This window comes from Polaribacter sp. Z014, assembly GCF_023555435.1.
Lineage (GTDB): Bacteria > Bacteroidota > Bacteroidia > Flavobacteriales > Flavobacteriaceae > Polaribacter.
The window spans coordinates 1-57671 of record NZ_JALCZP010000003.1 but is presented as its reverse complement, the minus strand read 5'-3'; the positions used below and the strand labels follow the sequence as shown (position 1 = coordinate 57671).

The following is a 57671-nucleotide window of genomic DNA, read 5'->3' as shown; positions in this document are numbered from 1 at the left end:
CCAGTCAATTATAAAATCAGGATTTGAATATTGACCCAACAAACCGGCTATAGAATTTACTAAAATGAAAACACTAGCTGTAGCGGCAATTTTTTTAGGGGTATCCCAGTTAGTAAGATGTAGAAGTGGAGCTAAAAATACGCCTCCACCAATGCCAACCATTCCAGATATAAAACCAATAATTCCACCAAAACTAGCATTTTTAATAGGTTTTAGATTGACTTTTTTTTCATCCGAAGAAATAATTTTTTTAGAAATCCACATGGTTATTGCAGCAAATAATAAGGTGAAGCCCAAAAGAATAAAGAAGAAATGCTGACTAATTTTTAATTTTCCACCTAAAAAAGCAAACGGAATGCTAAATAGTATAAGCGGAATTACTTTTTTCCAATCAATTTTCTTTTGATGATAAAATAAAAATACATTTCCAGAGACTACAACAATATTACACAACAAAGCAGTTGCTCTAATTTGTGTAAAAACGATTCCTGTTAATGCCAAAATAGCTAAATAGCTAGAGCCACCACCAAAACCTACGGAAGAATATAAAATGGCTACCGTAAAAAATAATAATATAATGTGCCAATAAGTAAAAAATGAGTCTATTAACAAATTGTAAGTTTAGATGTTTCGTAGTTTTTATTTAATTTTAAATAAAAATAAAGGTAGTATAAATATTGATGAAATTATTACAGATATTTTTATAAACATTACTAACATTTAAAAAAACTTTGTTTTACTAAATGAAGTAGCAGTCGTTGTAAATGTATACAAAGCTAATTTTCCTGTTTTTTCAATTTAGTAAAATAAGTCTTAGTAATTAGTGATATTCATTATTGTAGGGCTTTTTTTGTTTTAAATAATTAAATTTTTAACAAATATGTTGATTTTATATTGCTAAATTACTATATTTATGCTAAATTGATATATGTTATGATAGATTGTTGTCCAAATTGTAATTCAGATAAATACATTAAAAGTGGTATTATTAATAATAGACAGCGATATAAATGTAAAAAATGTAATTACTTTTTTACTGTAAATAAGATTGGTAAAAAGATAGACGACTATTATGTTAACAAATCTTTACAGCTATATCTAGAGGGATTAACCTATCGGGAAATTGAGCGAATTTTAGGAGTTTCTCACGTAAGTATTATGAATTGGGTAAAAAAATATAATATTAAAAGACCTTATAATTCTAAATATCATTCAACGTATAAGATTTTAAATGCAAGAGAACTAGGTGTTTATTTTAGTAATTCAGAAAATATAAAGGGAGCTGGCGTTGTAGTCACCGAGTTAGGGGACAAGTTTATGCTTATTAAATGGGAGCGTTTTAAAGATTAGTATATAAAATTAACATAAAAATATAGTAATTTTTTTTAAACAGATTGTTTTTAGGAGTTTAGCAGTGCACACAAAATCAATGATTCACTAACTAAACAATTAATTTCATGAAAAAGCAAAGATTACTATTGCTAGGATTTTTTCTAGCCTCCTTTCAGTTTCTTATAGCACAAGGGTCTCCAGACTATAATGGCGGACTAAAAATTAAATTTGATGAGGACGGCAAAAAATACCTTCGTTTAATTTCTTGGGCGCAAGTACAAGCAACTTATAATAATGATGCACCTGCAACTTCTAGTAAAACAAGTTTTAATTTAAGAAGAGCGCGTGTTCTCATGTTTTCTCAAATTACAGATAAATTTTTACTCTTAACACATTTTGGTTTAAATAGTTTAAACGCAGGTTCACTCTCACCAACAGGTAAAGGAGAAGGATCTCAACTTTTCTTACATGCGGCTTGGGCACAATATAATTTAGGTAAAAACCATGCTATAGGTGGAGGTTTGCATTATTTTAATGGTATCTCTAGATTAAACAATCAAAGTACCTTAAACATGATGACCTTAGATAATAATCGTCAATCTTGGGCTACCATTGGGTTGTCAGATCAATTTGCAAGACATGTGGGGATTTTTATGAAAGGTAAATTTGGGAAACTACAATATAGAGTTGCCGTAAATGACGCAATAATAAACGGGTTAGACGCTAGACCTGCCGTAAGTGGACAAGCGGTGTATGGAGGCGCAAACTTATTGGGCACTAAAGAAGCTGGTAAAACTTTTGCAGGGTATTTTGAATACAACCTATTAGATCAAGAATCTAACTTTTTACCTTATAAGGTAGGAACGTATCTTGGTGGAAAAAAAGTATTTAATATAGGTGCCGGATTTTTCTTACATCCAAAAGGTACTGTGAAAATAGAAAGTGGAAATACTGTAGGAGAAGATGTTTCCATTTTTGCTATAGACGCTTTTTATGACGCTCCATTGGGTGATGATGGAAGCGCTTTAACTGCGTACGCTACATATCAATCTAATGACTACGGAGAAAATTATTTATACAGTGCTTATGGTACTGGTAATATGGTGTATACACACATAGGATATGTTTTTGCTGGTGATAAAACAAAAACAAGATTTCAACCTTATGCTTCTTATGGTAGTAATAGCTACGATGCTACTTCTAACAATAGAAACATTTTAGGATTAGGTATTAATGCCTATATGAGCGGACATAATTCTAAATTAACCTTAGAGTATAAAAATCAAGATTTCGGAACTTCAACAAGTGCTGTAACCTTACAAGCAATGATCTATTTATAAAAACGAACAATATGAGTGATGAACAAAAAAACGCCTCGGCGTATTGGAAAGAAAATATTAAGTATTTAACAATACTACTTATAATATGGTTTGTAGTATCCTTCGGATGCGGAATAATATTTAGAGAAGCATTAGATACCATAAGGCTTGGTGGTTTTAAACTAGGTTTCTGGTTTGCCCAACAAGGATCGATTTATGTATTTGTGATTTTAATTTTCGTTTACATACGATTAATGAATAAACTAGATAAAAAATACGGTTTCGACGAGTAAATCTAATCCTTAACTAAAAATAAAATAAAATATTATGAGTGTACAAACTTGGACATGGATATTAGTAGGGATTTCTTTTACCCTATATTTTGGAATCGCAATTTGGGCTAGAGCGGGCTCAACAAAAGAATTTTATGTAGCTGGTGGAGGTGTTTCTCCTTTAGCAAATGGTATGGCAACCGCTGCCGATTGGATGAGTGCCGCCTCATTTATTAGTATGGCAGGTATTATTTCCTTTGCAGGGTATGATGGCTCTGTTTATTTAATGGGATGGACCGGTGGATATGTGCTTTTAGCGCTATTGTTAGCTCCCTATTTACGTAAGTTTGGTAAGTTTACAGTACCAGATTTTATTGGAGATCGGTATTACTCAAACACAGCAAGAACAGTGGCCGTAATATGTGCTTTAATTGTGTCTTTTACCTATGTAGCAGGACAAATGAGAGGAGTAGGAATTGTTTTTTCTCAGTTCTTACAAGTAGATATTATTTATGGCGTTTTAATTGGTATGACAGTAGTTTTGGTATTTGCTCTTTTAGGAGGGATGAAAGGAATTACTTATACACAGGTAGCTCAATATTGTGTATTGATTTTTGCTTTTATGGTACCAGCGTTTTTTATCTCTGTACAAATGACGGGGAATTTAATTCCGCAAATAGGAATGGGAAGTACTGTAGAAGATGGTACTTATCTTTTAGATAAATTAGATGCTTTACACACACAATTAGGGTTTAAAGAATATACTTCTGGTTCTAAATCTACTTGGGATGTTTTTGCAATTACGTTAGCATTAATGGCAGGTACAGCAGGATTACCGCATGTTATTGTTCGTTTCTTTACGGTACCTAAAGTAAAAGATGCACGTAAATCTGCAGGATATGCGTTGCTTTTAATCGCTATTTTATATACTACAGCACCTGCAATTGCAGTTTTTTCTAGAACCAATTTAATAGAAACAGTAAGTGAAAAAGAATATTCAGAAATTCCGGTATGGTTTAAAAACTGGGAAAACACAGGGTTAATTTCTTGGACAGATAAAAATGGTGATGGTAAAATTCAGTATGTTGCAGGGAATGCTTTAGATGGTAAAAAACCGGTATATACTGAAGATAGAGGTACATTTGGAGAAAGATTGATTTCAAATTCTAATATGTCTGCTAAAAACGAATTGTATGTAGATAGAGATATTATGGTATTGGCAAATCCGGAAATAGCACAGTTACCAAATTGGGTAATAGGCTTAGTTGCAGCGGGTGGATTAGCAGCAGCTTTATCTACAGCAGCAGGTTTATTGCTGGTAATTTCAACATCCGTTTCTCATGATTTAATTAAAAAACAATTAAAACCAGATATCTCAGATAAAGCAGAATTAATGGCTGCTAGAATAGCAATTTTTGTAGCAATTTTAATTGCAGGGTACTTTGGTATTAATCCGCCTGGGTTTGTCGCAGCTGTAGTTGCATTGGCATTTGGTTTGGCTGCAGCTTCTTTCTTTCCAGCGATTGTTTTAGGTATTTTTGATAAAAAAATGAATAAAGAAGGAGCGATATCAGGAATGATTGTAGGTATTGTATTGATGCTCTTTTACATGATGAAATTTAAATTAGACATGTTTGGCGGCGGTACACAAGAAGATTGGTGGTTTGGTACTTCTCCAGAAGGTTTTGGAACTATTGCAATGTTTGTTAATGTGGTTATTTCTGTAGTCGTTTCTAGAGTTACGGCAGCGCCACCACAAAATGTGCAAGAAATGGTAGAAAGTATAAGAATACCATCGGGAGCAGGAGAAGCTTCTGATCATTAAACAGAACCATTTTTATGTTTTCTTTTAAAATATAAAATATAGTTTAAATAAGTTAGTTAGAAATCAGCATTACAACTTGTAGTGCTGATTTTTTTATTATTTTTAAGGTTCAAAGTAAATCAATGAAAAAAAGACATGAGCAGAAGTTAATTGTATTATCAATTGCATTGTTTTTAATGTTTAATATACCCTTTGTCCTTGTTTTTAATTTTGAAGGAGCAATTTGGGGGATTCCTACATTTTATTTTTCAATATTTTCTATTTGGTTATTGTCTATTGTAATTTCATTTATCGTCTTAAATCGTCATTATGAATAGTTTTACTTTAATAGTCATTATAATTATTTATTTAGCGGTGTTGTTCTACATTGCTTTTCTTGCTGAAAAAAAACGACAAAGTAAATGGGTAAATAATCCGTATGTCTATACTTTGTCTTTAGCTGTATTTTGTTCTGCATGGACCTATTATGGTAGTGTAGGAATTGCAGCAAATTCCGGAATTAACTTTTTGCCAATTTATTTAGGTCCTGTTATTGCGGGGCCTTTATGGATTATTGTGCTTCGAAAAATTATTAGAATTTCTAAACAGCATAAAATTTCTTCCATTGCAGATTTTATTTCTTTGCGCTACGGAAACAATCGGTTTTTGGGAGCCTTGGTCACGATTATTTGCCTTTTCGGAACTTTGCCTTACATTTCTTTACAATTAAAAGCAGTTTCTGAAACATTTGAAATTATGTCTGATGATACGAGTTATATTTCTACATCAATTATTGACGATTCTACTTTTTACGTTGCTTTATTATTAGCTGTTTTTGCTGCTTTTTTTGGAACCCAAAATACAGATGCATCAGAAAAACATAAAGGAATTGTTGCTACAGTTGCTTTTGAGTCTGTTTTAAAATTGGTTTTCTTCACCATTATTGGTGGGTATATTACATTTTACTTGTTTGATGGTACAACAGATATTTATGATAAAATTTCAAATACAGAAAATTTTAAAGAGCTTACTACACTAAGTGGTGTAGAAGATGGTTTTAATTGGTTTTTTATGATTGCTTTATCTTTTATGTCTATATTTTTATTACCACGTCAGTTTCAAGTTATGGTTTTAGAAAACAATAGAGAAAAACATTTAAAGAAAGCAATTTGGTTGTTTCCATTGTACTTATTGCTTTTTAATATTTTTGTTATTTTTATTGCTTGGGCAGGTAAATTAACCTTTGGTTCTACTCAAAATGCAGAGTATTATTCTTTACTACTTCCGTTAGAACACGGAAATTCACTTTTAGCAACGCTTGTTTTTTTAGGAGGTTTTTCTGCGGTTATTTCTATGGTGGTAGTTTCTACCTTGGCATTATCAACCATGGTTAGTAATAACTTAATTATTCCTTATGGGTTTTTAGATAAATTTATTAAAAATCAACCAGAACGAAATTCAAAATATATTAAAAGCATTCGTCGTATTTCTATTTTTACCATTATTATTTCGGCGTATTTCTTCTATGTTTCGTTTTCAAAAGAGCTTTCTTTGTATTCTATTGGGTTAATCTCTTTTGTTATTATAGCGCAATTAGCACCTTCCTTTTTTATTGGTTTATTCTGGAATCGTGGTTCTTCAAAAGCGGCTATTATCGGAATGATTATTGGTTTTCTTATTGCTATTTACACTTTAGTTTTACCTTTTACATTACAAGCCTATACCGGAACAGATTATTTTACGCAACACGGATTATTTGGTATTGCTGCATTAAAACCAAATGCTTTGTTAGGTATCGATTTTTTAAGTCCGCCTGCTCATGCATTTTTCTGGAGTATTTCGTTTAATTTAATGAGTTATTTAGTGTTTTCATTAGTTTCTAAAGGAAATTATAGAGAGCGTAATTATGCAGAAATGTTTGTAGACAGTAAGAGTTTTACCTCACTTCAAGAAAATGCATTTGTTTGGAAAGGAGAGGCTTATGTTTCAGATGTTAAAAATGTTTTAGTTCGTTTTTTAGGTGAAGAACGCGCTACACGTGCTCTTAAAATATTTTTCACCAAGCATAAATTGCCTTTAGATACCCAATTGGGAGATGCTAGATTAATTAATTTTTCAGAAAAATTATTAACAGGTAGTATTGGTTCTGCATCCGCAAAAATATTGATTGCAAGTGTGGTAAAAGAAGAGCAAATTAGTTTGGTTGAGGTGTTAAAAATTTTAGAAGAATCTAAAGAGAACATTGTAAATAATAAGGTTTTGTTAGAAAAATCAAATGAATTGTCTCAATTGTCATCAAAATTAAAAGATGCAAATAAAGAATTAATAAGTAAAGACAAGCAAAAAGACGAATTTTTAGATACGGTTGCTCATGAATTGAAAACACCAATTACAGGGATTCGTGCAGCTACTGAGCTATTGATGGATGAAGATGATGATATGCCTCAAGAAATGAAAGCCCAGTTTTTAAAGAATATTCTGCAAGATTCTGAGCGTTTAGGGCGTTTAATTCATAATATTTTAGATTTTGAAAAACTAGAAACAGGAAGATTAAATTTAGACTTAGAATATTTAGACATTCAAAAGACGATTGCGAAGGCAATTGGCAGTATTTCTCAAATTGCGGCGAAAAAAGGAGTGAAAATCGTTGTGAATAATGTGCATTCTTTTAAAATAAATTATGATGAAGATAGAATTCTACAAGTATTAACCAATTTATTGTCGAATGCCATTAAGTTTTGCCAACCACAAACCGGGAAAATTTATATAGATTATAAATTAGGAAATGCCTTGGTAGAAATCTCTGTAACCGATAATGGTAAAGGGATTCCGGAAGAAGATCATGCATTTGTTTTTGATAAGTTCTATCAATCTAAACATCAAAACACCATTAAACCACAAGGTAGTGGATTAGGATTGGCAATTACCAAACAAATAGTGGAAAAACACCAAGGAAAAATTTGGGCTAAAAAAGGTATAAAAAATGGTGCAACATTTGTTTTTACCATCCCTTTTAAGTAAATTGTAGCCTTAAAGTATGAAGAATAGAATTTTAATTGTTGACGATGAGCCCAATATTGTAATGTTGTTAGAATACGCTTTTAAAAAACAAGATTTTGAAGTGTTTATTGCAAGAGATGGGAGTGAAGCTTTAGAGATATTAAAACATCAAGTACCTAACATCGTTTTGTTAGATATTATGATGCCGAATGTAGATGGTTATCAAACCTTACAAGAGATCAAAAAAAATAAAAGTTTAAAAGATACCAAAGTGGTCTTTTTAACTGCAAAAAATAAAGCTTCAGACGTTGAAAAAGGTTTAAAACTTGGAGCAGATAAGTATTTAACAAAACCTTTTTCAGTAAAAAAACTAGTTTCAGAAATATTGGAACTTTTAGCTTAAAAGATAGTCTTTATCGCTATTAAATATTGATTTTGTGTGCAAACAAACAATGTTTAATTAAAATTTAAAGACATGAAATATCAATTGAATGCACTTGCATCAGATGTTTTTATCAGCATTTATGCAATCAGTACCTTGTATTTTAGGTTTAAGTTTGAAAATAGTGGAAATATAGATCCTATACTATCTGTAGTTTTAGGTCTTTCTTTTGTAACTATTATTTGGGCACTTATAAAACTTAAAATATTAAACCCTAATTGGTTTGGCTTATTTAATTCTAAAAAAGCGAGATCATGAAATACCAAGAATTTTATCAAAAAAGTATTCTTCAGCCAGAAAAATTCTGGAGCAAGCATGCAAATAAATTAGATTGGTTTAAAACACCAACAACTATTTTATCAAAAGATGCCTATAACTACCATCAATGGTTTGCAGATGGCGAACTTAATTTAAGTTATTTGTGCATAGACAAACATATTAAAGATGGTTTTGGAGATCAAAATGCCATTATTTATGACTCCCCAGTAACCAATACAAAACAACATATTACCTTTCATCAATTACATCACGAAGTTTCTAAACTCGCTGGTGGATTGCAAGATTTAGGTTTAAAAAAAGGGGATACATGTATTATTTATATGCCTATGATTCCGCAAGCTTTATTCGCTATGTTGGCTTGTGTTCGGATAGGTGTTATTCATTCTGTGGTATTTGGTGGTTTTGCTCCACATGAGTTGGCCATCAGAATAGATGATTGTAAACCAAAAGTGATTATTACTGCGTCTAGTGGTGTAGAAATAGAAAAGATAATTCCGTATAAACCTTATGTAGATGAAGCAATAGAGAAATCTCAAAATAAACCAGAAAAGGTAATTGTTTTCGATAGAGAATTAGGGGTAGAAGTACCAAAGAAAGGCTACGATGTAGACTATATTGATTTGGTTGAAAAATCTCCTTCTATTGAAGCTGTTTCTTTGGCATCTACAGATCCGTCTTACATTCTATATACTTCGGGAACGACAGGGAAACCAAAAGGAATTATTAGAGATACTGGTGGTTATGCAACTGCTTTAAAATTTTCTATGAAATATATTTATGGTGTTAAGAAAGGAGATGTATTTTGGGCAGCAAGTGATGTTGGTTGGGTTGTAGGGCATAGTTATATTGTGTATGCACCTTTATTAAATAGAAATACAACCATTCTTTTTGAAGGAAAACCTATTAGAACTCCAGATGCTTCTACTTTTTGGCGCGTAATTAGTGAGCATAATGTTAAAGTGATGTTTACTGCTCCAACGGCAATTAGAGCAATTAAAAAAGAAGATCCTAACGGAAGGATGATTAAAAAATATGATTTATCGAGTTTAAAATATCAATTTTTGGCAGGAGAACGCTGTGATGTAGCGACCTTAACTTGGACTAAAGAGCATTTAAAAGTTCCGGTGATAGACCATTGGTGGCAAACAGAAAGTGGTTGGCCTATGGTGGCAAATATGGTGGGTGTAGCCTTGCAGGAAGTAAAACCCGGATCTGCAAGTTTTCCGGTTTGTGGTTATGATATTCGAATTTTAAATGAAGAGGGAGAAGAAGTTGCTTCTAGTGTAGAAGGTTTTGTTGCCGTGAAATTGCCTTTACCTCCCGGAACTTTAATGAATCTTTGGGGCAATCCAGAACGTTTTAAAGCGGGTTATTTAAATCGTTTTCCAGGATATTATTTCTCTGGTGATGGAGGATACAAAGATGAAGATGGTTATGTTTTTATAACAGGGAGAGTAGATGATATTATAAACGTTGCCGGACACCGATTGTCTACCGCAGAAATGGAAGAAGTTGTAGCTTCTCATAAAGCAGTAGCAGAATGTGCTGTTTTTGGAGTGCATTGTGATTTAAAAGGTCAGAAACCTCTAGGTTTAGTGGTTTTAAAATCGGGTGACGATTATAATGAAGAAAAAATTCAGAAAGAAATTTTAAAAGATGTGCGTCATGAAATTGGTGCAGTGGCTTCTTTTAGAGATGTATTAGTTGTTAATCGCTTGCCAAAAACTAGAAGTGGAAAAATTCTTCGTAAATTGTTACGAAATATTGCAGATGACCTGCAGTATAATGTACCCTCAACAATTGATGATATCGCAATTATAAACGAAATAAAAAGTGTTTACCAGAAGCATCATATAGGTATTCATAAGTAAAGAAAGTATATAAAACCAACTTGTTTCACTTGGCATTAATAGTAAAATGCCTTATAAAAATTAAATAAAAATATTATGAGTAATTACCACATAAAACACTTAGAAGAATACTTTAAAGTCTATAGAAAATCTATTAGAGAGCCAGAAGTATTTTGGGAAGAAATAGCGGAAGAGCATTTTTTATGGAGAAAAAAATGGGATAATGTTTTAGATTGGGATTTTTCTAAACCAGAAATTAAATGGTTTGAAGGGGCAAAATTAAATATTACAGAAAACTGTATTGATAGGCATTTGGCTACGAGATCAGACAAAACGGCTATTTTATTTGAACCGAATGATCCAAATGAGCCCGCAGAACATATTAGCTACAAACAATTGTCTGAAAGAGTCAATCAATTTGCCAATGTTTTAAAAGAACACGGAGTTCAAAAAGGAGATAGAGTTTGTATTTATGTTCCTATGATTCCAGAATTAGCAATTTCTTTATTGGCATGTGCTAGAATTGGGGCAATTCATTCTGTAGTTTTTGCAGGTTTTTCATCTACCGCATTATCAACAAGAATTAATGATTCTGACTGTAAAATGGTAATTACTGCAGATGGTTCTTATCGAGGGAAAAAATCTATCGATTTAAAAGGAATTGTAGATGAAGCTTTAGAAAAATGTCCGGGAGTTAATAATGTTTTGGTTGCAAAAAGAACCAATGCAGCTATCAACATGAAAGAAGGAAGAGATAAATGGCTACAACCTTTGTTAGATGAAGCATCTAAAGAGTGCAGTGCAGAAATTATGGACGCAGAAGATCCGTTATTTATTTTGTACACTTCTGGTTCTACAGGAAAACCAAAAGGAATGGTACATACAACTGCAGGATATATGGTGTATACAGCATATACTTTTAAAAATGCATTTCAATATAGAGAAAACGATGTGTATTGGTGTACTGCCGATATTGGTTGGATTACTGGCCATTCTTATATTGTGTATGGCCCGTTAGCAAACGGAGCAACCACGCTATTGTTTGAAGGTGTACCAAGTTATCCAGATTTTGGACGTTTTTGGGATATTGTAGATAAACATAAAGTGAGTCAATTTTATACCGCTCCAACCGCCATAAGAGCATTGGCAAAACAAGGAACAGCATTGATAGAAAAATACGATTTATCATCTTTAAAAGTGCTAGGATCTGTAGGAGAACCAATTAATGAGGAAGCTTGGCACTGGTATAATGATAATGTAGGGAAAGGAAAAAGTCCTATTATAGATTCTTGGTGGCAAACAGAAACAGGAGGAATTATGATTACGCCTATCCCTTACGTAACACCAACAAGACCAACGTATGCAACATTACCTTTTATAGGAATTCAACCAGCTATAATGGATGAAGACGGAGGTGAATTAAAAGGGAATCAAGTAGAAGGAAGGTTGTGTATAAAATATCCTTGGCCAAGTATTGCTAGAACTATCTGGGGAGATCACCAACGTTATAAGGAAACCTATTTTTCTGCCTATAAAGACATGTATTTTACGGGTGATGGAGCACTTAGAGATGAGGTTGGATATTATAGAATTACGGGTAGAGTAGATGATGTAATTATTGTATCTGGACACAATTTAGGTACTGCACCAATAGAAGATGCTATTAATGAACATCCTGCAATTGCAGAATCTGCTATTGTTGGTTTCCCTCATGATATAAAAGGAAGTGCATTGTATGGGTATATTACCTTAAAAGATGCCGGTGAATATAGAGATCATGCTAATTTACAGAAGGAAATTAATCAATTGATAACAGATAGAATTGGGCCTATTGCAAAACTAGATAAAATTCAGTTTACAGAAGGATTGCCAAAAACACGTTCTGGTAAAATTATGAGACGTATTTTACGTAAAATAGCTTGTAATGAAATGGATAATTTAGGAGATACAAGTACACTTTTAAACCCAGAAGTAGTAAAAGGTATTATTGAGAATCGATTGTAAAAAAGATAATTTTTGATGGGAATTCATATTACTATTGAAGATAAATTAAAAGAGCGTATTAAAGAGCTAACTTGTTTGTATAAAGTTAGCTCTTTAATTCGTAATAATAATTTTAGTGATATAAACACACTTTTTAAGGAAATTGCAGCAAGTGTAAAGGAGGCCATAAGATTTCCGGAAGAAGCATTTGTAGAAATTAGAATTGAAGATTTTGTTTTTGTAGAAGGAAGAAAAATACAAGATGCTATTTTTATTATTTCAGCCGTTAAGGCTTTTGGTAAAATTAAAGGATCTTTAACGGTAGGGTATTCAAAACAAAAGTTTTCTGAAAATTCTTTTTTAGAAGAAGAAAAATTATTGTTGCATAAAATAGCTACTGAAATTGGGGACTTTTTAGAACGAAAGCAGATAATTGAAAAAGAGGAAATTGCTAAAAGACAAATTGAAAGAGCAGGAAGGCTTACTATTTTAGGAGAAATTACTGCAGGAATTGCACATGAATTAAATACGCCTTTAGCAAATATTTTGGGCTTTGCAGAATTGTTAAAAGAACAATATAAAGACGATAAAGTAGCAAGTGAAGATTTAAAAAAAATAATTAATAGTGCTATTTATTCTAGAGAGGTGGTAAAGAAATTAATGTTTTTTTCTTGCGAAATGCCTCAGCAAATGACTTCTGTAAATATCAATTTAATTATTAACGAGGCTATTAGTTTGTTGAATCCTAATTTTAAGAAAAAAAACATTCAATGTACTATTACTTTTTCTAGTGATGAAATTTACTTAAAAGTTGATAGAATTCAGTTAACCCAAGTAATTTTTAATTTGGTTATCAATGCTATTTATTTTTCACCAGTTAAAGGGAAAATCAACATTGATGTTTTAGAGAATTCAAAAAAGATTCAAATCAGAATTTCTGATGAAGGAGAAGGAATTCAATCCGTTAATTCAGAAAATATCTTTAATCCTTTTTTTACTACCAAACCTATTGGAGATGGTTCTGGTTTAGGTTTAAGTGTTGTACATGGAATTATTAAAAGTCATAAAGGGACCATAATTCATCAACCAAACTCGCCAAAAGGTACTATTTTTGTTGTTAGTTTTCCTAAAAGTTAAAAGATGCTAAACAAAGAAAATATACTAATTGTAGATGATGATGTTCTTATTTTAGAACTCATACAAAGACATTTACAGTCCTTAAATTACCATACTTACAAAGCAATTTCTGTAAAAGAAGCTTTAGAGATTTTAAAAGATACCTCTATAGATTTATTAATTACAGACTTGCAAATGCCCGGAGTAGACGGATTGGAGTTAATTAAATATGCGTCTGCACATTATCCTAAAATACCAAAATTGGTGGTTACAGGTTTCCCTTCTATACAAGGTGCTTTAGAGGTTATGAAGTCTGGTGCTGCAGATTATATTACAAAGCCTTTTACAAAAGAAGAACTAAAAACGGCAATTTTAAAATCTTTAGAAATGAAACCTAAAGGTGATAAAATTACCAAAGAAAAAGAAGTAGCAACAAATAAACCTTATGGAGAATTAATAGGTGCATCAACTGCAATGAAAAAAGTTACAGACGTTATAGAGCGTTTAAAAAATAATAAAGCAACGGTTTTTATTCATGGAGAAAGCGGAACAGGAAAAGAGTTGGTAGCGCGTTCTATACATTATATGGGTAAATATTCCTCAGCACCTTTTATAGTGGTAAACTGTGGTGCAATACCAGAAAACTTGTTAGAATCAGAATTGTTTGGTTATGTAAAGGGAGCATTTACAGGGGCAGAAAAAGATAGAAAAGGTTTTTTTCAAGCGGCAAATAATGGAACTATTTTTTTAGATGAAATTGGTAACGCATCCTTAGCAACCCAATTAAGATTATTACGTGTTTTACAAGAAAAGGAAGTGGTACGAGTTGGTTCTCAAAAAGCAGAAAAAATTGATGTTAGAGTAATTGCAGCTACCAATATTGACCTAAAAGATTTAATCGAAAAAAAACGGTTTAGAGAAGATTTATATTACAGATTAACAGTTGTAGAAATTAATGTACCAACGTTATTAGAAAGAAGTTCAGACATTCCTTTATTAGTAGATAAATTTTTATTTAAATACGGAATAGAGTACAAAGACCGATTTTTAAAGATGACACCAGAGGCTTTAGAAGTGTTGATAAATTATAATTGGCCTGGAAATATTAGAGAGTTAGAAAATGTAATACAAAGAGCTATTATTATGTCTGATAGGTTTGTAGATGTAGAACATTTACCAGAGCATATAAAGTATCAAATCGATTTTTCTAAAACAAACAAATTGTTGTCTTTAAAAGAGTTTGAGAAAACCTATATTTTAAAAGTATTGCAAGCTACCAATAACAACAAAACAAAAGCAGCAGAAATTCTTCAAATTGATAGAAAAACACTTCGAGAGAAATTAAAATAAGTCATTTTTAAAAACGAGTAAAATAGTAGCAGCTGGGGAATTATTCCTCAGCTGTTATTTTTTGTTATATAAGTAGATTTTGTATAAGTTGCTTATATATAGGTGGTTGATGTTCTTTTTGTGTTTGTTTGAAAAATATGGCACATGGCTTGCAAATAGGTAATCGTAATTAAAAATATAATTATGAAAATGAATTGTAATAGTTTATGTACTACTTGCCTGCACACAAGTGATTGCAGTTTAACATCAAATAAAAGTTTTATTTGGTCATGTAGCGAGTATGAAAAAAGGAGTTTTATAAAAACCAATTCTACACCTATTTTAACGCCAAACTTTAGTTTCACAGAAAGTGAAAGAGAGTTTGAAATTATTTAATTATGGCGACTTTAACAAAAGAATTAAAACAAAAAAAACAGCCTAAACAAGGCATGTTAGAAAACGTAATGAAGCAGTTTGAAAATGCTGCGGAATTAGTAAACTTAAATCCGAATATAAAAAAGATATTAAGTGTAACCAATAATGAACTAATTATACATTTTCCTGTAAGAATGGACAATGGAGAAGTAGAAGTTTTTAAAGGATATAGAGTACAACATAATAATGCACTTGGCCCATATAAGGGAGGTTTAAGGTATCACCCAACAATAGATATTGATGCCGTAAAAGCATTGGCAATGTGGATGACTTGGAAAACTTCTTTGGCAGGTTTGCCTTACGGTGGGGCAAAAGGAGGAATTCAATTTGATCCAAAAAAGTACTCTAATTCAGAATTAGAACGTATTACTAGGCGATTTACCTATGCTTTAGGAGATAATATTGGTCCGGAACACGATATACCTGCACCAGACGTAAATACAAATTCACAAACCATGGCTTGGATAGCAGATACTTATATGTCTACGAAGACGCCATCTGAAAGATCTAGAAGTCAGCATGTAGTTACAGGAAAACCAATTGGTTCTGGAGGTTTAGAAGGAAGAGATAGAGCTACTGGTTATGGTGTTTTTCTAACGATTAAGTTTTGGGCAAATCAGAAAAGTATAGCGCTTAAAAATAAAACTTTTATAGTTCAGGGATTTGGAAATGTTGGCTATTGGGCCGCACATTTTTTAGAAAAAGAAGGTGCTAAATTAGTAGGTGTTCAAGATGCATTTGGCACTATTGTAAATAAAAGAGGGTTAGAAGTTGAAAGCTTATTAACGTTTACCAAAGAGAATAATGGAAGTATCGTTGGTTTTCCAAATTCAATAAATATTGATAAAGAAGATTTTTTCGGATTAGAGTGTGATATCTGTATTCCTGCTGCTTTGGGAAATCAAATAACAGAAGAAAAAGCACATCAAATTAAAGCTTTTTTAATTGCTGAAGGAGCAAATGGGCCTACAACTGTTGAAGCAGAAGAAATTTTAAAGGAAAGAGGAATTACAATTATTCCTGATATTTTATGTAATTCTGGTGGAGTTATTGGTAGTTATTTTGAATGGCTACAAAACAGAAATGGTGAATTATGGGAATTGAATGAAATTATGGAACGTTTGAATAAAAAAATGAGAGAAGTATTTGTTAAAGTTTTAAATGTTGCTGAAAATAGACAAATAGATATGCGTTCCGCAGCCTACGTATTGGCAATAGAAAGAATAGAAAGAACGTATATACATCGTGGTGTTTTTCCATAGAATTAAATTTATAAAAAATGAAGTATGGTCAATTAATTATTGAAGAAAACGAGTTTTTAATTATAGAAAAACTCTTGAATTTAAACAAAGTAGTTGTATCTAAAACGGTGAAGAGCCATATTTTTAAGTTACAAGAAGAATTAAGGAATGTAACTAAAATTGTTGCGGAAAAAGAAATTCCTGTAGATGTTATAAGATTAAATTCTGTGGTAACAGTGAGTTCTTTAGATGATTTATGGGAAAAAACCTTTGAGTTAGTAGTCCCTTCTAAAAGCAATATTTTAGAAAATAAAATTTCTTTATTATTACCTATGGGAACAGCCGTTTTGGGCTATGCAAAAGGAGATTTTATTTTATGGGATTTTCCGGGAGGGGTAAAAGAATTAAAGGTATTAGAAGTAGTGCAACAAGAAAGTGTAACAAAATAAAGAATAATTATGCAGGTAAATAATGAGCAATCTGAAAACCAAATAATTCAAAATCGAAGTCTAAATGAAGTAAATAGATGGATGTTAGATCTGAATGAAATATCACGTGAATGTAATGATGTTGAACTGGATAGTCTTAAGGAAAATAATTTAAGGAACGAGTTTTCTATTTTTATTGAGAATAATAAGATGATACAAAATAGGCTTTTAGAGTATAGAAATGTTTTAGGTAATCCAACAGAGTGTATTGATTTGGAATGTGATTTATTTTTTTACAAAGAGCATAAAAAAAATAGAAATTTATATATAGAACATTATAATCGTTATAAAAACTTTAAAAAAAATATAATCTAATTTGCTAATTGTTAAGTTAGTTTTTTTGTAGGTGGCTCCAAATTAGATTTGGAGCTGCCTTTTTTTTAAGCTAAACTTAGAATATCTTTTTTATAGAAGTCCAATTCTTTCATTGCTTCTTTGCAAGTAGGATAATGAAATAACGGTATTCTTTTTCTTTAAAACACAAAGCAGTTTTACAAATAAGATTGCGGTAATAAAAGCATCTCCAGAGGCCGTATGTCTATCATGTTGAGGTATGTTAAATCGAAGTGATAATTCATCTAAACTAAAATGTTTTTTTGAAGTATCTAATTTTGATTTTACAAATAAATGCCCAGTGTCTAATACTTTATTTTTTAGTTTTGGTAAGTTTAAACGCTTTAAAGCTTGGTTTATCATGGCAACATCAAAAGCGGCATGATGTGCTACTAAAACAGCATTTTTAATATGCTCCAAAAATTGAATGATACCTTCCTGTTCAGTTACTTTATGTATAGTTCCTTGCTTTAGAATACCATGAATCTTTACCGTTTCTGTGTTGAATAAATCTTGTGTAAGATAGCACTCTAAATTGTCAGAAACTTTTATCGTTTTATCAATAACAGCGATGGTTCCAATAGATAATATTCTGTCTTTTTTGATGTCTAAACCTGTTGTTTCAGTATCAAAAATTACAAAACGGATGTTTTCAAATTCAGCGTTTTGTTTTCCTCTGAAACATTCTTTATAGAATTTCCAAAAAGGTGGGTATACTTTTTTTCTGAACCAACTCATACTACAAAAATTGAGAAAGTTTAAATCGAGTCTGAATTAAATCTTGCACCTCTTTTACGGCTTTAAAACAGCTTTTTAATTCCAAACGATTGGCTTTACTTAATGTTTGTAAATCTATAAATCTACCCGAATCGTTATGCAGTAAACCTTGTTGAGTTCTAAAGTAAAGAAGGTTTTTAAATGCCTCTAAACAAGCCAAAAAGACCTCTTTATTTTGTGGTTCTAATTCAGTTAATTTTTCATATCTAACAATGGTATTGTTGTGTGTTTTTATGTTTTTTGATAAGATTAATAAACGAGCAGCATCTACCAAAGGCATCATTGCACGCGCTTTAATATCAAACTGATCTTTGTGCTCTCCATCTCGTTCTACTAAAAATTGTCTAAAGAAACTTAACGGAGGCGGATTTTTTAAAGCATTTAAACCTAAATAAGTTAAAAAAATATCACGAGATTCTATAGACTCAAAAATACTTTCTGCTAAAGAGCTGACTAAATTTTTATCACCATAAACAAATTCAAAATCAAAGAAAATAGTACACAACATTAAGTTGTCTTGATCTGGAGTTGTAATCCATTTTTTAAATTGCTGTTCCCATTGAGTAACCGATAAACACCATTTAGGATTGCTAGCCATCATTTCTGCAGGACACAATTCGAAACCAACGATTTCTAATTTTTGATTTATTTTTTGGGCAAGTGTTAAAAAATACTGTTGTGTTTTTTTATACTCATTTTCATCAACATCATTAAAAACGAGTGCATTATCTTGATCTGTTAATAGTAGTTGTTCCTCTCTACCTTGACTTCCAATGGCTAACCAGGCAAAAGCAGTTGGAGGAGGGGTTGGCATTTCTTTTATCGCTTGATCAATAATTTTTTGCGTAATACTTTCGTTAATTGCAGAAAGTATTTTTGTTGCAAATGCAATAGGAATTTGCTGTTTTATATACCGTTTTAAAAGTTGTTCTGCGCGTTTTCTAATCTGATGTAATTGTTCGGGAGTTGAGGTTCGTTTTACTTCTTTTACCAATGCAGACGCATTATTTTCTCTTACCACAATAATATCATGTTCAGATAAAATACCTGTTAAATCGGAATTTGGTGTGCCATCTTTGGTAATACACAAATGCGTAATTTTATATTTTAACATGGCAATTTGTGCTTCTGCAACGGTAATGTTTTCTGGATATGTAATTATAGGAGAAGACATTATTTTAGTAACAGATTCTTCGATAGAAACCAATCCTGTAGCAATTTTAATCCGTAAATCTTTATCGGTAATAATGCCTAAAGGTTTGTTGTTTTCGGTAATAATGATAGAACCAACCCGTTTGTGCGTCATAATAATTGCCGCCGCTTTTATGCTCGTTTCTGGAGAACAGTGAATTGGGTTTTTAGAAAAATCGATGGATTGTTCTTCAAAAAAATCTTGTATCTTCTCTGAAGATTGATGTTGTTTTTGAGAATTGGGTTCTGTATAACGTGTGTTAGAAACAAAGCTCGTCATTAAAAAAGCACTCGCTTCTGAGTTTGTGGTGATATAATTTTCAAATAATTCAGCAGACAAACTATACACAATACTTTCCTCTAAGGCTTTTGCAGTTAATTTGTAACTGTCTTTACGTATGAGCGCGCGCAAACCAAAAATATCACCTTCATCGCATTCATCAACTAAGGTATTTGTTTCTTCTTCAAACAAACCAATGGCACCATCTTTTACTACGTAAAATTGATTTTTTATGGGTGTTCCTGTGATAAATAAATCGGAATCTTTTTCTAAATAAAGAATGTCCACAGCTTTACTGATTGCCAATAATTCATCTTTTGGCAACATGTTAAAAGGAGGGAAGTCCTTTAAAAAGTCTGAGATGCGTTTTGCAATAGTGTTCATGATTCTTATTTACAAAATCCGATTTAGGTTTTTATGATTCCGCTGTTTTTTGTGCTAAATAGTTGTGGTTTATAAAGGTATGTTTCCGTGCTTACGATCTGGTTTTACTATCTCCTTATTTTCTAGCATAGAAAATGCTTTTATTAACTTTCTTCGGGTATCTTTTGGTGTAATTACTTCATCTATAAAACCACGTTGTGCAGCGCTGTATGGATTGGTAAAAAGTGCTGCATACTCAGCTTCTTTTTCCTTTAATTTTTTTACTGGGTTTTCAGACGATTTAATTTCTCTTTTAAAAATAATTTCGACAGCTCCTTTAGCTCCCATAACGGCAATTTCTGCACCTGGCCATGCAAAATTCATGTCTGCCCCAATATGTTTAGAATTCATAACATCGTACGCGCCACCATATGCTTTACGTGTAATTACGGTAACTCTTGGCACAGTAGCTTCGCTAAAAGCGTAGAGTAATTTTGCTCCGTGTACAATAATACCATTCCATTCTTGGTCGGTTCCGGGTAAAAATCCTGGAACATCTTCAAGCACTAAAAGCGGAATGTTAAAAGCATCGCAAAAGCGTACAAAACGTGCACCTTTTTTAGAACTATTTACATCTAATACACCTGCTAAAATTTTTGGCTGATTGGCAACTATACCAATACTTCTTCCGCCTAATCTAGCAAAACCAACAATAATATTTTCAGCATAATCTTTATGGATTTCATAAAAAGAATCTTCATCTATAATTCCGGATATGACTTTGTGCATATCGTACGGCTTATTTGCGTCTAAAGGAACAATGCTAGTAAGTTCTTCTCTAATTTCATCTTGTAATTTAAAAGGTAATAGGGCAGGAGTTTCTTTATTATTTTGAGGTAGATAACTTAAAAGTTTTTTAATATCTTCTAAACAAGTTACGTCATTAGAAGAAGTTTTGTGTGCCACTCCAGATTTTGTAGCATGTGTACTTGCGCCACCTAGTTCTTCACTTGTTACCTCTTCATTAGTAACCGTTTTTACTACACTCGGTCCGGTTACAAACATATAACTGGTGTGCTCTACCATAATGGTAAAATCTGTCATGGCCGGCGAATACACTGCACCACCAGCACAAGGTCCCATTATTGCAGATAACTGCGGAATGATACCCGAGGATTGCACATTTTTGTAAAAAATATCAGCATATCCACCAAGAGAACGAACACCTTCTTGAATTCTTGCACCACCAGAATCGTTTAGACCAATTAATGGAGCGCCAACTTTCAGCGCCAAGTCCATAATTTTGCAAATTTTCTCTGCATGAGTTTCAGATAAAGAGCCACCAAAAACGGTAAAATCTTGCGCAAAAATATAGGTTAATCTTCCGCTGATAGTTCCGTAACCAGTTACAACGCCATCACCATAATAAACTTGATATTCCATACCAAATTCTTTTGTTCTGTGTGTAACTAAAGCGCCAAACTCTTCAAAAGAGCCGTCATCTAATAAATATAAAACACGCTCTCTTGCGGTTAATTTTTTCTTTTGATGTTGCTTGTCAATTTTATCTTGTCCACCACCTAAATAGGATTGAGCAAGTTTGTCGTTAAGGATTTTTATTTTTGATTCCATTATTGTATTTGTTTTCTCGCAAAGACGCAAAGGCGCAAGGTTTTGCTGCTAGTGTTTTGTGTTTGTTGACTTTATTTGAATTACTTTTTTGTAAAATAATAATTTACACATCTAAATTTTATTTTTTCGAATACTGAATACTGAATACTGAATACTGAATACTGAATACTGAATACTGAATACTGCTACTGACTACTGCTAATAGAAACAGGGATCCTCAATATTTTCTGATCTTCTAAATACTTTTTCACGGCAATAATTGCTGCAATTTTAGCTTCTTCTTGTTGCTTGCTTTTTAAAGTTTCGGGAGAATAATACTTTTTAACAAAATGCGTATTAAAATTTCCGGAACGAAAAGCATCATGTTCACAGACAAAACTACCGAAAGGCAAAGTGGTTTCAATACCTTCTATTTGATAATTCTGAATAGCGGTAATCATCAATTCAATAGCTTCTTCTCTTGTTTTTCCGTAGGTGATTAATTTTGATAACATGGGATCGTAATAAATGGGAATGTCCATGCCTTGTTCAAAACCATTATCTACACGAATGTTTTTACCTTCTGGTAATTTGTAAACCTCTAAATTTCCCACACTTGGTAAGAAATCATTTAAAGGATCTTCTGCATAGACACGTAACTCTAAAGCGTGTCCATGAATTTTTAAGTTTTCTTGTGTAATTGGTAATACTTCACCACGAGCCACACGAATTTGTAATTCTACTAAATCTGTATTTGTAATGAGTTCCGTTACCGGATGCTCTACTTGCAAGCGTGTATTCATTTCTAGAAAGTAGAAATGATGATTATCATCTAGTAAAAACTCAACCGTACCAGCCCCCACATAATCACAAGATTTTGCAACTTTAATGGCTGCTTCTCCCATCTTTTTACGTAATTCTGGAGTCAAAACAGTAGAAGGAGCTTCTTCAATTACTTTTTGATGACGCCGTTGAATACTACAATCACGTTCAAAAAGATGTACTACATTGCCAAGTGTATCTGCCATTATCTGAATTTCGATATGTCTTGGTGAGGCAACATATTTTTCTATAAAAACGGACCCATCACCAAAAGCATTTAACGCTTCGCTGATGGCTCTTTGCATTTGCGATTCGAATTCCATTTCGTGTTCTACTACACGCATTCCCTTTCCACCACCACCAGCAGATGCTTTAATAAGGATAGGAAACCCTATTTCTTTCGCTATAATTTTAGCTTTCGGAATGTCTGTAATGGCTTCTTCCGTTCCAGGAACCATTGGAATATTGTATGCTTTTACAGCTTCTTTTGCCGCCAATTTACTTCCCATTATTTTTATCGCTTTAGATTTTGGTCCAATAAAAATGATGTTATTCTTTTCGCAGGATTCCGCAAAATTGGCATTTTCAGATAAAAAACCATAACCAGGATGAATGGCATCTACGTTTAGGCTTTTAGCAACTTCAATAATTTTATTTCCTAATAAATAAGATTGATTGGAAGGAGCTTCTCCTATTAAAACAGCTTCGTCTGCAAACCGAACATGTGGTGCATTTCTATCTGCAGTAGAATACACAGCAACGGTTTTTATACCCATTTTTTTTGCGGTTCGCATAACGCGAATGGCGATTTCTCCTCTGTTTGCTATTAAAAGTTTTTTCATATAAAATTTATTGGTTTTATGAAAGATGGTAAACGTATGTGTCAATACCTACAAGGTTTTGAAAACCTTGCAGGAAGAAATTTCTTACTTATTCAAATTCTATTAAAAGTTGATTTTTATCTACAGTTTCTCCTTTTGTAACAGAGATTGTTTTTATAATTCCTGCTCTTGGAGAAGTTAATGCGTTTTCCATTTTCATGGCTTCTAAAATTAAAAGGGTATCATGTTCTTTAACTTCCATACCAACAGAAACATTAATATCTAATATTAAACCGGGCATAGGCGCTTTAATTTCGTTGACTTCTTTTGTGATGCCAATTTCGAACCCCATTTCTTTAATAAGGGTATCTAAATGATCATGAATGTTCACATCATAAACCGTGTTATTCACTTTTACGGAATACGATTTCTCATTAAAATTGGAGTTTGTAATTTCGGTTTTGTACGATAGATGATTATCTAAAACATGAAATTCGGAATCTGAAACTTGTAAAGTGTCTAGTTTTTTTACAGCTTGTTCGTCAATGTTAAAATCGAAAGTATCGTTTACTTTTACTTGATAAGAATTTTTCATCCTTTTATATAATTTAATGATTGTAAATATATGTTTTTTAAAGGTTTCTTTTTAAGTGGTTTAGATTAAAGTTGCTAAATTGATATAGTTTTATGTGAGAAAATATTGATTTTATGCGGATACCTACTATTTATAAGTAGTGTCTTATAAGTACTTTTTAGTGTTGATAAAACTTTTAAATTAAAGAAGAGAAAATTAAAAATAAGGTCGATTTTGTTTTGCGTTAGGGATAGTAGCGGCATCCTTTTTTACTTTTTGTAAAAAAGATATAGCGAATAGCCCGACCCTTTTTGGGAACGCCCTAAAAATAGGATACTGAAATAAGAAAAGTAATTGTTTTATAATAAAGCCATTAATTTAGAAGTTGTCTAAAAAGAGAATTTTTTGGCAATCTGAATTTATTTCAGACTCTTATGAAGGTTAAATTTCGATAAGTTAAGATGTTGAAACAAGTTTATCATGACAATGTTTATTACTTTTTAGACAGCAAATTTTGTTTGTTGTAACTTTGCAAATATGTCAGACTTCCACTCAATGGCATATAAATTGACAATTACTAGTATCTACATTTTAAAATATATTATGCAACATTATAAAGAATCTAAAAAAGATAAATCTAAACCCAAAGTAACCTTAAAACAAGCATTTAAAACTATTATTTGGCCAAGAAGAAACTTGGTTTTTTTGGGTTTAATCCTTATTATTATTCGAAGTTTATCTGGGTTTGTTTTACCAATGCAGAGCAAAGTATTGTTAGACGAAGTTATTCCTAATAAAGATTATAGTCATTTATACAACTTAATATTTATTGTAATAGGAGCTATTTTAGTGCAAGCAATTACTTCTTTTTTATTGACAAAAGTTTTGAGCATTCAGGCACAATATTTAATATCAGAACTAAGAGCGCAAGTACAGAAGAAAGTTTTGTCTTTGCCAATCAGTTTTTTTGATAATCAAAAATCTGGTGCTTTAGTTTCTAGAATTATGAGTGATGTAGAAGGGGTTAGAAACTTAATTGGTACTGGTTTGGTACAATTAATTGGAGGTTCATTTACGGCAATCTTAACCTTAGTTATTTTGTTAAGGATGAATGTTTGGATGACGGTTTTTACCTTTGTGCCTCTGTCAATATTCGGAATTATTGCCTTAAAATCTTTCAAATACATTCGCCCGATATTTAGAGCAAGAGGAAAAATTAATGCAGAAGTAAAAGGACGTTTAACAGAAACGTTAGCGGGTATCCGAGTAATTAAAGCCTTTAATGCCGAGGACCAAGAAAGTAAAGTATTCGAAAAAGGTGTTGAGGATATTTTTATAAACGTTAAAAAAAGTATGACGGCAACTGCAATCATGACCAGTTCTTCAACCTTTTTAATAGGTTTGGCAACTACCGGAGTGATGGGAATTGGAGGTTATTATATGATTCAAGGTACTATGACCTTTGGAGATTTTATTCAGTTTACATTTTTATTGGCATTTATGGTGGCACCAATTGTACAAATGAGCAATATTGGTAGTCAGTTAACCGAAGCGCTGGCAGGTTTAGATAGAACGGAAGAGTTAATGAATATGACTGCGGAAGAAGATGATGAAGAAAGAACAATAGTCTTAGAAAAGATTAAAGGAGAGATTGTTTTTGATGATGTTTCTTTTGCGTATGAAGAGGGGAAAGAAGTATTGAATAATATTAACTTTAAAGTGCCTTCTGGTTCTGTAACTGCTTTAGTGGGAAGTTCAGGTTCGGGGAAATCGACCATTGCAGGTTTATCTGCTACCTTTTTAAATCCTAAATCAGGTACAATTACTGTGGACAATCAAGACATGTCTAAAGTTAATTTATCTAGTTATAGAAAAAACTTAGGTGTTGTTTTACAGGATGAATTTTTGTTTGAAGGAAGCATAAAAGAAAATATTATGTTTCCAAGACCAAATGCTACAGAAGCCGAATTACAAAATGCTGTAAAAGCTGCGTATGTAAACGAATTTACAGACCGTTTTGAGGATGGTTTAGATACGTTAATAGGAGAAAGAGGAGTGAAGCTATCTGGTGGTCAGCGTCAGCGTTTGGCAATTGCGAGAGCTATTTTGGCAGACCCAAAAATTATTATTTTAGATGAAGCAACGTCTAGTTTAGATACCGAAAGTGAATCTTTAATTCAGAAAAGTTTGTCTGAATTGGTAAAAGATAGAACTACCATTGTTATTGCTCACAGGTTGAGTACTATTAAAAAAGCAGACCAGATTTTAGTGATAGAAGCCGGTAGTATTGCAGAAAGAGGAACCCATGATGAGTTGATTGCCAAACAAGGTAGGTATTATGACTTGTATACGTATCAATCTAAAATTTAGTGAAAATTAATTTTTAAAAATTCTTAATTGAACTAATCCCGCTTTTTTGCGGGATTTTTTTGCATAAATATTATTTCTTCAATTAGGATTTTATTTTTTGTAATGATAATTTGTAAAAAACGACTTTCTAAATTATCGAATTTAAATATATTATCGAATTATGAAAAAAGTACTTTTATTGTTAATTGTAGTCATTGCAATTTCTTGTAATAATGAACCTAAAAAAAAGGTTAAAGAATCTGTAAAACAATTTGAAGTTAAAAAAGAAAGTTTTCCGGATGAGTTAGGAAAAGTTTTTGAAGCTCACGGAGGAATTGATACTTGGAGAAATGCAGAAATTTTATCCTTTAAAAAAGGAGAAGAAGTACATATAATCAATTTACAATCTCGTATAAATATAATTAAAGCACCTAATTATGCTGTTGGTTTCGACGGAAAAAATGTTTGGTTAGACGAAGCAGAAGAAGGAACTTTTAAAGGAAATCCTGCTTTTTATCACAATCTTTTCTTTTATTTCTATGCAATGCCTTTTGTGTTATCTGATGAAGGAATTACGTATGAAAAGATTGCACCTTTAACTTTTGATGGCGTAGATTATCCTGGTTATAAAATGTCTTTTAAATCTAATGTTGGGAGTTCTCCTGATGATAATTACAAGTTGTATTTTAATGCAGAAACGTATCAAATGGAATGGTTGGCTTACACAGCTACATTTATGTCTAAAAAACGAAGTGATAAATTTAATATCATAAAATATGGTAAATGGAATAATGTAAACGGATTGCTTTTACCATCAGAAATTACTTGGTTTAAAGTCGATGAAAACGGAGTGCCTACAGAACCAGCAAGACCTGCTGTCGTATTTACAGATGCAGCAATCAGTAAAAATAATTTATCAGATTCATTTTTTGAAAAGCCAGTAAAATAAATTATAGTATATAAAAAAGTAGTCGTCGTTTTTTACAAAACGACGACTTACCAAGTAAACTAATAAAACCAAGTATTAGTATAAATATTAGAAGTTAGCTTTCTAATATATTTTTATTCGGAATAAGATTTGTGATTATAACTCAATACCCTTTTTAATTTCCAAATCTTATTTTTTAAAATCCAAAGGTGTGTAAAATCTGCAATTCCAACAGTTTTTAAAACACCTTTTTGTTTTTGTTGAAACGTGTGTTTCCCTTTTTGAATAGCACCATAAATAACGCCATTATTATTTAATGGATGTACTTCTAAAGAATTAGCAACCAGTTGTCTGGTGTTATTTCCTGGATTGGTACAAAGATTCTTTTTAATAACTTCCATAAATTGTTCTTTATTTTGGATACCAGAAACATCATGATAAAACTCAAAATTATCAGCTATAATTGGGCTTAGTTTTTCAATTTCACAATTGTTAAATGCTCTTTCAAATAGAATACTGTCTTTAGATTTTAATGTTTTAAACAAGTTTGAATTTGTATCAACTTGTGCATTTAAAACAAAGTTGTAAAACAACATGGCTAAAAACAGTAATACTTTTATTAAAATTGATTTTCTAAAAGGTTCTAAAAAAGAGTCCATAGTTTGGTTGCTTAATTTATTAAAGTTGCTTATTTCTTAGAAATACTTCCGCCAGAAGTAGTTTTTTTATCGATTGATTTTGGGTTTCCTTTAAAATCAATATCGCCACCACTTGTTGCTTTTGCTTCTAATTTTTTTGATGCATAAATATTAATATCAGCTCCACTAGTTACTTTTGCTATAGTGTTTTCACTTTCTAATTCATATGCATCAATAGAACTTCCGCTTGTTGCGTTAGAAGTATGATTGATTGTATTTCCAGAAATATGAATGTCAGAACCGCTTGTAGAATTGGTTGCTACACTTGTGGCGTCTACTTTTATGTTTATATCTGCACCACTTGTAGCCGAAATAGAAATTTCATCCGTATTTATAATTCCTTTCCCATACACATCACTTCCACTTGTAGCTCTTAAAAGCGTTAAATCTTTAAGGGTAACATGTACCTTTTTGGCTGCTGCTCTCCAGATTCCTTTTTCAGCATATACTTTTAATATGCCATCTTTAACTTCCGTAATAATAATATCGTGTAAGTTTTCATCAGCTTCTACAGTCACTTTATTCTTAGAACCTTGGGTTATGTAGACATCTAGACCTGTACTTACTTTTATTCCAGTAAATTGATCTGCAATTTTTCTTGTTTTGGTAATTACATTTTTATTTCCGCTAACTCTATTCATCATGTCTACATTACAGGATGTAAAAAGAGTTGTTATAAATAGAATTGCGATAATTTTTGAAACTGAATTTTTCATGAGTTTGGTTTTAATTAGATTGTAAAAGTCTATGAATAGACCTTTACAATCAAAAGTTGGTTACTCAATTGTTGGTTTTTAAGTCTGAATTGTATTAAATTACTTCTTCAAGATCTTCTTCATTTATACAATCTGTACATTGTAAGGTTTCATTGGTCATTTTAAAGTGATGATTCACCATGTCCTTGTCATAGATATCTGTTTCATTTTTTACATCATCTAAAAAGTTTTTTGTAGAATGATCAAAATAAACAGTGTTTCCTTTTGGAATATAAACTGTGATATTAATTTCTTCATCTTTCCAAATATTTTTAAAGTCAGATAGGTAATAAGCATCTAAAACTATGGTATTATTGATGATTTTGAATTTATATTCAATTTTTTCAGCATTCTTATTTGCGCTATTTCTAGTTTTTCCAGAAGATTCTTTTTGAAGAATAATGTACCCTTCATTAGAATTGCTTTTTTTAACATCCACACCAATATTATTAGAGTATATTTTGTTTATTCCATCTATTTCAACTTCCTGTTTACGAGAAGTTCTTCTTAAATTATGTCTGTAATAAATTTCATCATCATTGATCATTTTTAAGGTGATGGTATCACTTTCCATAATATTTAAAGCTGTTTTCTTTACAAACTGACCGTCATTTACATGAGAGGTTCCGTATTCTATTCCTGTAAAAACCATGGTAAGTAAAGCGATTACCCAAATACCTAAAAGTGATAATGAGGTTGGTTTACTAATTTGTTTTACACTACTAGATAAAATTCTTAATCCTAAAACAAATAAGATTAAAAAAGGAATACCAATTAGTAAAAATGCTGCAAGTGTTAATACCCACTTAGGTAAAATTGCATCATAGAAAAATGGTGGATATTGTAAAAACTCTCCGTTCACATTTAAAATTTCTAAACTCCCAACTGAAAACCCACCAATAATTAGTGATAAAATAACCGCACCAGCAATAAATACTAGTAGAATTCCAATAAACTTACCAATCACTTTAAAAAGTACAAGAATAATCTTGCCTATGGTGTTGATGAAATCTTGTAATCCGTTATTTTTTTTGGTCTTTCCCGAAAAAGTCTGATTCATTTTTTCTGAAAACTCATTGGCACCATCTTTAAATTTCTCTGAAGCTTTATTTGCAAAATCGGCTACATTTTCTGAAACATTTGTAAACTCTTCACGAATCTTTTTTTCGATGTTATCGATGTTTACAGGTTCTCCTTCCATTTGAAGTTTCTCTGCAGTGGTTTTAGCTTCTGGTAATAAAATCCAAAGGATAATGTATAAGATTACTCCAAAACCAGCACCAAAGAAAAGTGCTAATAAACCAAGACGAATCCAAATCGTATCAACATCAAAATAATGGGCAATACCAGAAGCAACTCCACCTAAAAACTTATCCTCACCATCTCTAAATAATTTTTTTCCGGTAGTGTTATTTCTATTGTAAGAATAACTAGCATCACTATATTCTTCTTCAGCGCCTGCATAATCTTCTGGTTGTCCCATAATTTTAATGATATCTTCTATATCACCTTCATTAATAACCTGTCTTGCGTCTGTTATTTTTTCTGATAACAATTCGCTAATACGCGCTTCTATATCTGCAATGATTTCGTTTTTTCCTTGCGGATCATCGCTTAACGATCTAGAAATAGATTCTAGATATCGTTTTAATTTCTGATAGGCAACTTCATCTATGTGGAAGAAAAATCCGCCTAAATTTATGTTGATTGTCTTATTCATTTGTAGTTGGTTTTTTGCTGATTACTTGGTTTACTGCGTTTACTAAATTGCTCCATGTTTTGTCTAATTCTTTTATAAACATGCCGCCGTTTTCTGTTAAAACATAATACTTTCTTGGTGGTCCAGAGGTTGATTCTTCCCATCTATAGGTTAATAATCCTGCATTTTTTAAACGGGTTAATAAGGGATATATGGTGCCTTCAACCACAATCATTTCAGCACTTTTTAGCGTTTTAAGAATTTCAGAAGTATAGGCATCACCATTTTTTAGGATGGATAAAATGCAATACTCTAAAACACCTTTTCGCATTTGTGCTTTTGTGTTTTCTATCTTCATTTATTGTGGTTTTAAATGATTATTTAATAAATTTTATAGTGAAAGGATATTTATAATTTTCTCCTTCTTTAGCTTTTAATGCGGCTATAATTATCAATGCAATTTTAATGATACCTACAATTCCGGCAAGAGATGCAATACCAAAAACTCCGAATAAATTAGAAGCATCAAAATTGAAATCTATATGATTAAAGTTGTCAAAATTATCGAAGTTTCTAAAAATAGAACCAATAAAAACAGGAATAAAAGATAAAGTCAAAATAAAAATATACAAAGAATAACTGATGTTAAAATTGATAGCTTCTTTGCCTTGTTCATCTAAAAATTTACTTCTATCTTTTAATGTTTGCCATGCAATTAATGGTGTAATTATATTACCAAATGGAAATATAAATCCTGCGAATGCAGAAATATGTATTAAAAAGGCATTGGAGTTTTCATTATTTTGCTTCATGTTTTCTAAACTATATAATACTTTCTTATGCAAATATATATCTTTAAGAAGGTATTATGTAATACATAGTACTATAATTAACATTTATTTAACATTTGTGTTTTTGATAAAAATGCAATCAAAAAGTCTTGTACCCTTTGTTTTTATTGAGTTTAGGTTCCGTTTTTTTTAACTATCTTGTGATCGATAAGATATCTTGTTAAAATTATTTAAACTTTTATAATGAAATTTACGCCCAAAAAAGTGAACCTTTTTAACCTTGTAAAACTGCCTTTAGCATATTTAGGAGGAGTAAGAGTACGTAGTATTACAGATGCAGAAGTGGTGGTTTCTATAAAATATAGATGGATGAATCAAAATCCGTTTAGAAGTATGTTTTGGGCGGCACAAGGTATGGCGGCAGAAATGCCAACCGGTGTTTTGGTGATGAAGGCAATACACGATTCTAAAGTAAAAGTTTCGATGCTAGTAACAAAACAGGAAGCGGAGTTTTTTAAAAAAGCTACAGGAAGAATTCTTTTTTCTTGTAAAGGAGGGACTGAAATTAGAGAAGCAATTCAAGAATCCATTAAAACGGGAGAAGGGCAAGTTATTGTTTTAACATCCGAAGGAAAAAATAAAGATGGAGTGGTGGTTTCTAGGTTTCAATTCCATTGGAGTTTACGCGTAAAGAAATAGATGACACCAAATCAATTTTAAAATGATTGATACTAAAATTGAATTATTTTTTCTTCATAAGAAATATAAAATTGAATCATAGCCTAAGTTACGATTCTATTTTATATTGAATGAGTCAGGGAAAAGAAACGAATTTAATCCATCGTTTTGATGTTTATTTAGTATAATCTTTCTTTTTGTATAATTCAGGTCTTTCTTCATTATAATCACAATCTTGAAAAATTCCGCAAGATACATTTGTACGTGCTAATGATTTTGAAGTTTCAAATTTCTTGTAAAAAGCTTCTATTTCTGGAGATAAATATTTCATAATTATTTATTTTTTTAATTAATAGATAAAATATAGTTTCATTTACTATACATCAAAAGTAATATTTTAGTGAAATCAGAATAAGATCTACGAGTTAATTTTATGTTATATGTAGAGTGTTCAAATTAACTTTATAATAATACAGAAAATAAATTAATATAAATAAGAAATTAAAATCGTTTAGGAGTTAACCTAAAATTCGTCAAATTTTAAATTAACGTAATTATTGCTGTAACAAAAAGAGACTTAAACCTTCTAATATGTACAACCCTTAAAAAAAGAGATTATGTTTCAAGATAAAATTTCACAAAATTCATCAAATAGAAATGCACACGAAATAGATTATAAAATCTTTGGAGAAGAAATGCAATTTGTAGAAATAGAGTTAGATCCACAAGAAGGTGTTGTTGCAGAAGCAGGAACTTTTATGATGATGGATGACAATATTAAAATGAATACTATTTTAGGAGATGGTTCTAATCAAGATACAGGCTTGTTAGGAAAGATATTTTCGGCAGGAAAAAGAATTTTAACCGGCGAAAGTTTATTTATGACGGTTTTTACCAATGATGGCTTTGGAAAAAAACAAATTTCATTTGCGTCTCCATATCCTGGAAAAATTATACCTATAGATTTAACGGAGTTTGGCGGGAAATTTATTTGTCAGAAAGATGCTTTTTTATGTGCTGCAAAGGGCGTTTCTATAGGAATAGAATTTTCTAAAAAACTAGGGAGAGGTTTGTTTGGTGGCGAAGGTTTTATCATGCAAAAAATGGAAGGTGATGGTTTAGGCTTTATTCACGCTGGAGGAACCATGGCAAAAAAAGTATTACAACCCGGTGAAATTTTAAAAGTAGATACCGGTTGTATTGTTGGTTTTACACAAGATATAGCGTATGATATTGAGTTTGTTGGTGGTATAAAAAACACTGTTTTTGGAGGAGAAGGAATGTTCTTTGCTTCTTTACGCGGACCAGGAACCGTGTATATACAATCTTTACCATTTAGTAGATTGGCAGGTAGAGTACTTTCTATGGCGCCAAGATCTGGAAGTGGTACTAGAGGAGAAGGAGGTGTTTTAGGAGGACTAGGAGATTTATTGGATGGAGATAATCGTTTTTAAAAATAAAAAATTAAGCTAGTTTTTTTGAGGATATTTATAGCTTATAATACGAATGAAATATCTGAATTTACGTATATTTCATTTTTTTATAAACTATAAAAATATAACTTCTATGTCTAATACAGTGCAATCACAAACCAAACTAAAAAATAATACACTTGTACCTATCATAATTATTGCGGGTTTGTTCTTTATTTTTGGGTTTGTAACTTGGATTAATGGAGCATTAATTCCGTTTATGAAAACCATAAACGAACTTACAGATGCACAATCATATTTTGTAGCATCAGCCTCTTATATTTCTTTTGTAGTAATGGCTTTACCAGCCTCTTACATTATCAATAAAATAGGATATAAAAAAGGAATGTCTTTAGGCTTAATTGTAATGGCAATTGGTGCTTTACTGTTTATACCTGCGGCTGAAGCAAGAACGTATTGGATGTTTTTATCAGCAATTTTTATTCAAGGTATTGGCATGACTTTATTGCAAACGGCCTCTAATCCTTACATTACTATTTTAGGTCCAATTGAAAGTGCTGCAAAACGAATTGCAATTATGGGAATTGCTAACAAAATTGCAGGATCTTTAGGATCTGTAATCTTTGGAGCAATTTTATTATCAGGAATAAAAGGGATTAAAGAAAAATTAATGGTTGTTGATGAAGTTGAGAAGTCAAATTTATTAAACACCATGGCAGATAGTGTTGTTACTCCTTATATTATAATGGCCCTTGTGCTATTTTTATTAGGAGTTTTAATAAGAAAAGCACCTTTGCCTCATGTAGAAGCAGCTCCTATAGAAGCTTCAGAAACTGGAGAAAAAGCAAAAACAAGTATCTTTCAATTTCCACATTTATGGTTAGGTGTTTTAGCATTGTTTGTATATGTAGGAGTAGAGGTAATTGCCGGAGATACTATTATTTCTTACGGTATTTCTTTAAATATACCTGTAGAAGAGGCTAAGTTTTTTACAACATATACCTTAATGGCAATGGTTGCTACATATGCATTAGGCGTCTTTTTAATACCTAAATATATAAGTCAATCTTTAGCTTTAAAAGCTAGTGCCTTCTTAGGAATTATATTATCATTTTGTATTGTGTTTTCTACCGGATTTACTTCTGTACTTTTTGTAGCAGCTTTAGGAATTGCAAATGCTTTGGTTTGGCCTGCAATTTGGCCTTTAGCATTAACCGGTTTAGGAAAATTTACAGAAAGAGGCTCTGCTTTATTAATTATGGCCATTTCTGGTGGAGCAATTATTCCTCCTTTATATGGTTTTATTGTAGATATTAAAAAAGAAGATTTAATCGTGTCGGGAGCAAGTGAAGTAAATGCTTTGGCAGAAGCTTCTTCTTTTGGATATTGGATTTTATTGCCATGTTACCTCATTATTCTTTATTATGCTTTTGGAGGACATAAAGTAGGTTTAAAAAAAGGATAGATTTTTAAATAATAGAAAACTTGTTTTAGATATTTGCTTTTATCATTCTATCATTTCCAAATAGGTCTTTCTTTAATTCTATGTTTTGGAAACCTTTTTTATGAAGCATTTCAACGGTTTCTTTTCCAAGATATTGATTGATTTCAAAAAATAATAACCCGTTTTTAGTAAGATGTTGTTTAGCTAGGTCTGCAATTTTTTTATAGAAAATTAACGGGTTTTCATCAGCGACAAATAGTGCTAAATGTGGTTCGTTTTGTAATACATTATTATTGATTTCTACCTTTTCTAATTCTCTAACATAAGGCGGATTAGAAATTATAACATCATATTGTTGCGGTAATTCTTTTGCTTTTAAAATATCTATTTCTAAGAAAGTAATGTTAACTTTATTTAAAATTGCATTTTGAGTTGCTACTTTTAAAGCTTTTTTAGAAATATCAATAGCAGAAATAGAAACGTTATTTAGGTTCTTAGCTAAAGAAATAGGTATGCAGCCAGAACCAGTACCAATATCCAGAATTTTTAGTTTTTTGTCTTGATTCTTAATTTTTAATTCTTGAATCTCATTGATAATCCACTCCACTAATTCTTCGGTTTCTGGTCTTGGTATTAAGGTGTTTTTATCCACCAAAAAAGGCAATCCATAAAACTCCGTTTCACCTAAAATATACTGAATAGGTTCTTCTTTTTGAAGTCTTTTTGTAATGCTTTTTAATACTGATAAAATTTCTGTATCAATTAAAAAATCAGGTTTTAATACGGTATCAATCCTTTGAAGGTTCAACTTAGCTTCTATCAACAAAAAAAAGAAAGAATCAATTTCTGTTTTTGGATACATAGTTGATAATTCACTATTAAAAAAAATACGAAAATTCTGAAGTGTCATAAATATTATTATAATAAAGGGCTTAAAAATCTTGCCAAACGTTCAAATGTTTTTTGTTTGATAGATCTGTTTAAGAAGTCTTCTAGATTTACTTTTGTGGCTAATTTTATTCTTTCGTTAAATTCATTAGAAATTTCTGAAGTTATTTCTTTGTCAAAAATTAGTGCATTTAATTCATAATTGTGTTCAAAGCTTCTACAATCAAAGTTTGTAGAACCAATAGAAGTAATTTCATCATCAATAAATATAACTTTACTGTGCGAGAAATCGTCTCTTAAATAAATAGTTACTCCGGCTTTTAATAAGCTTTCAAAAAAAGAATACATACCGTATGTTGCAATTTTAGAATCGGTTACTTTGGGTAATAACAAGGTTACTTTTACGCCGCTTAAAGCCGCAATTTTAAAAGCTTCTAAAATAGCGTAAGTAGGAATAAAATAAGGGTTTAAAACACAAATACTTTTTTCTGCTGAATTAATGAGACTTAAATATTGTTGCATTACAACAGGTTGTTCATAATCTGGCCCGCTAGAAACAATTTGTAATTTAGTGTTTCCATTTGTGTTATAAGTCTTGTTGTATTTTTCTATTAGATTTAAATCAATGTTTGTTGCATAGTAATAATCTTTTAAAAACGTGTGGTGTAAATTGGTTACAGCAGTACCAGATATTTGTACATGAGTGTCTTGCCAAATGCCTAAATTAGTGTCTTTTGTTATGTATTCATCAGAAATATTTACGCCACCTGTAAAACCAATTTCATTATCTATAACTGCAATTTTTCTATGGTTTCTATAGTTTAAAGAGAAGAGAAAACTTCCAAATTTAAAAGGAGTTTCTGGGTATATTTCTACGCCTATATTCTTAAGTTTTTGTTTGGTTTTCTTTTTTAAGTTAAAGCTTCCGAAAGAATCGTATAAAATACGTACTTCTACATTTTCTTTTCTTTTTTGCTCTAATAAGGTAATAATATCATTGAAAATTTTTCCATTTTCAATGATATAATATTGTAAATGAATAAAATATTTAGCGTTTTTAATCGCTTTATAAAGCGCTTCAAATGTTTCTTTTCCGTTTTTTAAGACAACAACATCATTGTTTAATTGTAAGGGGAAGTTTACATTATTAAAGACTAAGTTAGATATTTTAGAAGCTTTTTTTTCTTTAAGTGTGTGTACGTTTTTGTTATTTTTATTTTGAAGATGCTCTTGAAGATGTTTTTTTCTTTTCTTCGTTTCTTTAAGTTCAAAGTATTTTATTTTTCTTCTGTTAATTCCGAATAGAATAAAAGCAAAAACACCTAAAAAAGGAAATAGAAATGTAATTAACATCCAGCTTAATGATTTCGATGGCTTTGTACCAAAATATAAGATGTTGTAGAAAGCCCAACTAAATAGTAAAAGGTGAATTGATAAAAGAACAGAGTACATCAAAGGTTATAATTTTTTTAGCATCCAAACAGGGCAAGAATAATGACCTGTATTACCTAATGGTTTATCTAGGTTTACAAATCCATTTTTTTTATACAATGCTTGCGCAGCACTCATATAAGGCATGGTTTCTAAATAACAGTTTTCAAAACCTAATGTTTTTGCTTTTTCTAAGCAAGTAGTTATCAATTTAGAGCCTAAACCTTTTCCTCTTGTTATTGGTAAGAAATACATTTTTTGAAGCTCGCTAGTGTTGCCTTCATAATTATCTAATTGGGCAATTCCTGCTCCGCCAACAATCTTTTTATTAAGCTCTATCACATAATAAAAAGAGGTGGGTTTTTCAAAATTTTCAAACATTTTATCAGTAGCTTTGTCCTCGTAAGCAGTTCCTATTTTAGGAGCTCCCATTTCCATAAGAACCTCTCTAATTACAACTGCCATTTGTGCATTGTCTTTAGGCTGAATTTCTCTAATGATAAAATCTGTACTTGTCATTTATTACTGTATTTTTGCAAGAGCAATTTACCTAAATTTTTAAAGAATTAAGATGAAAAAACTTTTATATTTTATACTTTTATTTACACTAATTATAAGCTGTTCTGTAAAAGAACAACCCATTTTTATAAAGGTAGATAACGTAAAAGTATCTTCTTTTAGAGGAGACACTATTCGTTTAAAAGCTGCTGCTTTTTTTGAAAACCCTAATGATGTTGGTGGTAAAATTTCTACGGATGAAATAAAGGTAATTGTAAACGGAGCAGAAGTAGCGCAAGTTTCATCAGAAGAATTTGAGGTGCCTGCAAGAAAAGAATTCTCTATTCCTTTAACGGTGATTATTCCTGCTAAAAAAATATTTGATAATAACAAAAACGGAATATTAGGCGGCTTATTAAATTCGTTCTTAAATAAGTCTATAAAGGTGCAATTTAAGGGAGATATAAAATACAAAGTTTTTGGATATTCTAGTGTGTATCCTGTGGATGAAATTCAGGAAATTAAATTTTAATTTATAGTTATCGATCATAAAAATTACATATCACGTTGTTTGCAAATTGCCAAAAATGGAATTGGTTCTGCACGTCCAAACCCTTCTGTTGGTGCAGTTGTGGTATATCAAAATAAAATTATTGGAGAAGGTTTTACATCTCCTTACGGAGGAAGTCATGCCGAAGTAAATGCAATTAATGCGGTAAAAGATAAATCACTTTTAAAAAAGGCTACAATTTATGTAACCTTAGAGCCTTGTTCTCATTTTGGTAAAACACCGCCTTGTGCAGATTTAATTGTAAAACATCAATTTAAAAATGTAGTTATTGGTTGTGTAGATTCTAATAGTTTGGTGGCTGGTAAAGGAATTGAACGTCTTATAAATGCAGGGATTAATGTTACTGTTGGTGTTTTAGAAGAAGAATGTAAAGCACATCACAAACGTTTTTTTACAGTTCAGAATAAAAAAAGACCTTATATTATTTTAAAATGGGCACAAACTAAAGATGGTTTTGTTGCTCCTTTAACAAAAGATGAGCAGAAACCAGTTTGGATTTCTAACACATATTCTCAACAATTAGTTCATAAATGGAGAGCGCAAGAACACGCGATTTTAGTAGGGACTAATACAGTTATAGCAGACAATCCGAAGTTAAATGTGAGGAGTTGGTCTGGGCAAAATCCTGTGAGAATTGTTTTAGATCGTTCTTTAAGAATTCCGCAAGACAGCAATGTTTTAGACAGAAGTGTAAAGACGATTGTTATTTGTGATCATAAAAAATTTGAACTCAATAGCAAGGGGTTTCAACCCCTTGAAAATGTAAATAAAATTATTTTTGAAGCAATTAATTTTGAAAATAATCTAGCCCAACAAATCTGCGAAGTTTTACAAAAACATCAAATTCAGTCTGTAATTATTGAAGGGGGAACACAAACTTTACAAACCTTTATTGATGAAAATATTTGGGATGAAGTGCGTGTTTTTGTTGGTGAATCTGAATTTGGAGAAGGAGTGAAGGCGCCTATTTTTAATAAAGTAGTTAAAGAAGAACTAAACATCAAAACAGATGTTTTAAAAATATATACAAATGATTAAAAACATCATTTTCGATTTTGGCGATATTTTTATCAATTTAGATAAAAAACGTTTTGCAAAAGAGTTACAAGATTTAGGAATTTCGCAAGAAGCAGAAGCTAATCTACCTATTTTGAATGAGTATGAAATGGGAATGATTTCTACGGAAGAATTTGTTGCTTTTTTTGAAACAAAATTGAATGTTCCCAAAGAAAAATTAGTAGAAGCTTGGAATTCTATTCTATTAGATTTTCCAAAAAAACGATTAAATTTTATTCAGGAATTAGCAAAAAGTAAAAAATATCGTTTGTTTTTATTGAGTAATACCAATGATTTACATATTTCTTGGGTTAAAAATGAATTTGGTATGGAGTTCTATAATTCCTTTAAAAATTGTTTCGAACAATTTTATTTAACACATGAAATTCATTTAAGAAAACCAAACGTGGATATCTATGAATTTGTGTTGAATGAAAATAATTTAATTGCAGAAGAAACTCTTTTTATAGATGATACAAAACAAAATACAGACTCCGCAAATACCATAGGAATTCATACTTGGAATTTAATTCCTGGAGAAGAAGAGGTAACAGAATTGTTTACTAAAAAGGAAAATTTATTTTGATTTATTTAATTTTTAGCATTCTTTTTTCAACCTCACTATTTGTCATATTTAAATATTTTGATATTTATAAAATTGACACTTTAAAAGCAATTGTTGTTAATTATTTGGTTGCTTTCGCTTTTGGTTTCGGTTTGTCTGAAATTACATTTTCTATTAATGAGATTCCTGAGAAACCATGGTTTTTTGGAGCTATTGTTTTAGGGGCATTATTTGTTGCTATCTTTTTTGTAATGGCAAATACAGCGCAACAAAATGGCGTTTCAGTGGCTTCTGTTGCAGGTAAAATGTCTGTAGTTATTCCGGTAGTTTTTGGTGTTTTACTATATGATGAATCTGTAACATATTTAAAAATTATAGGAATTTTAATTGCGCTAGTTTCTGTGTATTTAGCTTCCGTAAAAGAGGAGCGAAGTACTTTTAATAAAGCAGGGTTATTGTTTCCTATATTGCTCTTTTTTGGCTCTGGAGCAATTGATACAACTCTAAAGTTTGTGGAAGTTAATTTTGTTCAGAATAATGAAACTGCTCTTTTTTCTGGTAGTTTATTTGGTTTTGCAGCTTTTTTTGGATTGCTAATTTTATTAGTTAAAACCATTCAAAAGAGAGAAGCATTTGGTATTAAAAATATAATTGCAGGTATTGTTTTGGGGATTCCGAATTATTTTACAATTGTATTTTTAATTAAAGCGATGCAAACATCAGGATTTGAAAGTTCTACCTTATTTACCATAAATAATGTATCTGTAGTTGTAGTATCCACTTTAGTTGGATTACTTTTATTTAAAGAAAAATTTAGTTTAAAGAATAAAATAGGAGTTGCTTTGGCAATTTTGGGAATTGTCTTAGTTACCATTGCTTAATATGTTAGAAGACGTTTATAAAACAATAGAAAAATCATCCGAAGAAACCCTTTTTAAAGAAAAAGGATCTAAATTTTTTGGCTATGCTTTTCCTGTTTTATCAGAAGAAGATGTAAAAGAACATTTAGAAGATTTAAAGAAAAAACATCATTCTGCACGTCATTTCTGTTATGCTTATCAATTAGGAATAGAAAAAATTAGGTTTAGAGCAAATGATGATGGAGAACCAAACAATTCTGCAGGTTTACCTATCTATGGACAAATTCAGTCTTTTGAAGTAACCAATATTTTAATTGTTTCTGTTCGATATTTTGGAGGAACAAAGCTAGGTGTTGGAGGCTTAATTTCTGCCTATAAAACATCTGCACAAATTACTCTAGAAGCTGCTGATATTTTAGAGAAAACCATCAATATTTATTATAAGTTAACTTTTGAGTACGATATGATGAATGCCGTACAAAGAATCATCAAAGAGAAAAATATTGAAATTACCAATCAGAAATTAGAAATGAATTGTGAATACACCATTTCTATAAGAAAAAAAGAGTCAGAATCAATCTATACTATTTTTGATAATTTGTATAAAGTTGATATAAAAATGTTAGCATAATTTTGTGTTTGATTTAACATTAGAAAGTGATAACTTTGTGTATCGACCTATTCTTTTAAAAAGCTTTTAAACTCAAACAAAAGCGATATAAACTACTTTTAATAGGCCATAATAATAAATTAAATATTTTAATATATATATTATGAAAACTACTATCAAATCAATTTCCGCTTTAGAAATTTTAGATTCAAGAGGAAACCCAACCGTTAGAACTTATGTAGAATTAGAAGATGGAAGCAAAGCTTTTTCCTCTGTACCTTCAGGAGCATCTACAGGAGAAAATGAAGCTATAGAACTAAGGGATGGAGATAAGGAAAGATATCAAGGAAAAGGAGTTCAAAAAGCTGTTGATAACGTAAACAATGAAATTGCTAAAGCATTAATAGGAAAATCAGCATCTAATCAAAAAGATATTGATTATACGATGATTGAATTAGATGGAACTGATAATAAATCTAGATTAGGTGCAAATGCTATTCTTGGAGTTTCAATGGCGGTAGCTAAAGCAGCAGCAATATCTGCAAACTTACCGTTGTATGCTTATTTAGGTGGGTCAAATGCGGTAAGGATTCCCGTACCTTGTATGAATATTTTAAATGGAGGAGAACATGCTGATAATAGTGTAGATTTTCAGGAGTTTATGTTAGTGCCTCATGGAGCACCCAGTTTTAAAGAAGGTTTACGTTATGTTGCAGAAACATTTCATGTATTAAAAGGGTTACTTAAAAACAAAGGATTAGCTACAAGTGTAGGAGATGAAGGTGGTTTTGCACCAAATTGTGATAGTAATGAAGCTGCAATTGAATTAATTATTGAAGCGATACATAAAGCGGGTTATAAACCAGGCAAAGATTTGTCTATTGCTATAGATAGTGCTGCAAACTCTATTTCACCAAATATTGATAATAAATATAATCTATTTTGGTCTGGAAGAGGAGAGATGTCTAGTGAGGAGTTGATTAATTTGTCTGGAGAATGGTTAGATAAATATCCTATTATTTTATGGGAAGATCCATTATGTGAAGGAGATTGGGATGGTTTTGCTGAGTTTACAAAAAAATATGGAGATAAAATAGAAGTAGTTGGAGATGATATCTTTGTTACAAATACAAAATACATAACAAAAGGAATTGCAAAAAAAACAGCTAATTCTGTATTGATAAAATTAAACCAAATTGGTAGTGTTACAGAAACGATAGAAGCAGTTAGAATGTGTAAAGAAGCTGGTTGGCGTTATTTTTTATCTCATAGATCTGGTGAAACAGAAGATACTTTTTTAGCAGATTTTGCAGTTGCTATGGATGGAGGGCATTTAAAATCTGGTTCGGCTTGTCGTGGAGAACGTATTGCAAAATACAATCGTTTGTTAGAAATTGAACACGAGTTAAACGGTCGTTCAGAATATCGTTGGAAATAATAGCTATAACTATTTTGTGTAAATAATGGCAGTAAAGGCAACAATTATCAAGGTTTGATATTTGTATACTTTTACTGCCATTTTTAATGAAATATGTTATCTATTATTTTTTTAAAATTCAGAACCTTTTATTTCATAAAAAAAAGGTTTGGTTTTATTGCTTATTTTTTGGAAAAATTAAGCTGTATTTCCTTTTGAAAGCAGTCTGTTAAAATGATTTTTGATGATTTATTTAAGATTGAAATTAAGATTTTCTAATAACATTTAGTTTGATTGTAAATAAAATATAATGTAACTTTATAAAAACTTAGAGTAAATAATAACTCCAATAAAACTTAATTACAATTTTCATGAAATTACGTCGTATAGTTTATTCAAGTAAAGCCAGTATTAAGTTTAATAAGCGAGATTTATTAGATTTACTTCACGATTCAAGAGCGTATAATACGATAGATAATATTAGTGGAGTGCTGATTCATAAGGATGGTTATTTTCTTCAGATTCTTGAAGGAGAGCCAAAAGACCTTAACAACCTTTTAAGTCGTTTGCAAAAAGATTCTAGGCATTCTGAATTTAAAATTATTGATGATCGTTTTGTGAGTAAACGGATGTTTTTAAATTGGGCAATGGGTTGTGCCGATTTTGATGACCCTTCTTTAAGTATGATTCCTGGAGTTCTTAGTGGTTTAAACGATCCGAAAGTAATTGAAGAACTTATTAATAGACTTCCTGAAGTGGCCACTTATTTGCATAATAATTTAACTTATCAGCAAATAAATGGATATAAAGAAGATCAAAATAATTAAATTTCTTTTTAATTTGAAAATTCAACTATAACTATAACAGGATTTCTTTAAGTTTCTAACTCAAATTATTACTAATAGCCCAAACTTTTTAGTAAATAATCAGGACAACGTGTTGGTTTCATTGTTTTACTGTTTAAAAAAGCCAAAACAGAACTTCCTGTACAAATCATTTCATTATTTTGGTTTACAATTTCATATTCAAACTCAATTTTAACCATAGGCTTTTTCCTTAGAATAGTTTTAATGGTTAAAACGTCGTCGTACAAGGCAGATTTAATAAATTTAAAATTTATAGAAATTACAGGAAGCATTATCCCGCTTAATTCCATATCTTTGTATGTAACCCCCAAGGTACGTAGCCATTCGGTGCGTCCTAGTTCAAAAAATTGAGCATAATTTCCATGATATACAACGCCCATTTGGTCGGTTTCAGAATATCGAATGCGTGTTTTCGTAGATGAGTTTTTCAAAAGATGTAAATTTTATATTTTTTACTATTCTACGTAAAAAATAGTTAATAATCAATAGCAAATTGATTTTTTTATACTGAATTTTATTCACATTTTTGTACTACCTTAAAAAAGGCGTTAAAAGCCATTTTTTAAACCCTAATACTAACAAAAAAAATAGCTAGAATTATAATGATTGAAACTGCTGACTCAGTTTGGAATGAATGTTTGACCTTTATAAAGGACAACATTAAACCACAAGCTTATAAAACTTGGTTCGAGCCAATAAAACCGGTAAAACTTTCAGGAGAAGCGTTAACAATTCAGGTTCCTAGTAAATTTTTTTATGAATGGTTAGAAGAGCATTACATTAAATTATTGCGTGTTGCATTAGTAAAACAGTTAGGTAACGATGCTAAACTGATTTACGATGTTAAAATGGAAAACAATTATAGCAGTAACAGACCGCAAATTGTTAAAATTCCTAGTTCAAACAGAGATCCTTTAAAACCACAAAGAGTTACTGTTCCTTTAGAGTCTAATAAAAGAGAATTAAGAAATCCGTTTGTAATTCCAGGATTACAAAAAGTAAAAATAGAATCTCAATTAAACCCTAACTATAGTTTTGCAAACTTTATAGAAGGAGATTCTAATAGATTGGCACGTTCTGCAGGTATGGCAGTGGCAAATAAGCCAGGTGGAACCTCTTTTAATCCATTATTAGTTTATGGTGGTGTTGGTTTGGGTAAAACGCATTTAGCACACGCTATTGGTGTTGATATTAAGGATAAATATCCAGACAAAACAGTTTTATATATATCTTCAGAAAAATTTACACAACAATTTATTGATTCTGTAAAATCGAATACAAGAAACGATTTTATTCATTTCTATCAAATGATAGATGTCTTAATTATAGATGACGTACAGTTTTTATCTGGTAAAGCAGGTACACAAGATGTGTTCTTCCATATTTTTAACCATTTACATCAAAATGGAAAACAGGTAATTTTAACTTCGGATAAAGCACCTGTAGACATGCAAGATATAGAACAACGCTTATTATCTCGTTTTAAATGGGGATTATCTGCGGAGTTACAAGCACCAGATTACGAAACTAGAATTTCTATTTTACAAAATAAATTGTATAGAGATGGTGTAGAAATGCCAGAAGATATTGTAGAATATATTGCTAAAAATATAAAATCTAACGTAAGAGAGTTAGAAGGTGTTGTTATTTCTATGATTGCACAAGCTTCTTTTAATAGAAAAGAGTTTTCTGTAGAATTAGCAAAACAAATTGTAGACAAGTTTGTAAAAAACACTAAAAAGGAAGTTTCTATAGATTATATTCAGAAAGAAGTTTCTAAATATTTTGATATGGATGTGGCAACCTTACAATCTAAAACACGTAAACGTCATATTGTACAAGCGCGTCAGTTAGCTATGTTTTTTGCCAAAAGATTAACAAAAACTTCTTTAGCAAGTATTGGTAATCAAATTGGGCAAAGAGATCATGCAACTGTATTACATGCTTGTAAAACAGTGGATAACTTAACAGAAACAGATAAGCAATTTAAAAAGTACGTAGACGATTTAACTAAAAAGTTAACTTTTTAAAAAGAAAACTTCAAAGTACTTATTCATATTTAATTTTACGCTCTTAAATTTTTTAAGAGCGTAATTGTTTCTTATTTTTAACAAAAATTACTTTCATGCATAAAATATTGATGGTTTGTTTGGGAAATATATGTCGTTCTCCTTTAGCGGAAGGAATCTTAAAATCTAAAGTTAATTCTGATTCTGTTTTTGTAGATTCTGCTGGAACTGCAGCATATCATATCGGAAAACTTCCGGATGAACGCTCTATTGAAGTTGCTAACAAATACGGAATAGACATTACGAAACAAAGAGCAAGAAAATTTGTTGTAAAAGATTTTGATGAGTTTGATATTATTTTTGCGATGGATGATAGTAATTATCAAAACATACTGTCGTTAGTAAGAAATAATGATGACGAACAGAAAGTAAGAATGATTTTAAACGAAATACATCCTGCTAAAAACCTAAGTGTACCAGATCCATATTATGGCGGAAATCAAGGTTTTGAAAACGTATATAAAATGTTAGATGAGGCTTGTGATGTTATTGCAAGTAATTTATCTTAAAGAAAAGGTTCATTTTATCAGCGAGTATCTGTATAATAAATATCAAAAAAAATAAAAATATTATTTCTGCGTTTTTAGTTTGTGTAAATTCGTAAAATATGTGTCTAAAATATATAAGATGATTGGTAAACTCTATTTAATTCCCACTACTTTAGGAGAAACTGAACCTTTAGAAGTAATGCCTTTATCAGTTAAAAAAGTAGTTGAACAGATTGATTATTATATTGTTGAAAATGAAAAATCTGCAAGAAGATTTATCAAGAAAATTTCACCTAAAAAATCGCAGCCTTCACTGCAATTAATGCTTTTAGATAAGTATGCAGAAGAGCTAGAAACCTCTAGATATTTAGATGTATGTAAAGAAGGCGTAAATGTAGGTTTATTGTCTGAAGCCGGAGTGCCTGCAATTGCAGATCCAGGAGCAAGTATTGTTAAGTTAGCGCATGAAAACAATATTAGAGTAATTCCTTTGGTTGGTCCATCTTCAATTATCATGGCAATGATGAGTTCCGGAATGAACGGACAAAATTTTGCTTTTAATGGCTATTTACCTATTGATAAATCCGAAAGAAAAAAAACGATAAAAGATCTAGAAAAACTTTCGCATGATAAGAATCAATCGCAAATTTTTATTGAGACACCTTATAGAAACGAAAAAATGCTTACAGATTTAAAAGCAGCTTTATCACCTACTACAAATTTATGTATCGCGGCAGATATTACTTTGCCTTCAGAATATATTAAAACGATGATGATAAAAGATTGGAAACATCAACAACCAGATTTACACAAAAAACCAGCTATTTTTATCATTCATAAGTAGCAATTATTCTTTTATGGTTTTTGTTAAATTAAGACATGTAAAAAGGCTTTATTTATCTTTTATAAGAATAAATAAAGCCTTTTTTATATTTAAAACTACAAAGTGTATTTTAGATACTAGGTTTAAACGGTAGCATATTTGTCTGCTTTAATAACAGAAACATTATAACCACCAAAGTTTTTTAAATAAGATTTTATAGAAGCTCCATAAGCATCTGTAAACCCTTCGACTCCATTACTACGTAAGAATTTTTTTACGTTACCTGCACCGCTTAAATGAGCTGCAGCTAAGATACCTGATTCTGTTATTCTAATTCCGTTTATGGTTTTACCAACAGAACGTGCAATGTCTTTTCTTAAAATCCATTTATTTACTTTGCATAAAGCTATAAATGCTTTTTCCTGTAATTCTGGGTTTTTTAAAAAATCTTGTGTGTTGTAAATTTTAAATCGGTGTAAAGTAGTTCTACCAAATTGATACTTTCCTAAATATCCTAATGAATTTACAATAGTATATTTTCCTTGAGACTCCTTAAAAGCTAAGGCTTCTTTAAAACCAACAAAGTCCTTTTGTAAATAAGGAATGTTATAATCTATAAATTTGGGGAAAGTAATTTTGTTATGAGTACCTATTTTTTTATCAATAGAAGTTGCGTTGATAAATCCTAAAAATACGATACTTAAAAATAAAAACTTTTTGATAATATAAATATTTCTGTTTTGCGGGTGCAAATGTATAACCAAATATTAATTATACTGATTATCAATATGTTAAAATTTATTAAAAATACAGATAATGAAATTTTATTCTTCCTTTGGTGTTAATTTCAAGTGTTGGAGCAGGTATTTTTATGAAGTTTACAACAGAGAAGACGGATTTTAAGAATTCCGAATTTGTACGGATTTTTGTTAAATCTAAGTCTAAACTTAGGTAGAATTGTCGGTAAGGATTGTATGGCGTTGCATCTGCTGCGTTTGTATGTCCATAAAGCATTTCTTCTGCGCCATAACCCAAAGCAACATTTAACCATTTAGGAAACGAGCTTTTCTTATTAAAAGACCAAATATTAGCAGAAAGCCAATAAGTTTGTCCGTTATAATCTTTTAAAGCTTGTTGTAAATAATTTATACCCAAGGTATTTGGTCTTTGTTTAGCAAATTCTGTTTGATGAAAGGAGTATTTTACGGTGATTCGTTGTTCTCCCCAAAGTAATTCTTGTCCAATTAACAAACCGGTTCCTGATGCATTTGCAAGAATATCTCCTGGTGATGCTCCCCATTCTTCAGAAAACCCATCTAAAACTTCTACGGCAGTTAAAAAAGCAAAACCAGAGGTTGCTCCGTATATTAATTGATTTTTTTTAGAAACTCCTGCCCAGTCTAAAGCTTCCATTCCTATTTTACCAACATAGTATGAAGTCATTAAATGACCAACCTTATCCATTTGTTTCCAATCATTATTGTCATTCTTTAAATGAAAACTAGAACGCGGATAATCTTTGTACCAAAGTTGGTTTAAAGAAATTAAAGCGCCTCCAGCCAATACACTTTCGGCAACTATAATGGCATTTCTTCTTTTGGTATTTAAAGTATCAGATTTTTTGTAAAATGCAGCGTTTTGAGCATGAGAGAAAACCGTTAATAGAAAAAAGAGAGAAAAAACAATTAATTTATTTACTTTCAATTGTATCATTTTTAAAAATATATAGCGTTTATTTTACAACAGTAAGATCGGAAAACGACTACTACCAGCTTATAAAGCTATCTATTAATCCTTTGTTTGTTCATCCATTGATGGTATTTAGCTGCATTTCTATTGTGCTGCGAAAGTGTTTTAGCAAAAGTATGGTATCCTAATTTATCTACATTTGCACACATATAAAAATAGTTGTGTTTTTCGGCATTTAATACACCGTCAATAGCCGAAATGTCTGGCATTGAAATTAGCGTTGGAGGTAAGCCTTTGTTTTTATAGGTATTATAAGGAGAGTTTATTTCTAAATCTGCAGTTAAGACTCTTTTAACTACATAATCTTGTCCTTTTTTTTCTTTAACACAATAGATAATTGTGGGATCTGCTTGTAAAGGCCACCCTTTTTGTAACCTATTTAAATACAAACCTGCCACAATAGGTCTTTCAACTTTTTTAGCAGTTTCTTTTTGTACTATAGAAGCCAAAGTAATCACTTCTTCTTTGGTTAAATCTAAAGCTTTTGCTTTTTGCAACCTGCTTTCATTCCAAAAACGATTGTATTCTCTAAAAATTTTATTTCTAAAATTATCTGCAGAAGTAGTCCAATAAAATTGATGACTATTAGGAATAAAGATTTGTAAAACAGATTTTTCTGTCAAGTTATTTTTAGACAAGAAATCTTTGTCTTTAAAAGATTTTAAGAGAGAAAGTGAATCTGCCTCTAATTGTTCTGCAATTCTACCTGCCAATTTTTCTAAAGTATCTTGATTGTTAAAAGATAGTTTTACAGGAGTTTGATTACCACTCCTTAATAAATTAACAAGATCGTTATTAGACATCCCTTTGTTTAAAACATATCTACCAGGTTTTGGAGTAGAGAAATTTTTCTTAGCGGCTACTAATAGAAAAGTGCTGGTGCTTTTAGAAAACGCTGCTACTTTATCTTTTACATCCATTAAACTATCCGAAGATTTTACAAAAAGCACGGTATCTTCTGTAATAGATTCTCCAAATATTTTTTGATAGTATTGGTATACAATAAATGCACCAATAAAAATAACAGTAGCTATAACGGCGTATATAAATTTTTTACTCAAGGTATTTTGATTTTTTTTAGAATTGCAAAATTAGTCTTTTATCAACTGAAATAAAACTTCATCTTTAAATTTTCCTTCGGATAATATCCAATCTTTTTTAATACCAACTTTTTGGAAGTTATGTTTTTTAAACAGTGATAAGCTTTTAGAATTATCAGCAGTAATGTTTGCATACAGTTGATGTACATTTAAATAAGAAAAAGCATATTGAATTAAAAGAGATAAAGCTTCTGTAGCTAATCCTTGTTTTTGAAATTTTGGGTGAATTAAAATTCCAATTCCAGCTCTTTTATGCATCGGATTGTAATCAAACAAATCAATCATTCCTACTTGTCTTTTGGTAGAAGTATCTTCAATTAGTAAGCGTAACTGTTTTGCTTCGTAGATATCTAAATGTGCATTTTCTAAATATTGCTTCAATATAAATTTAGAAAAAGGAGTTTGTGTATGGCTTATTTCCCAAAAAGACTCGTTGTTTTCTATCTGATATAGAAAATCTAAATCTTCGGGTTCTAGAGCACGTAAGGTTATTTTTTTACCGGTTAATTTCATGATTTTTTATCTAAAAGGCCGTTTACTTAAAATAAATATTTGGATAGAAATACATCATATTTTATATATCCAGTTTATCATCCCTGTGTAAACAAGACTCTATAATGAGTAAACAAAAATTCTAATTTTACTTAGTGCATTCATTTAGTATCAAAATCCACTATACACAAATTGATTATGTTTTCAATATATAAGAATAGCGTTTTTAATCTTTGTGTATCTCGTCGTTTTCTCTGTGAATCTTTGCGAAATAATTCAATCTAATTATACATTTAAAAAGAAATCTCCCCTTTAAAAACAAAAGTCGCTGGGCCTTTTAAATACACATTGGTATAAATCCCATTTTCTTCAGAAAAAGAAACCTCTAAATTTCCACCTTCAACAGGTAAAGAAATTAAATTGCTAGTTGTTTTGCCTGTTTTATGCATGGCAATAGCAACAGCTGTAACTCCGGTTCCGCAAGCCAAAGTTTCATCTTCCACACCTTTTTCATAAGTTCTTACTCTAAAAGTAGAAGGATTTATTTGTTGAACAAAATTCACATTACTTCCAGGATCATTATACGAGTATCTTATTTCTTTTCCTTTTTCAAAAACAGGAAAATGATCTAAATCTTCCACTAATTCTACATGATGTTGTGTGCCTGTATAAGCGAATACTGAGTTTTCTTTCACGGTAATTTTATCAACATCTATCATTTTTAAAGAAACAATTCCAGTATCAATTTCAGCTAAATGCGGACCATCAACAGCAATAAAACGTGTCTTTAGGTTGATGATTTCTAAATATTTGGCAAAAGCCACGGCACATCGTCCTCCGTTTCCACAAAAAGTCTCACTTCCGTCAGCATTAAAATAAATCATTCTAAAATCGAATTCTGCGTCATTTTCAATTAAGATAACTCCGTCAGCTCCAACTCCAAAATGTCTATCACAAAGTTTAGATATAATGGCTACGTTTTCTTTCGGAAAAATTAGAGCTCTGTTATCAATCATAACAAAATCATTTCCGGTTCCTTGGTATTTATAAAAGTCTAAATTCATTAGTACAAATATAGGTATTTAAAGAATAAAATCGGACTGTTAAAAAGCGGTTAAAGTCAGTTAAAATCAAGTTAAACAGATTTTTTGAAATAGTTATAATTGTATCTTTGAGGTATTAAATATAAATATCATGAAAAAAATTTTAAGTTTATTAGGAGTGGCTATTTTAGGAGGCGCTATTACTTTAGGCGGTTATAAAATGCTATTTAATGAAAATGCAGTTGTAGAAAGATCTATTTCTCAACCCATAAAAACAGTTACAGCAAGTTATAATCCTGTTTTAAACAAAGTTAATGAAACTTCTGGTTCGGTAGATTTAACCGTTGCCGCAGAAAACACTGTACATGCGGTGGTACACGTTAAAAATACAGCGATAAGGACTCAGGTAAATCCAATGGATATTTTCTTCGGAAACGGTAATGGAGCTAGAAAGTTTGAGCAAGTTGGTACAGGTAGTGGAGTAATTATTTCGCAAGACGGGTATATTGTTACAAACAATCATGTAATTGATGGAGCATCAGAAATTGAGATTACTTTAAACAACAGACAAAAATATGAGGCAAAGTTGGTTGGTACAGATAAAGAGAACGACATTGCTTTATTAAAAATTGATGCAGATTTTGATTTACCTTATATTCCATTTGCAAATTCAGACAATATAAAAATAGGAGAATGGGTTTTGGCAGTTGGTAATCCTTACAACTTAACATCTACCGTAACAGCAGGTATAGTTAGTGCAAAGGGTAGAGATTTAGAAGGGAATTCTTCTATAGATTCTTTTATTCAAACAGATGCAGCGGTAAATCCAGGAAATAGTGGAGGAGCATTGGTAAACACTCGTGGTGAGTTGGTTGGAATTAATACAGCAATTACCTCTAAAACCGGTTCTTTTATTGGGTATTCTTTTGCAGTTCCATCTAATATTGCCAAAAAGGTAATCGATGATTTATTAGAATTTGGGTCTGTACAAGAAGCTATTTTAGGCATAAACATAGATCAAAGTGAAGAAGATATAGATGGTGTTAAAATTGCCGGAGTAAGTAATGATGGTGGTGCAGAAAAAGGGGGCTTAAAATCTGGAGATGTTATTAAAAAAGTAAACGACGTAAAGATTTCTAAATTCTCAGAATTAAGAGGTCAATTAACTGCAAAAAGACCTGGAGATTTAGTAAATATTACTGTAGATAGAGATGGATCGGAGTTAATTAAAAGCGTAAAATTAAGCAAAAAAGATGCGTATGTTTCTAGAAAATTAGGAGTCGTTTTAAAAGATATCTCTAAAAAAGAAATGAAGAAATTCGATATTTCTGGTGGAGCTAGAATTGTAACCAATCAAAATAAAAATCTTATTTATTATGGTGTAAAAGAAGGATGTATTATTACAGAAATTAATAAGAAACCAATTTTAAATGCTAGTGAAGCTGTAAAAGAAATAGATGCTACTTTCGGAGCAGGAGCCCCTATTTATTTAGAAGTTATTAATTTAGATGGAGTAAAAGAGCGTTATGCTTTTAGATAAGAGATTATAAAATTTTTAAGTAAAAACCGAATCATTTATTTGATTCGGTTTTTGTTTTATTAGAAGCTATTTCCTGCTTTCACTACTCGCTTTTTTTATCCTAAAAAGGAATAAAAAAGAGCTCAAACAAATCGTTCAATCAGGGCTAAACAAGTTTAATTTCTTTAGTAATTAAGAGTAAATGTTTAGTTTACTTAATTTAGTAAGCAAAAACATATTAAAAGTTATATAAGTTTTCTTTTTCTTATTTTTGAAATAAAAACAATCATGAAAAATATTATTTTCTTCTTCCTTTTTTTACCAAGTCTTATTTTTGCACAAAGTTCAGATTTACCTAAAAACCCAAAACCGGGCAAATGTTATATAAGATGTTCTTCGCAAGATTTTAACTATACAAAACCTGTAAATAAAAAGAAACTGTGGGTAGAATTAGAATGTCATGAAGCAAGAAATCTAACAATCGATGCAGAAAAAGAACATCGCTTTCAAGAATATCAAAAACTATTAAAAGAAAAAGATTTTGATGTAGACATTACAGGAGTGTTAGATCTAAAAACAGCAAAAGCTCATAATAAATATTTAAAAGTTTTAAAAAAAGAAAACAGAAAAAAAGCAAAGAACAAAAAGAAATAACGGCTAAAAAGAAACCCAAAACAGTAGTTTATGTTTTGGGTTTAATTTTAAATTAATTTTGATCTTTATTTGGTTTAAAACAACTTAAATAAATACAAACAGAAAAATTAGTGTAAATCTCTGTAATCTATGGGTAAATTTTTTAAGGTGTTCTATGTAACCATAAAATAAAAAAGATATAGCCAGTTTACGCTTCCTCAAAGAAATCAATTACAGCTTCAAATTCTTCATTTATAAACTCATTTTTACTCATAAAATATTCAGAAGTAGTCAATCTGTAGTTATTTTCTTTTTTTTCTAAATACCAAATAATATCATTTGCTTCTACAAAAGCTTCTTCTGCATTTAATTGATCTGCAAATAACCTTTTAATTACGTTATGACTATCTAAGTTTTGAGCAAAACATTTCAACACAATTTCTTTAGTAATATTCGTTTCAGCATTTCTTGCTGGTGTTATTTCAAAATCTACAATAGTTGCTTTTGTATTCGGAAACTTTCCGTTAAAAGCTTTATACAAAAGCTGATTGATTATAAATAGCGTTTTGTGCAATTCTATTTTTGGATATTCTTCAGAAATTTTATCTACTAACATTTCATAAGAAAGAGAGTCTATTTGCCCTTCATTTAAAACATCAGACAATTTATAATCTAACACAATGGCAGCGGCTTCACTAGCGTCTCTATCAGAAATTGCCATAAAAAGCAATTCTCTTAATTCTTTAATTTCGTTTACATCATTATTTGCAAAATCAAAACGTACCAAAAGTTCTTTGTAATCGTCAATACTCCAAGAGTTCTCTAGGTCATCTACTGTAGAAATTTTGTGTATTTTAATAGCGTATTTCATTTTTTTAATTCATTTTTGAATGTCCATCTAAATTACATATTATTCAAATTAAATACAAGTTTTTATAGTTATTTTATGATTTTTTTAGTAGATAATAATGGTGTTTTTAAATGAATTAAACAGAGATAATTATAACAATTAGTGCTCCTTATTTTTTGAAAAAACAAACCTTTGTAACCAATACTTTTTACTATTTTTACAAGCCAAATTAATTCTTTTTTTATAATGATTTTTAAAGAAAATCTTCCTTATTTCCAAATACCAAAACCCGCAATAGAATATACTGCAGGTGCTACCGCAAGTAGAATGATAGATGGTTTAGGATTTAGATATTATTGGGCTACAGAAGGTTTATCAGAAAAAGATTTGATTTTTCAACCAAATTCAGAAGCAAGAACAGTAGAAGAAACTTTAGATCATATTTATAATTTATCAATAAGAATTATAAATGCCGCATTATTAAAAGTAAACGGAGATATAGAACCAATTAGGTCTTTTGGAGAGAAAAGGAAAAAAACATTAGAAAATTTATTACAAGCAAGTACAATTTTTAGAGAAAGTAAAGATGTTGCTCAATTTAAAATATTGTTTCCTAATAAAGAACTTTCTTTTTGGTGTGTAATAAACGGGCCAATTGCAGATGCTATTTGGCATGTAGGTCAAATAGTTTCATTTAGACGCTCTTCTGGAAACCCATTACCTAATGGTGTAAATGTATTAATAGGAAAAAAACAAGATTAATTTTTTATTTAAGAATGACAAATCAACAAAAAATAGAAGCTCTTCGAGACGAATTAAATATACATAATTATAACTATTATGTGTTAGATAATGCCTCAATTTCAGATTACGAGTTCGATATTAAATTAAAAGAATTAGAAAAATTAGAAACAGAAAATCCTGAGTTTTTCGATCCAAATTCTCCAACACAAAGAGTAGGAGGTACGGTTACAAAAAACTTTGAAACGGTTACTCATAAAAATAGAATGTATTCTTTAAGTAATTCTTATTCTAAAGAAGATTTAGTAGATTGGGAAGAAAGAGTGCAAAAAGTTTTAGGAACCACAGAGGTAGAATATACTTGTGAATTAAAATTCGATGGAGCCTCTATCAACTTAACCTATATAAACGGAAAATTTATAAAAGCAGTAACCCGTGGCGATGGTTTTCAAGGAGATGAAGTAACTAATAATATTCGTACTATAAGATCAATTCCTTTGAATATAAAATCCGACTTTGTCAGTAATTTCGAAATGCGTGGAGAAATCATTTTACCAATTGATGGTTTTAATAAAATGAATGAAGAGCGTGTAGAAAACGGAGAAGATGAATATAGAAACCCAAGAAATACAGCAAGCGGAAGTTTAAAACTACAAGACAGTGCAGAGGTTGCAAGAAGACCTTTAGATTGTTTATTATATCAAGTGGTTACGGAAGAACGTAAATATAAAACGCATTTCGAAAGTTTAGAAAACGCGAGAAAAGTTGGTTTTAAGGTTCCAGAAACCATTACTTTGGTAAAATCTATTGATGAAGTTTTTGATTTCATTACTAATTGGGACGCAAAACGTCACAATTTACCTTATGAAACAGACGGAATTGTTGTTAAAGTAAACAATTTACATCAACAAGAAGAGTTAGGGTATACAGCAAAAGCACCAAGATGGGCAATTGCATATAAATTTAAAGCAGAACAAGTTTCAACTATTTTAAATGAAATTACCTATCAAGTCGGCAGAACAGGCGCAATAACTCCAGTTGCAAATTTAGAACCAGTTCAATTAGCAGGTACAACGGTAAAAAGAGCGTCATTGCACAATGCAGATCAAATAGCAAAACTAGATATTAGAGTAGGAGACACTGTTTTTGTAGAAAAAGGAGGCGAGATTATTCCTAAAATTATTGCGGTAGATTTTACAAAACGTCCAGAAGATTCAAAACCAACAATATACGCAACACATTGCCCAGAATGTAATACAGAGTTAGTAAGAACAGAAGGAGATGCCAAACATTATTGTCCTAATGAATTTGGATGTGCCCCACAAATTACAGGAAGAATTCAGCATTTCATTTCTAGAAAAGCCATGGATATTGATGGTTTAGGAGGTGAAACGGTAGATTTGTTGCGTAAAGAAGGACTCATTCAAAATTATGCTGATTTATATGATTTAACGGTAGAACAAGTCATTCCGTTAGAACGAATGGCAGAAAAATCTGCACAAAATATGATTGACGGAATCATAAAATCAAAAGAAATTCCGTTCGAAAAAGTATTATTTGCACTCGGAATCCGTTTTGTAGGTGAAACGGTCGCTAAAAAATTAGCAAAACATTTTAAATCTATAGACAATTTAATGTCCGCAGATTTCGAAACATTAATTTCTGTAGATGAAATTGGAGATAGAATAGCACAAAGTATTCTCGATTTTTCATCAGATTTAGGAAACATACAATTAATAAATCGGTTAAAAGCATCTGGACTACAATTAGAAGTTTCTGCAGAAAGCTTAGAAAATCAAACGGAACTATTACAAGGACAAATATTTGTCGTTTCAGGCGTTTTTCATCAAATGAGTAGAAACGAACTCAAAAAAGCAATAGAAGATAATGGAGGTAAAGTAAGTTCATCCATTTCTAAAAAGACAAATTTTATTGTTGCTGGTGATAATATGGGACCTTCAAAACTAACAAAAGCACAAGATTTAGGAATTGAAATTATTTCAGAAGAAGATTTTATAAATAAAATTAGTTAAAAAATAACTTAGGCTCTAATTAAGCTTAACAACGAACAAAGAACAACGAATAACGAACAAACAAGGTTTCCTACTGCTGCTATGTGGTAAATTAATTAAAATTTGAAAAAACTCTTATACATATATATACTACTAATTTCCATGGTTTCTTTTTCCCAAAAAAAGGAAGCAGATTCGTTGCCTATTAATGTAGACGACTATGTTTTTGTAAAACCAGGAGACACCTTAGTTGTAAACCTCAATGAATTTACGTTGTTTCCAAAAAACAAATTTAAATCTAGAAATGATATTCGGTACTATTTATGGTTCCGTAAAAAAGTATTCAGAGCATACCCTTACGCTCAACTGGCGTCACAAAGGTTAGATTCTTTAAATATTAGGCTAGAAAAAATAAAGTCTAAAAGTAAACGAAGAAAGTATACGCGCTTAGTTCAAAAATATATAGAAGGCGAGTTTACAGATCAAATTAAAAAGATGACCACCACAGAGGGGCGAATTCTTATCAAGTTAATTCACCGTCAAACAGGTAAAACGGCATTTGAAAATATTAAAGTGTTAAGAAGCGGTTGGAAAGCCTTTTGGTACAATACAACAGCAAATGTTTTTAGTCTTTCGCTAAAAATGGAATACCATCCAGAAGCAGAAAACGAAGATTATTTAATAGAAGATGTCCTGCAACGAGCATTTCAAGACGGAAAACTCAAACCTCAATCTACAAAGTTAAATTTCGATTTTTCTAAAATTATAGCAGAAAAAAAGGCAGCAATCAATGTAGAAGAATACAAATTGATGTTTTCAAAGATGAGAAAGAAGAAAAACCGTAAGAAAAAGGATTAATTTTATTGGGTGTTCCCACGCCAAAAAAGGCGCGGTCGGGCTTTGCACTATATCTTTTTAAGGTATTATTTTCGCTACCGCTTCAATACCACCAT

57 protein-coding genes (1 of these 57 running past the window's edge) are annotated in these 57671 nt (G+C 30.8%); 35 read left to right on the top strand and 22 right to left on the bottom strand.

The window, feature by feature from the left end:
* A protein-coding gene (locus tag MPF19_RS05645; protein ID WP_249987143.1) for a sulfite exporter TauE/SafE family protein crosses the window boundary here: on the bottom strand, positions 1-612 show its 5' portion. It extends 156 nt beyond the left edge of the window; 612 of the gene's 768 nt are visible here — the first part of the coding sequence; the start codon lies at positions 610-612; the stop codon falls past the left edge of the window.
* A gap of 321 nt (positions 613-933) precedes the next feature.
* Between MPF19_RS05645 and MPF19_RS05640 the strand changes: the two genes are divergently transcribed.
* The 15 genes from MPF19_RS05640 (at position 934) to MPF19_RS05570 (ending at position 17205) form a co-directional block, all read left to right on the top strand.
* Positions 934-1350 (top strand): IS1/IS1595 family N-terminal zinc-binding domain-containing protein, encoded by a 417-nt coding sequence (locus MPF19_RS05640; protein ID WP_203394693.1) that lies wholly within the window; start codon positions 934-936, stop codon positions 1348-1350.
* A gap of 107 nt (positions 1351-1457) precedes the next feature.
* On the top strand, positions 1458-2672 hold the full coding sequence (locus tag MPF19_RS05635; protein ID WP_249987142.1) for a hypothetical protein: 1215 nt from the start codon (positions 1458-1460) through the stop codon (positions 2670-2672).
* Positions 2673-2683: 11 nt separating this feature from the next.
* Positions 2684-2944 (top strand): DUF4212 domain-containing protein, encoded by a 261-nt coding sequence (locus tag MPF19_RS05630; protein WP_203394691.1) that lies wholly within the window; start codon positions 2684-2686, stop codon positions 2942-2944.
* Between the two features lie 34 nt (positions 2945-2978).
* Complete coding sequence (locus MPF19_RS05625) at positions 2979-4748, top strand: sodium:solute symporter family protein (RefSeq protein ID WP_249987141.1); 1770 nt, start codon at positions 2979-2981, stop codon at positions 4746-4748.
* A gap of 122 nt (positions 4749-4870) precedes the next feature.
* A complete protein-coding gene (locus tag MPF19_RS05620; protein ID WP_203394689.1) occupies positions 4871-5065 on the top strand; it encodes a hypothetical protein in 195 nt (64 codons plus the stop codon).
* Entirely contained in the window at positions 5058-7748 is a 2691-nt protein-coding gene (locus MPF19_RS05615) for an ATP-binding protein (RefSeq protein ID WP_249987140.1), read from the top strand. Before MPF19_RS05620 ends, MPF19_RS05615 begins: the two co-directional genes overlap by 8 nt.
* A gap of 16 nt (positions 7749-7764) precedes the next feature.
* Positions 7765-8130: a response regulator transcription factor gene (locus MPF19_RS05610; RefSeq protein WP_249987139.1), complete on the top strand. Its 366-nt coding sequence runs from the start codon at positions 7765-7767 to the stop codon at positions 8128-8130.
* A 72-nt stretch (positions 8131-8202) separates the two neighbouring features.
* The gene (locus MPF19_RS05605) at positions 8203-8427 is read left to right on the top strand and encodes a hypothetical protein (protein ID WP_203394686.1); all 225 of its coding nucleotides are present in this window, start codon (positions 8203-8205) and stop codon (positions 8425-8427) included.
* The gene (locus MPF19_RS05600; RefSeq protein WP_249987138.1) at positions 8424-10319 is read left to right on the top strand and encodes an acetate--CoA ligase; all 1896 of its coding nucleotides are present in this window, start codon (positions 8424-8426) and stop codon (positions 10317-10319) included. Before MPF19_RS05605 ends, MPF19_RS05600 begins: the two co-directional genes overlap by 4 nt.
* Before the next feature lie 75 nt (positions 10320-10394).
* The gene (gene acs, locus MPF19_RS05595; protein ID WP_249987137.1) at positions 10395-12302 is read left to right on the top strand and encodes an acetate--CoA ligase; all 1908 of its coding nucleotides are present in this window, start codon (positions 10395-10397) and stop codon (positions 12300-12302) included.
* Between the two features lie 15 nt (positions 12303-12317).
* Positions 12318-13418 (top strand): sensor histidine kinase, encoded by a 1101-nt coding sequence (locus MPF19_RS05590; protein ID WP_249987136.1) that lies wholly within the window; start codon positions 12318-12320, stop codon positions 13416-13418.
* 3 nt (positions 13419-13421) lie between these two features.
* The gene (locus MPF19_RS05585) at positions 13422-14747 is read left to right on the top strand and encodes a sigma-54-dependent transcriptional regulator (protein ID WP_249987135.1); all 1326 of its coding nucleotides are present in this window, start codon (positions 13422-13424) and stop codon (positions 14745-14747) included.
* A 377-nt stretch (positions 14748-15124) separates the two neighbouring features.
* Complete coding sequence (locus MPF19_RS05580; RefSeq protein ID WP_249987134.1) at positions 15125-16423, top strand: Glu/Leu/Phe/Val family dehydrogenase; 1299 nt, start codon at positions 15125-15127, stop codon at positions 16421-16423.
* Positions 16424-16440: 17 nt separating this feature from the next.
* A complete protein-coding gene (locus MPF19_RS05575; protein ID WP_249987133.1) occupies positions 16441-16851 on the top strand; it encodes a GreA/GreB family elongation factor in 411 nt (136 codons plus the stop codon).
* Between the two features lie 9 nt (positions 16852-16860).
* Positions 16861-17205: a hypothetical protein gene (locus tag MPF19_RS05570; RefSeq protein WP_249987132.1), complete on the top strand. Its 345-nt coding sequence runs from the start codon at positions 16861-16863 to the stop codon at positions 17203-17205.
* Positions 17206-17295: 90 nt separating this feature from the next.
* Here the strand turns inward: MPF19_RS05570 and MPF19_RS05565 are convergent, their stop codons facing one another.
* The 5 genes from MPF19_RS05565 to MPF19_RS05545 form a co-directional block, all read right to left on the bottom strand.
* Positions 17296-17961: a 3'-5' exonuclease gene (locus MPF19_RS05565; protein WP_249987131.1), complete on the bottom strand. Its 666-nt coding sequence runs from the start codon at positions 17959-17961 to the stop codon at positions 17296-17298.
* A gap of 1 nt (position 17962) precedes the next feature.
* Positions 17963-19855, bottom strand: a complete 1893-nt coding sequence (locus MPF19_RS05560; RefSeq protein WP_249987130.1) for a DUF294 nucleotidyltransferase-like domain-containing protein — start codon at positions 19853-19855, stop codon at positions 17963-17965.
* Between the two features lie 69 nt (positions 19856-19924).
* A complete protein-coding gene (locus MPF19_RS05555; RefSeq protein ID WP_249987129.1) occupies positions 19925-21466 on the bottom strand; it encodes an acyl-CoA carboxylase subunit beta in 1542 nt (513 codons plus the stop codon).
* Between the two features lie 185 nt (positions 21467-21651).
* Positions 21652-23109, bottom strand: a complete 1458-nt coding sequence (accC, locus tag MPF19_RS05550) for an acetyl-CoA carboxylase biotin carboxylase subunit (protein WP_249987128.1) — start codon at positions 23107-23109, stop codon at positions 21652-21654.
* An 88-nt stretch (positions 23110-23197) separates the two neighbouring features.
* Positions 23198-23683 carry an acyl-CoA carboxylase biotin carboxyl carrier protein subunit gene (locus MPF19_RS05545; protein WP_249987127.1) on the bottom strand — a complete coding sequence of 162 codons (486 nt, stop codon included), beginning with the start codon at positions 23681-23683 and terminating at the stop codon, positions 23198-23200.
* Positions 23684-24265: 582 nt separating this feature from the next.
* Here MPF19_RS05545 and MPF19_RS05540 point away from each other — a divergent pair.
* Both MPF19_RS05540 and MPF19_RS05535 read left to right on the top strand, forming a co-directional pair.
* A complete protein-coding gene (locus MPF19_RS05540; protein ID WP_203394677.1) occupies positions 24266-26032 on the top strand; it encodes an ABC transporter ATP-binding protein in 1767 nt (588 codons plus the stop codon).
* A gap of 160 nt (positions 26033-26192) precedes the next feature.
* Entirely contained in the window at positions 26193-26960 is a 768-nt protein-coding gene (locus MPF19_RS05535) for a DUF6503 family protein (protein ID WP_249987126.1), read from the top strand.
* A 113-nt stretch (positions 26961-27073) separates the two neighbouring features.
* Here the strand turns inward: MPF19_RS05535 and MPF19_RS05530 are convergent, their stop codons facing one another.
* The 5 genes from MPF19_RS05530 to MPF19_RS05510 form a co-directional block, all read right to left on the bottom strand.
* Positions 27074-27598, bottom strand: coding sequence for a nuclear transport factor 2 family protein (locus tag MPF19_RS05530; protein WP_249987125.1), 525 nt, complete (start codon positions 27596-27598; stop codon positions 27074-27076).
* Between the two features lie 29 nt (positions 27599-27627).
* Complete coding sequence (locus MPF19_RS05525) at positions 27628-28353, bottom strand: head GIN domain-containing protein (RefSeq protein ID WP_249987124.1); 726 nt, start codon at positions 28351-28353, stop codon at positions 27628-27630.
* Between the two features lie 94 nt (positions 28354-28447).
* Complete coding sequence (locus tag MPF19_RS05520; RefSeq protein WP_249987123.1) at positions 28448-30112, bottom strand: PspC domain-containing protein; 1665 nt, start codon at positions 30110-30112, stop codon at positions 28448-28450.
* Positions 30105-30449 carry a PadR family transcriptional regulator gene (locus MPF19_RS05515; RefSeq protein WP_249987122.1) on the bottom strand — a complete coding sequence of 115 codons (345 nt, stop codon included), beginning with the start codon at positions 30447-30449 and terminating at the stop codon, positions 30105-30107. Before MPF19_RS05515 ends, MPF19_RS05520 begins: the two co-directional genes overlap by 8 nt.
* Positions 30450-30468: 19 nt before the next feature.
* Positions 30469-30936, bottom strand: coding sequence for a DUF4870 domain-containing protein (locus MPF19_RS05510; protein ID WP_249987121.1), 468 nt, complete (start codon positions 30934-30936; stop codon positions 30469-30471).
* Positions 30937-31125: 189 nt separating this feature from the next.
* On the opposite strand from MPF19_RS05510, the gene MPF19_RS05505 reads away from it, so the two are divergent.
* A complete protein-coding gene (locus MPF19_RS05505; protein ID WP_249987120.1) occupies positions 31126-31581 on the top strand; it encodes a DUF4442 domain-containing protein in 456 nt (151 codons plus the stop codon).
* A 154-nt stretch (positions 31582-31735) separates the two neighbouring features.
* Here the strand turns inward: MPF19_RS05505 and MPF19_RS05500 are convergent, their stop codons facing one another.
* The gene (locus MPF19_RS05500; protein WP_249987119.1) at positions 31736-31891 is read right to left on the bottom strand and encodes a hypothetical protein; all 156 of its coding nucleotides are present in this window, start codon (positions 31889-31891) and stop codon (positions 31736-31738) included.
* A gap of 286 nt (positions 31892-32177) precedes the next feature.
* On the opposite strand from MPF19_RS05500, the gene MPF19_RS05495 reads away from it, so the two are divergent.
* Positions 32178-33014: a TIGR00266 family protein gene (locus tag MPF19_RS05495; protein ID WP_249987118.1), complete on the top strand. Its 837-nt coding sequence runs from the start codon at positions 32178-32180 to the stop codon at positions 33012-33014.
* 112 nt (positions 33015-33126) lie between these two features.
* Positions 33127-34458: a sugar MFS transporter gene (locus MPF19_RS05490; protein WP_249987117.1), complete on the top strand. Its 1332-nt coding sequence runs from the start codon at positions 33127-33129 to the stop codon at positions 34456-34458.
* Positions 34459-34483: 25 nt separating this feature from the next.
* Here MPF19_RS05490 and prmC read toward each other — a convergent pair whose 3' ends face one another.
* Genes prmC through MPF19_RS05475 form a run of 3 tightly spaced genes read right to left on the bottom strand, consistent with a single transcriptional unit; the run spans position 34484 to position 37275 of the window.
* Positions 34484-35347 (bottom strand): peptide chain release factor N(5)-glutamine methyltransferase, encoded by an 864-nt coding sequence (gene prmC / locus MPF19_RS05485; RefSeq protein ID WP_249987116.1) that lies wholly within the window; start codon positions 35345-35347, stop codon positions 34484-34486.
* An 8-nt stretch (positions 35348-35355) separates the two neighbouring features.
* Positions 35356-36777, bottom strand: coding sequence for a cardiolipin synthase (gene cls / locus MPF19_RS05480; protein ID WP_249987115.1), 1422 nt, complete (start codon positions 36775-36777; stop codon positions 35356-35358).
* A 6-nt stretch (positions 36778-36783) separates the two neighbouring features.
* Entirely contained in the window at positions 36784-37275 is a 492-nt protein-coding gene (locus MPF19_RS05475) for a GNAT family N-acetyltransferase (protein ID WP_203394666.1), read from the bottom strand.
* 52 nt (positions 37276-37327) lie between these two features.
* Between MPF19_RS05475 and MPF19_RS05470 the strand changes: the two genes are divergently transcribed.
* The 7 genes from MPF19_RS05470 to MPF19_RS05440 all read left to right on the top strand — a co-directional run bounded on the left by MPF19_RS05470 (position 37328) and on the right by MPF19_RS05440 (position 43160).
* Positions 37328-37786: an LEA type 2 family protein gene (locus tag MPF19_RS05470; RefSeq protein ID WP_203394665.1), complete on the top strand. Its 459-nt coding sequence runs from the start codon at positions 37328-37330 to the stop codon at positions 37784-37786.
* Between the two features lie 39 nt (positions 37787-37825).
* Positions 37826-38863 carry a bifunctional diaminohydroxyphosphoribosylaminopyrimidine deaminase/5-amino-6-(5-phosphoribosylamino)uracil reductase RibD gene (ribD, locus tag MPF19_RS05465; RefSeq protein ID WP_249987114.1) on the top strand — a complete coding sequence of 346 codons (1038 nt, stop codon included), beginning with the start codon at positions 37826-37828 and terminating at the stop codon, positions 38861-38863.
* Positions 38856-39467, top strand: coding sequence for an HAD-IA family hydrolase (locus MPF19_RS05460; protein ID WP_249987113.1), 612 nt, complete (start codon positions 38856-38858; stop codon positions 39465-39467). Before ribD ends, MPF19_RS05460 begins: the two co-directional genes overlap by 8 nt.
* On the top strand, positions 39464-40327 hold the full coding sequence (locus MPF19_RS05455) for an EamA family transporter (RefSeq protein ID WP_203394663.1): 864 nt from the start codon (positions 39464-39466) through the stop codon (positions 40325-40327). The genes MPF19_RS05460 and MPF19_RS05455 overlap by 4 nt, the downstream gene beginning before the upstream one ends.
* Position 40328: 1 nt before the next feature.
* Positions 40329-40937 carry an IMPACT family protein gene (locus MPF19_RS05450; protein WP_249987112.1) on the top strand — a complete coding sequence of 203 codons (609 nt, stop codon included), beginning with the start codon at positions 40329-40331 and terminating at the stop codon, positions 40935-40937.
* 142 nt (positions 40938-41079) lie between these two features.
* The gene (gene eno / locus MPF19_RS05445; RefSeq protein ID WP_249987111.1) at positions 41080-42354 is read left to right on the top strand and encodes a phosphopyruvate hydratase; all 1275 of its coding nucleotides are present in this window, start codon (positions 41080-41082) and stop codon (positions 42352-42354) included.
* A 350-nt stretch (positions 42355-42704) separates the two neighbouring features.
* Positions 42705-43160, top strand: coding sequence for a BLUF domain-containing protein (locus MPF19_RS05440; protein WP_249987110.1), 456 nt, complete (start codon positions 42705-42707; stop codon positions 43158-43160).
* A 71-nt stretch (positions 43161-43231) separates the two neighbouring features.
* Here the strand turns inward: MPF19_RS05440 and MPF19_RS05435 are convergent, their stop codons facing one another.
* Complete coding sequence (locus tag MPF19_RS05435; RefSeq protein ID WP_203394659.1) at positions 43232-43630, bottom strand: acyl-CoA thioesterase; 399 nt, start codon at positions 43628-43630, stop codon at positions 43232-43234.
* 171 nt (positions 43631-43801) lie between these two features.
* Here MPF19_RS05435 and dnaA point away from each other — a divergent pair, with 171 nt between their 5' ends.
* The 3 genes from dnaA (at position 43802) to MPF19_RS05420 (ending at position 46600) form a co-directional block, all read left to right on the top strand.
* The gene (dnaA, locus tag MPF19_RS05430; RefSeq protein WP_203394658.1) at positions 43802-45229 is read left to right on the top strand and encodes a chromosomal replication initiator protein DnaA; all 1428 of its coding nucleotides are present in this window, start codon (positions 43802-43804) and stop codon (positions 45227-45229) included.
* A gap of 95 nt (positions 45230-45324) precedes the next feature.
* Entirely contained in the window at positions 45325-45777 is a 453-nt protein-coding gene (locus MPF19_RS05425; protein ID WP_249987109.1) for a low molecular weight protein-tyrosine-phosphatase, read from the top strand.
* Between the two features lie 118 nt (positions 45778-45895).
* Positions 45896-46600, top strand: a complete 705-nt coding sequence (locus tag MPF19_RS05420) for an SAM-dependent methyltransferase (protein ID WP_249987108.1) — start codon at positions 45896-45898, stop codon at positions 46598-46600.
* 122 nt (positions 46601-46722) lie between these two features.
* Here MPF19_RS05420 and MPF19_RS05415 read toward each other — a convergent pair whose 3' ends face one another.
* The 5 genes from MPF19_RS05415 to dapF form a co-directional block, all read right to left on the bottom strand.
* Complete coding sequence (locus tag MPF19_RS05415; protein WP_249987107.1) at positions 46723-47331, bottom strand: peptidoglycan-binding protein LysM; 609 nt, start codon at positions 47329-47331, stop codon at positions 46723-46725.
* 49 nt (positions 47332-47380) lie between these two features.
* Positions 47381-48292 (bottom strand): DUF2279 domain-containing protein, encoded by a 912-nt coding sequence (locus MPF19_RS05410; RefSeq protein WP_249987106.1) that lies wholly within the window; start codon positions 48290-48292, stop codon positions 47381-47383.
* A gap of 68 nt (positions 48293-48360) precedes the next feature.
* A complete protein-coding gene (mltG, locus tag MPF19_RS05405) occupies positions 48361-49389 on the bottom strand; it encodes an endolytic transglycosylase MltG (RefSeq protein ID WP_249987105.1) in 1029 nt (342 codons plus the stop codon).
* A 30-nt stretch (positions 49390-49419) separates the two neighbouring features.
* Positions 49420-49944 carry a GNAT family N-acetyltransferase gene (locus MPF19_RS05400; RefSeq protein ID WP_249987414.1) on the bottom strand — a complete coding sequence of 175 codons (525 nt, stop codon included), beginning with the start codon at positions 49942-49944 and terminating at the stop codon, positions 49420-49422.
* A gap of 269 nt (positions 49945-50213) precedes the next feature.
* Complete coding sequence (dapF, locus tag MPF19_RS05395; protein WP_249987104.1) at positions 50214-50984, bottom strand: diaminopimelate epimerase; 771 nt, start codon at positions 50982-50984, stop codon at positions 50214-50216.
* A gap of 130 nt (positions 50985-51114) precedes the next feature.
* Here dapF and MPF19_RS05390 point away from each other — a divergent pair, with 130 nt between their 5' ends.
* Together MPF19_RS05390 and MPF19_RS05385 are read left to right on the top strand one after the other, a co-directional pair.
* On the top strand, positions 51115-52503 hold the full coding sequence (locus tag MPF19_RS05390; protein WP_249987103.1) for a trypsin-like peptidase domain-containing protein: 1389 nt from the start codon (positions 51115-51117) through the stop codon (positions 52501-52503).
* A gap of 267 nt (positions 52504-52770) precedes the next feature.
* The gene (locus MPF19_RS05385; protein ID WP_249987102.1) at positions 52771-53136 is read left to right on the top strand and encodes a hypothetical protein; all 366 of its coding nucleotides are present in this window, start codon (positions 52771-52773) and stop codon (positions 53134-53136) included.
* Between the two features lie 187 nt (positions 53137-53323).
* On the opposite strand, the gene MPF19_RS05380 is transcribed toward MPF19_RS05385, so the two are convergent.
* Positions 53324-53986 carry a hypothetical protein gene (locus tag MPF19_RS05380; RefSeq protein ID WP_249987101.1) on the bottom strand — a complete coding sequence of 221 codons (663 nt, stop codon included), beginning with the start codon at positions 53984-53986 and terminating at the stop codon, positions 53324-53326.
* Between the two features lie 225 nt (positions 53987-54211).
* On the opposite strand from MPF19_RS05380, the gene MPF19_RS05375 reads away from it, so the two are divergent.
* The 3 genes from MPF19_RS05375 (at position 54212) to MPF19_RS05365 (ending at position 57576) form a co-directional block, all read left to right on the top strand.
* Positions 54212-54727 carry a DinB family protein gene (locus MPF19_RS05375; RefSeq protein WP_249987100.1) on the top strand — a complete coding sequence of 172 codons (516 nt, stop codon included), beginning with the start codon at positions 54212-54214 and terminating at the stop codon, positions 54725-54727.
* Between the two features lie 14 nt (positions 54728-54741).
* Positions 54742-56739, top strand: coding sequence for an NAD-dependent DNA ligase LigA (ligA, locus tag MPF19_RS05370; protein ID WP_249987099.1), 1998 nt, complete (start codon positions 54742-54744; stop codon positions 56737-56739).
* A 141-nt stretch (positions 56740-56880) separates the two neighbouring features.
* Entirely contained in the window at positions 56881-57576 is a 696-nt protein-coding gene (locus MPF19_RS05365) for a DUF4294 domain-containing protein (RefSeq protein WP_203394734.1), read from the top strand.
* Positions 57577-57671: the final 95 nt, after the last annotated feature.

What these genes read in the sequence shown, in the direction of transcription:
- MPF19_RS05640 (WP_203394693.1), top strand. Translation starts at nt 934, where the DNA reads ATGATAGATTGTTGTCCAAATTGTAATTCAGATAAATACATTAAAAGT.
- MPF19_RS05635 (WP_249987142.1), top strand. Translation starts at nt 1,458, where the DNA reads ATGAAAAAGCAAAGATTACTATTGCTAGGATTTTTTCTAGCCTCCTTT.
- MPF19_RS05630 (WP_203394691.1), top strand. Translation starts at nt 2,684, where the DNA reads ATGAGTGATGAACAAAAAAACGCCTCGGCGTATTGGAAAGAAAATATT.
- MPF19_RS05625 (WP_249987141.1), top strand. Translation starts at nt 2,979, where the DNA reads ATGAGTGTACAAACTTGGACATGGATATTAGTAGGGATTTCTTTTACC.
- MPF19_RS05620 (WP_203394689.1), top strand. Translation starts at nt 4,871, where the DNA reads ATGAAAAAAAGACATGAGCAGAAGTTAATTGTATTATCAATTGCATTG.
- MPF19_RS05615 (WP_249987140.1), top strand. Translation starts at nt 5,058, where the DNA reads ATGAATAGTTTTACTTTAATAGTCATTATAATTATTTATTTAGCGGTG.
- MPF19_RS05610 (WP_249987139.1), top strand. Translation starts at nt 7,765, where the DNA reads ATGAAGAATAGAATTTTAATTGTTGACGATGAGCCCAATATTGTAATG.
- MPF19_RS05605 (WP_203394686.1), top strand. Translation starts at nt 8,203, where the DNA reads ATGAAATATCAATTGAATGCACTTGCATCAGATGTTTTTATCAGCATT.
- MPF19_RS05600 (WP_249987138.1), top strand. Translation starts at nt 8,424, where the DNA reads ATGAAATACCAAGAATTTTATCAAAAAAGTATTCTTCAGCCAGAAAAA.
- acs (WP_249987137.1), top strand. Translation starts at nt 10,395, where the DNA reads ATGAGTAATTACCACATAAAACACTTAGAAGAATACTTTAAAGTCTAT.
- MPF19_RS05590 (WP_249987136.1), top strand. Translation starts at nt 12,318, where the DNA reads ATGGGAATTCATATTACTATTGAAGATAAATTAAAAGAGCGTATTAAA.
- MPF19_RS05585 (WP_249987135.1), top strand. Translation starts at nt 13,422, where the DNA reads ATGCTAAACAAAGAAAATATACTAATTGTAGATGATGATGTTCTTATT.
- MPF19_RS05580 (WP_249987134.1), top strand. Translation starts at nt 15,125, where the DNA reads ATGGCGACTTTAACAAAAGAATTAAAACAAAAAAAACAGCCTAAACAA.
- MPF19_RS05575 (WP_249987133.1), top strand. Translation starts at nt 16,441, where the DNA reads ATGAAGTATGGTCAATTAATTATTGAAGAAAACGAGTTTTTAATTATA.
- MPF19_RS05570 (WP_249987132.1), top strand. Translation starts at nt 16,861, where the DNA reads ATGCAGGTAAATAATGAGCAATCTGAAAACCAAATAATTCAAAATCGA.
- MPF19_RS05565 (WP_249987131.1), bottom strand. Translation starts at nt 17,961, where the DNA reads ATGAGTTGGTTCAGAAAAAAAGTATACCCACCTTTTTGGAAATTCTAT.
- MPF19_RS05560 (WP_249987130.1), bottom strand. Translation starts at nt 19,855, where the DNA reads ATGAACACTATTGCAAAACGCATCTCAGACTTTTTAAAGGACTTCCCT.
- MPF19_RS05555 (WP_249987129.1), bottom strand. Translation starts at nt 21,466, where the DNA reads ATGGAATCAAAAATAAAAATCCTTAACGACAAACTTGCTCAATCCTAT.
- accC (WP_249987128.1), bottom strand. Translation starts at nt 23,109, where the DNA reads ATGAAAAAACTTTTAATAGCAAACAGAGGAGAAATCGCCATTCGCGTT.
- MPF19_RS05545 (WP_249987127.1), bottom strand. Translation starts at nt 23,683, where the DNA reads ATGAAAAATTCTTATCAAGTAAAAGTAAACGATACTTTCGATTTTAAC.
- MPF19_RS05540 (WP_203394677.1), top strand. Translation starts at nt 24,266, where the DNA reads ATGCAACATTATAAAGAATCTAAAAAAGATAAATCTAAACCCAAAGTA.
- MPF19_RS05535 (WP_249987126.1), top strand. Translation starts at nt 26,193, where the DNA reads ATGAAAAAAGTACTTTTATTGTTAATTGTAGTCATTGCAATTTCTTGT.
- MPF19_RS05530 (WP_249987125.1), bottom strand. Translation starts at nt 27,598, where the DNA reads ATGGACTCTTTTTTAGAACCTTTTAGAAAATCAATTTTAATAAAAGTA.
- MPF19_RS05525 (WP_249987124.1), bottom strand. Translation starts at nt 28,353, where the DNA reads ATGAAAAATTCAGTTTCAAAAATTATCGCAATTCTATTTATAACAACT.
- MPF19_RS05520 (WP_249987123.1), bottom strand. Translation starts at nt 30,112, where the DNA reads ATGAATAAGACAATCAACATAAATTTAGGCGGATTTTTCTTCCACATA.
- MPF19_RS05515 (WP_249987122.1), bottom strand. Translation starts at nt 30,449, where the DNA reads ATGAAGATAGAAAACACAAAAGCACAAATGCGAAAAGGTGTTTTAGAG.
- MPF19_RS05505 (WP_249987120.1), top strand. Translation starts at nt 31,126, where the DNA reads ATGAAATTTACGCCCAAAAAAGTGAACCTTTTTAACCTTGTAAAACTG.
- MPF19_RS05500 (WP_249987119.1), bottom strand. Translation starts at nt 31,891, where the DNA reads ATGAAATATTTATCTCCAGAAATAGAAGCTTTTTACAAGAAATTTGAA.
- MPF19_RS05495 (WP_249987118.1), top strand. Translation starts at nt 32,178, where the DNA reads ATGTTTCAAGATAAAATTTCACAAAATTCATCAAATAGAAATGCACAC.
- MPF19_RS05490 (WP_249987117.1), top strand. Translation starts at nt 33,127, where the DNA reads ATGTCTAATACAGTGCAATCACAAACCAAACTAAAAAATAATACACTT.
- prmC (WP_249987116.1), bottom strand. Translation starts at nt 35,347, where the DNA reads ATGACACTTCAGAATTTTCGTATTTTTTTTAATAGTGAATTATCAACT.
- cls (WP_249987115.1), bottom strand. Translation starts at nt 36,777, where the DNA reads ATGTACTCTGTTCTTTTATCAATTCACCTTTTACTATTTAGTTGGGCT.
- MPF19_RS05475 (WP_203394666.1), bottom strand. Translation starts at nt 37,275, where the DNA reads ATGACAAGTACAGATTTTATCATTAGAGAAATTCAGCCTAAAGACAAT.
- MPF19_RS05470 (WP_203394665.1), top strand. Translation starts at nt 37,328, where the DNA reads ATGAAAAAACTTTTATATTTTATACTTTTATTTACACTAATTATAAGC.
- MPF19_RS05460 (WP_249987113.1), top strand. Translation starts at nt 38,856, where the DNA reads ATGATTAAAAACATCATTTTCGATTTTGGCGATATTTTTATCAATTTA.
- MPF19_RS05450 (WP_249987112.1), top strand. Translation starts at nt 40,329, where the DNA reads ATGTTAGAAGACGTTTATAAAACAATAGAAAAATCATCCGAAGAAACC.
- eno (WP_249987111.1), top strand. Translation starts at nt 41,080, where the DNA reads ATGAAAACTACTATCAAATCAATTTCCGCTTTAGAAATTTTAGATTCA.
- MPF19_RS05440 (WP_249987110.1), top strand. Translation starts at nt 42,705, where the DNA reads ATGAAATTACGTCGTATAGTTTATTCAAGTAAAGCCAGTATTAAGTTT.
- dnaA (WP_203394658.1), top strand. Translation starts at nt 43,802, where the DNA reads ATGATTGAAACTGCTGACTCAGTTTGGAATGAATGTTTGACCTTTATA.
- MPF19_RS05425 (WP_249987109.1), top strand. Translation starts at nt 45,325, where the DNA reads ATGCATAAAATATTGATGGTTTGTTTGGGAAATATATGTCGTTCTCCT.
- MPF19_RS05420 (WP_249987108.1), top strand. Translation starts at nt 45,896, where the DNA reads ATGATTGGTAAACTCTATTTAATTCCCACTACTTTAGGAGAAACTGAA.
- MPF19_RS05410 (WP_249987106.1), bottom strand. Translation starts at nt 48,292, where the DNA reads ATGATACAATTGAAAGTAAATAAATTAATTGTTTTTTCTCTCTTTTTT.
- dapF (WP_249987104.1), bottom strand. Translation starts at nt 50,984, where the DNA reads ATGAATTTAGACTTTTATAAATACCAAGGAACCGGAAATGATTTTGTT.
- MPF19_RS05390 (WP_249987103.1), top strand. Translation starts at nt 51,115, where the DNA reads ATGAAAAAAATTTTAAGTTTATTAGGAGTGGCTATTTTAGGAGGCGCT.
- MPF19_RS05385 (WP_249987102.1), top strand. Translation starts at nt 52,771, where the DNA reads ATGAAAAATATTATTTTCTTCTTCCTTTTTTTACCAAGTCTTATTTTT.
- MPF19_RS05380 (WP_249987101.1), bottom strand. Translation starts at nt 53,986, where the DNA reads ATGAAATACGCTATTAAAATACACAAAATTTCTACAGTAGATGACCTA.
- MPF19_RS05375 (WP_249987100.1), top strand. Translation starts at nt 54,212, where the DNA reads ATGATTTTTAAAGAAAATCTTCCTTATTTCCAAATACCAAAACCCGCA.
- ligA (WP_249987099.1), top strand. Translation starts at nt 54,742, where the DNA reads ATGACAAATCAACAAAAAATAGAAGCTCTTCGAGACGAATTAAATATA.
- MPF19_RS05365 (WP_203394734.1), top strand. Translation starts at nt 56,881, where the DNA reads ATGGTTTCTTTTTCCCAAAAAAAGGAAGCAGATTCGTTGCCTATTAAT.